Source organism: Arcanobacterium sp. S3PF19, from assembly GCF_000758825.1.
Taxonomy (GTDB): domain Bacteria; phylum Actinomycetota; class Actinomycetes; order Actinomycetales; family Actinomycetaceae; genus Arcanobacterium_A.
The window spans coordinates 1-57671 of the sequence record NZ_JRMX01000014.1; the positions used below are offsets into that span (position 1 = coordinate 1).

52 protein-coding genes and 4 tRNA genes (1 of these 56 running past the window's edge) are annotated in these 57671 nt (G+C 56.1%); 20 read left to right on the top strand and 36 right to left on the bottom strand.

Annotated features, from left to right (window positions below; all coding sequences use genetic code 11):
- Window positions 1–299 (top strand): hypothetical protein (locus HMPREF1631_RS07240; protein ID WP_034232895.1); only part of this gene is annotated, 299 nt, incomplete at its 5' end.
- Window positions 300–382: 83 nt separating this feature from the next.
- On the opposite strand, the gene HMPREF1631_RS04290 is transcribed toward HMPREF1631_RS07240, so the two are convergent.
- Window positions 383–1336, bottom strand: coding sequence for a sugar-binding transcriptional regulator (locus tag HMPREF1631_RS04290; RefSeq protein WP_034232897.1), 954 nt, complete (start codon window positions 1334–1336; stop codon window positions 383–385).
- A 317-nt stretch (window positions 1337–1653) separates the two neighbouring features.
- On the opposite strand from HMPREF1631_RS04290, the gene glpA reads away from it, so the two are divergent.
- From glpA to glpK, 6 genes are all read left to right on the top strand, one after another.
- Window positions 1654–3381, top strand: a complete 1728-nt coding sequence (gene glpA / locus HMPREF1631_RS04295; protein ID WP_084707437.1) for an anaerobic glycerol-3-phosphate dehydrogenase subunit GlpA — start codon at window positions 1654–1656, stop codon at window positions 3379–3381.
- Complete coding sequence (gene glpB / locus HMPREF1631_RS04300; protein ID WP_034232899.1) at window positions 3378–4631, top strand: glycerol-3-phosphate dehydrogenase subunit GlpB; 1254 nt, start codon at window positions 3378–3380, stop codon at window positions 4629–4631. Before glpA ends, glpB begins: the two co-directional genes overlap by 4 nt.
- 8 nt (window positions 4632–4639) lie before the next feature.
- Window positions 4640–5923: an anaerobic glycerol-3-phosphate dehydrogenase subunit C gene (locus tag HMPREF1631_RS04305; protein ID WP_034232901.1), complete on the top strand. Its 1284-nt coding sequence runs from the start codon at window positions 4640–4642 to the stop codon at window positions 5921–5923.
- Window positions 5924–5933: 10 nt separating this feature from the next.
- Window positions 5934–6590, top strand: a complete 657-nt coding sequence (locus HMPREF1631_RS04310; RefSeq protein WP_034232903.1) for a uridine kinase — start codon at window positions 5934–5936, stop codon at window positions 6588–6590.
- A gap of 208 nt (window positions 6591–6798) precedes the next feature.
- Complete coding sequence (locus HMPREF1631_RS04315; RefSeq protein ID WP_034232905.1) at window positions 6799–7548, top strand: MIP/aquaporin family protein; 750 nt, start codon at window positions 6799–6801, stop codon at window positions 7546–7548.
- Between the two features lie 64 nt (window positions 7549–7612).
- Window positions 7613–9139: a glycerol kinase GlpK gene (gene glpK, locus HMPREF1631_RS04320; RefSeq protein ID WP_034232906.1), complete on the top strand. Its 1527-nt coding sequence runs from the start codon at window positions 7613–7615 to the stop codon at window positions 9137–9139.
- Window positions 9140–9249: 110 nt separating this feature from the next.
- On the opposite strand, the gene lysS is transcribed toward glpK, so the two are convergent.
- The 13 genes from lysS to dacB form a co-directional block, all read right to left on the bottom strand.
- A complete protein-coding gene (gene lysS / locus HMPREF1631_RS04325) occupies window positions 9250–10770 on the bottom strand; it encodes a lysine--tRNA ligase (protein ID WP_034232908.1) in 1521 nt (506 codons plus the stop codon).
- A gap of 112 nt (window positions 10771–10882) precedes the next feature.
- The gene (gene panC / locus HMPREF1631_RS04330; RefSeq protein WP_034232910.1) at window positions 10883–11728 is read right to left on the bottom strand and encodes a pantoate--beta-alanine ligase; all 846 of its coding nucleotides are present in this window, start codon (window positions 11726–11728) and stop codon (window positions 10883–10885) included.
- 9 nt (window positions 11729–11737) lie between these two features.
- Window positions 11738–12616, bottom strand: coding sequence for a Rossmann-like and DUF2520 domain-containing protein (locus tag HMPREF1631_RS04335; RefSeq protein WP_034233261.1), 879 nt, complete (start codon window positions 12614–12616; stop codon window positions 11738–11740).
- Window positions 12617–12626: 10 nt separating this feature from the next.
- Window positions 12627–14231: a PH domain-containing protein gene (locus HMPREF1631_RS04340; protein ID WP_034232912.1), complete on the bottom strand. Its 1605-nt coding sequence runs from the start codon at window positions 14229–14231 to the stop codon at window positions 12627–12629.
- Window positions 14228–14725 (bottom strand): PH domain-containing protein, encoded by a 498-nt coding sequence (locus HMPREF1631_RS06815; RefSeq protein WP_156956230.1) that lies wholly within the window; start codon window positions 14723–14725, stop codon window positions 14228–14230. The genes HMPREF1631_RS04340 and HMPREF1631_RS06815 overlap by 4 nt, the downstream gene beginning before the upstream one ends.
- A gap of 127 nt (window positions 14726–14852) precedes the next feature.
- Window positions 14853–15362 (bottom strand): DUF3180 domain-containing protein, encoded by a 510-nt coding sequence (locus HMPREF1631_RS04350; RefSeq protein WP_034232914.1) that lies wholly within the window; start codon window positions 15360–15362, stop codon window positions 14853–14855.
- Window positions 15363–15374: 12 nt separating this feature from the next.
- Complete coding sequence (folK, locus tag HMPREF1631_RS04355) at window positions 15375–16361, bottom strand: 2-amino-4-hydroxy-6-hydroxymethyldihydropteridine diphosphokinase (protein WP_052047078.1); 987 nt, start codon at window positions 16359–16361, stop codon at window positions 15375–15377.
- Entirely contained in the window at window positions 16361–17155 is a 795-nt protein-coding gene (folP, locus tag HMPREF1631_RS04360) for a dihydropteroate synthase (protein WP_232215429.1), read from the bottom strand. Before folP ends, folK begins: the two co-directional genes overlap by 1 nt.
- A gap of 5 nt (window positions 17156–17160) precedes the next feature.
- On the bottom strand, window positions 17161–17763 hold the full coding sequence (gene folE / locus HMPREF1631_RS04365) for a GTP cyclohydrolase I FolE (RefSeq protein ID WP_052047080.1): 603 nt from the start codon (window positions 17761–17763) through the stop codon (window positions 17161–17163).
- 6 nt (window positions 17764–17769) lie between these two features.
- Window positions 17770–19914, bottom strand: a complete 2145-nt coding sequence (gene ftsH / locus HMPREF1631_RS04370; RefSeq protein ID WP_369794730.1) for an ATP-dependent zinc metalloprotease FtsH — start codon at window positions 19912–19914, stop codon at window positions 17770–17772.
- 1 nt (window position 19915) lies between these two features.
- The gene (hpt, locus tag HMPREF1631_RS04375; RefSeq protein WP_034232918.1) at window positions 19916–20470 is read right to left on the bottom strand and encodes a hypoxanthine phosphoribosyltransferase; all 555 of its coding nucleotides are present in this window, start codon (window positions 20468–20470) and stop codon (window positions 19916–19918) included.
- On the bottom strand, window positions 20448–21530 hold the full coding sequence (tilS, locus tag HMPREF1631_RS04380; RefSeq protein ID WP_052047082.1) for a tRNA lysidine(34) synthetase TilS: 1083 nt from the start codon (window positions 21528–21530) through the stop codon (window positions 20448–20450). The genes hpt and tilS overlap by 23 nt, the downstream gene beginning before the upstream one ends.
- Window positions 21530–22897: a D-alanyl-D-alanine carboxypeptidase/D-alanyl-D-alanine-endopeptidase gene (dacB, locus tag HMPREF1631_RS04385; RefSeq protein WP_034232919.1), complete on the bottom strand. Its 1368-nt coding sequence runs from the start codon at window positions 22895–22897 to the stop codon at window positions 21530–21532. Before dacB ends, tilS begins: the two co-directional genes overlap by 1 nt.
- Window positions 22898–23097: 200 nt before the next feature.
- Between dacB and HMPREF1631_RS04390 the strand changes: the two genes are divergently transcribed.
- Window positions 23098–23598 carry an inorganic diphosphatase gene (locus tag HMPREF1631_RS04390; protein ID WP_034232921.1) on the top strand — a complete coding sequence of 167 codons (501 nt, stop codon included), beginning with the start codon at window positions 23098–23100 and terminating at the stop codon, window positions 23596–23598.
- A 115-nt stretch (window positions 23599–23713) separates the two neighbouring features.
- On the opposite strand, the gene HMPREF1631_RS04395 is transcribed toward HMPREF1631_RS04390, so the two are convergent.
- Complete coding sequence (locus HMPREF1631_RS04395; RefSeq protein ID WP_052047083.1) at window positions 23714–25012, bottom strand: NlpC/P60 family protein; 1299 nt, start codon at window positions 25010–25012, stop codon at window positions 23714–23716.
- A 184-nt stretch (window positions 25013–25196) separates the two neighbouring features.
- Between HMPREF1631_RS04395 and HMPREF1631_RS04400 the strand changes: the two genes are divergently transcribed.
- Entirely contained in the window at window positions 25197–26261 is a 1065-nt protein-coding gene (locus tag HMPREF1631_RS04400; protein WP_156956231.1) for an alpha/beta hydrolase, read from the top strand.
- Window positions 26262–26402: 141 nt separating this feature from the next.
- Here the strand turns inward: HMPREF1631_RS04400 and ppdK are convergent, their stop codons facing one another.
- The 13 genes from ppdK to HMPREF1631_RS04470 form a co-directional block, all read right to left on the bottom strand.
- Window positions 26403–29171 carry a pyruvate, phosphate dikinase gene (gene ppdK, locus HMPREF1631_RS04405; RefSeq protein ID WP_369794731.1) on the bottom strand — a complete coding sequence of 923 codons (2769 nt, stop codon included), beginning with the start codon at window positions 29169–29171 and terminating at the stop codon, window positions 26403–26405.
- 253 nt (window positions 29172–29424) lie between these two features.
- Window positions 29425–30639 (bottom strand): glycine C-acetyltransferase, encoded by a 1215-nt coding sequence (locus HMPREF1631_RS04415; protein WP_034232927.1) that lies wholly within the window; start codon window positions 30637–30639, stop codon window positions 29425–29427.
- Between the two features lies 1 nt (window position 30640).
- Complete coding sequence (gene tdh / locus HMPREF1631_RS04420; RefSeq protein ID WP_034232929.1) at window positions 30641–31669, bottom strand: L-threonine 3-dehydrogenase; 1029 nt, start codon at window positions 31667–31669, stop codon at window positions 30641–30643.
- Between the two features lie 268 nt (window positions 31670–31937).
- Complete coding sequence (locus HMPREF1631_RS04425) at window positions 31938–34472, bottom strand: ATP-dependent Clp protease ATP-binding subunit (RefSeq protein ID WP_052047086.1); 2535 nt, start codon at window positions 34470–34472, stop codon at window positions 31938–31940.
- A 125-nt stretch (window positions 34473–34597) separates the two neighbouring features.
- Window positions 34598–35074: a D-aminoacyl-tRNA deacylase gene (dtd, locus tag HMPREF1631_RS04430; RefSeq protein ID WP_034232930.1), complete on the bottom strand. Its 477-nt coding sequence runs from the start codon at window positions 35072–35074 to the stop codon at window positions 34598–34600.
- Between the two features lie 13 nt (window positions 35075–35087).
- Window positions 35088–36191, bottom strand: coding sequence for a folate-binding protein YgfZ (locus HMPREF1631_RS04435; protein WP_052047088.1), 1104 nt, complete (start codon window positions 36189–36191; stop codon window positions 35088–35090).
- Window positions 36188–36844 carry an FABP family protein gene (locus tag HMPREF1631_RS04440; protein ID WP_052047089.1) on the bottom strand — a complete coding sequence of 219 codons (657 nt, stop codon included), beginning with the start codon at window positions 36842–36844 and terminating at the stop codon, window positions 36188–36190. The genes HMPREF1631_RS04435 and HMPREF1631_RS04440 overlap by 4 nt, the downstream gene beginning before the upstream one ends.
- A 43-nt stretch (window positions 36845–36887) precedes the next feature.
- Window positions 36888–37733, bottom strand: coding sequence for a hypothetical protein (locus HMPREF1631_RS04445; protein WP_156956232.1), 846 nt, complete (start codon window positions 37731–37733; stop codon window positions 36888–36890).
- 338 nt (window positions 37734–38071) lie between these two features.
- Window positions 38072–39001 carry a ribokinase gene (rbsK, locus tag HMPREF1631_RS04450; protein WP_034232934.1) on the bottom strand — a complete coding sequence of 310 codons (930 nt, stop codon included), beginning with the start codon at window positions 38999–39001 and terminating at the stop codon, window positions 38072–38074.
- 2 nt (window positions 39002–39003) lie between these two features.
- Entirely contained in the window at window positions 39004–40005 is a 1002-nt protein-coding gene (locus HMPREF1631_RS04455) for an aldose 1-epimerase family protein (protein WP_232215430.1), read from the bottom strand.
- 39 nt (window positions 40006–40044) lie between these two features.
- Entirely contained in the window at window positions 40045–41388 is a 1344-nt protein-coding gene (gene fucP / locus HMPREF1631_RS04460; protein ID WP_052047091.1) for an L-fucose:H+ symporter permease, read from the bottom strand.
- 8 nt (window positions 41389–41396) lie between these two features.
- Window positions 41397–42038: a deoxyribose-phosphate aldolase gene (gene deoC, locus HMPREF1631_RS04465; RefSeq protein WP_369794732.1), complete on the bottom strand. Its 642-nt coding sequence runs from the start codon at window positions 42036–42038 to the stop codon at window positions 41397–41399.
- 200 nt (window positions 42039–42238) lie between these two features.
- Complete coding sequence (locus HMPREF1631_RS04470; RefSeq protein WP_034232938.1) at window positions 42239–43192, bottom strand: sugar-binding transcriptional regulator; 954 nt, start codon at window positions 43190–43192, stop codon at window positions 42239–42241.
- A 252-nt stretch (window positions 43193–43444) separates the two neighbouring features.
- On the opposite strand from HMPREF1631_RS04470, the gene HMPREF1631_RS04475 reads away from it, so the two are divergent.
- Together HMPREF1631_RS04475 and HMPREF1631_RS04480 are read left to right on the top strand one after the other, a co-directional pair.
- Entirely contained in the window at window positions 43445–44062 is a 618-nt protein-coding gene (locus HMPREF1631_RS04475; RefSeq protein WP_034232940.1) for a DUF47 domain-containing protein, read from the top strand.
- Entirely contained in the window at window positions 44062–45060 is a 999-nt protein-coding gene (locus HMPREF1631_RS04480) for an inorganic phosphate transporter (protein ID WP_034232942.1), read from the top strand. The genes HMPREF1631_RS04475 and HMPREF1631_RS04480 overlap by 1 nt, the downstream gene beginning before the upstream one ends.
- 91 nt (window positions 45061–45151) lie before the next feature.
- On the opposite strand, the gene HMPREF1631_RS04485 is transcribed toward HMPREF1631_RS04480, so the two are convergent.
- Complete coding sequence (locus HMPREF1631_RS04485) at window positions 45152–45772, bottom strand: hypothetical protein (protein WP_034232944.1); 621 nt, start codon at window positions 45770–45772, stop codon at window positions 45152–45154.
- 202 nt (window positions 45773–45974) lie between these two features.
- Between HMPREF1631_RS04485 and HMPREF1631_RS04490 the strand changes: the two genes are divergently transcribed.
- A tRNA-Lys gene (locus HMPREF1631_RS04490) sits at window positions 45975–46047 on the top strand.
- A 44-nt stretch (window positions 46048–46091) separates the two neighbouring features.
- On the opposite strand, the gene HMPREF1631_RS04495 is transcribed toward HMPREF1631_RS04490, so the two are convergent.
- The gene (locus HMPREF1631_RS04495) at window positions 46092–46985 is read right to left on the bottom strand and encodes a DMT family transporter (RefSeq protein ID WP_034232946.1); all 894 of its coding nucleotides are present in this window, start codon (window positions 46983–46985) and stop codon (window positions 46092–46094) included.
- 113 nt (window positions 46986–47098) lie between these two features.
- Window positions 47099–48820: a mechanosensitive ion channel family protein gene (locus tag HMPREF1631_RS06820; RefSeq protein WP_052047092.1), complete on the bottom strand. Its 1722-nt coding sequence runs from the start codon at window positions 48818–48820 to the stop codon at window positions 47099–47101.
- Window positions 48821–48972: 152 nt separating this feature from the next.
- Between HMPREF1631_RS06820 and HMPREF1631_RS04505 the strand changes: the two genes are divergently transcribed.
- The 4 genes from HMPREF1631_RS04505 (at window position 48973) to HMPREF1631_RS04520 (ending at window position 50231) form a co-directional block, all read left to right on the top strand.
- Window positions 48973–49045 (top strand) — tRNA-Glu (locus HMPREF1631_RS04505).
- A gap of 34 nt (window positions 49046–49079) precedes the next feature.
- Window positions 49080–49153: transfer RNA gene (locus HMPREF1631_RS04510), tRNA-Asp, on the top strand.
- 38 nt (window positions 49154–49191) lie between these two features.
- Window positions 49192–49264: transfer RNA gene (locus HMPREF1631_RS04515), tRNA-Phe, on the top strand.
- 238 nt (window positions 49265–49502) lie between these two features.
- Window positions 49503–50231, top strand: a complete 729-nt coding sequence (locus HMPREF1631_RS04520; protein ID WP_034232948.1) for a phosphatidylcholine/phosphatidylserine synthase — start codon at window positions 49503–49505, stop codon at window positions 50229–50231.
- Here HMPREF1631_RS04520 and HMPREF1631_RS04525 read toward each other — a convergent pair.
- Window positions 50228–51157, bottom strand: coding sequence for a hypothetical protein (locus tag HMPREF1631_RS04525; RefSeq protein WP_034233293.1), 930 nt, complete (start codon window positions 51155–51157; stop codon window positions 50228–50230). The genes HMPREF1631_RS04520 and HMPREF1631_RS04525 overlap by 4 nt on opposite strands.
- A 112-nt stretch (window positions 51158–51269) precedes the next feature.
- Here HMPREF1631_RS04525 and HMPREF1631_RS04530 point away from each other — a divergent pair, with 112 nt between their 5' ends.
- The 4 genes from HMPREF1631_RS04530 (at window position 51270) to HMPREF1631_RS04545 (ending at window position 54175) form a co-directional block, all read left to right on the top strand.
- Window positions 51270–52796, top strand: a complete 1527-nt coding sequence (locus HMPREF1631_RS04530; protein ID WP_034232954.1) for a Mur ligase family protein — start codon at window positions 51270–51272, stop codon at window positions 52794–52796.
- Between the two features lie 142 nt (window positions 52797–52938).
- Window positions 52939–53388: a phage holin family protein gene (locus tag HMPREF1631_RS04535; RefSeq protein ID WP_198017373.1), complete on the top strand. Its 450-nt coding sequence runs from the start codon at window positions 52939–52941 to the stop codon at window positions 53386–53388.
- Window positions 53385–53720: a DUF3618 domain-containing protein gene (locus HMPREF1631_RS04540; RefSeq protein ID WP_034232956.1), complete on the top strand. Its 336-nt coding sequence runs from the start codon at window positions 53385–53387 to the stop codon at window positions 53718–53720. The genes HMPREF1631_RS04535 and HMPREF1631_RS04540 overlap by 4 nt, the downstream gene beginning before the upstream one ends.
- A gap of 191 nt (window positions 53721–53911) precedes the next feature.
- The gene (locus HMPREF1631_RS04545; RefSeq protein ID WP_034232963.1) at window positions 53912–54175 is read left to right on the top strand and encodes a DUF3073 domain-containing protein; all 264 of its coding nucleotides are present in this window, start codon (window positions 53912–53914) and stop codon (window positions 54173–54175) included.
- Here the strand turns inward: HMPREF1631_RS04545 and HMPREF1631_RS04550 are convergent.
- The 4 genes from HMPREF1631_RS04550 to HMPREF1631_RS04565 all read right to left on the bottom strand — a co-directional run.
- Window positions 54127–54525, bottom strand: coding sequence for a sterol carrier family protein (locus HMPREF1631_RS04550; RefSeq protein ID WP_369794733.1), 399 nt, complete (start codon window positions 54523–54525; stop codon window positions 54127–54129). The genes HMPREF1631_RS04545 and HMPREF1631_RS04550 overlap by 49 nt on opposite strands.
- A 45-nt stretch (window positions 54526–54570) precedes the next feature.
- On the bottom strand, window positions 54571–55272 hold the full coding sequence (locus tag HMPREF1631_RS06825; protein WP_052047099.1) for a TetR/AcrR family transcriptional regulator: 702 nt from the start codon (window positions 55270–55272) through the stop codon (window positions 54571–54573).
- Between the two features lie 91 nt (window positions 55273–55363).
- Window positions 55364–56284, bottom strand: coding sequence for a phosphoribosylaminoimidazolesuccinocarboxamide synthase (locus HMPREF1631_RS04560; protein WP_034232965.1), 921 nt, complete (start codon window positions 56282–56284; stop codon window positions 55364–55366).
- 189 nt (window positions 56285–56473) lie between these two features.
- On the bottom strand, window positions 56474–57671 hold the 3' portion of the coding sequence (locus HMPREF1631_RS04565; RefSeq protein WP_034232967.1) for a phosphoenolpyruvate carboxykinase (GTP). It continues 662 nt past the right edge of the window; the window shows 1198 of its 1860 coding nt (coding positions 663–1860); its start codon lies off the right edge, out of view; the stop codon is at window positions 56474–56476.

The window sequence follows — 57671 nt, forward strand, 5'->3', positions numbered from 1 at the left end:
CGACACCGGGCACGACACCGGGCACGACACCGGGCACGACACCGGGCACGACACCCGGTACAACACCCGGTACAACACCCGGTACAACACCCGGTACAACACCCGGCACCCGAGCGGGCAGTGCTTCTTCGCAGACGCAAAACCGGGGCGGCTCCGCCGATTCGCAGAATCGGGCGAATTTGTCGCATACCGGAAGCGCAGCGGGAATTTACTGCCTCGCCGCCCTTCTGCTGCTGTTCTTCGGAACCGCTGCCGGAATGTCGGAGAAAAGAGGAAAAACGCGCACTGCGCACAAATAATGCCTGATATATCCGGATAATCACAACGGGTAATCACAAAAGAGTGGGCGAAGCCAAAGCTTCGCCCACTCCCCTTTTCCTGCTTAGGAAATCATTTCTTCCAGCCGGGAAGCGGTGTCTTCGTCGATAATCAGATCAGTGGCCACTCTTGCCCGCAGCGCGGCAAGCAGCGGAACCGCTTTCTCGGTTCCGGAAACCACACATATTCTCCGCTTAATTGCGCGCAGCGCCTCGGGCGTCGGACCGGAGGCCCGCCTGTTCAGCTCCAAATCCGCCCAGGATCCGTCCGCGCGCAAAAGCACCGTGCAGATATCTCCGACCACGCCTTCATCCGCCAAAGACGCCAGCTCGTTATGCGTCAGATACCCGCCGGAATACACCTGCGAAGGAATTTTGGAATCCAGAGCACCCACTCCAAAGACGGCAATATCCGCAGAATTCTGCACTTCACGCACGGAACTGATGGAGCGCTCACGCCAGAGAACCTCACGCGTATCGGCGTAGTCAAAAAATGCCGGCACCGGAAAATGAACCACGGCGGCTCCGTAGGCCCGTCCGAAAGCCTCCATGATTTCACCGGCATAGGGAATACCGGTGCTGTTTTTGTTTGCGGCTCCGTTCAGCTGAACCACAACGGATCCCGAAGCCGATTTTGGCACCAGATGGTCGGAAACGGCAGATACGGTATTCCCCCATGCCACCGCGATCACCGTATTTGGCTGCACCAGATCGGAAATCACCAGACCGGCCATAGTGGCTACGGATGTGAGACGCCGCGCCTCATTTGCCCCCAAAGGAACCGGCACCACATGCGTGCGGATACCGAAATACCGCGAGATACGCATTCCCAGCGTGTCGGCAAGCTCTTTCGGCGGATGCAGGGAAATCTGCACATACCCTTCGTCGCGCGCGGTTTTCACCAGACGCGACACCGTGGAACGGGAGACCCCCAAACGGCGGGCGATAGATTCCATTGTTTCACCCTGCACGTAGTGCATCACAGCGGCTTCATAAGCCAAATTCCTGCGTTCGGGCATTCACTTTCTCCTCTGCGCTTCCTGTTTTTTCTATCTTCTAAAATACACCGAAACAAAGCTAAATTTTAACCATTTAAACAATGACGGTTATGCGTAATTTGCCGTTATCTGAAACCCGTTCCACAGCCGAAAAATACCGATGCACACATGCGCAATTTCGCGGAAAAACAGATTTTTTGTTCTCAAATCCGCCCTGCGCAACCTACCCTGAAACTGTCCGAACGGTATTCCCCGCCGAATACACGCATGCGATAAGGCACGCTGACGGCAGAGAAATCCGTAGGCTTAGGAAACCCACTTCAGAGCGGAAGCCGGTTATGAAACAGATAAATACGGAAGTTGTTGTGATTGGCGGCGGCGCAACGGGTGCCGGCACAATCCGGGATTTGGCAATGCGCGGTTTTAAAGCCGTACTTGTGGAACGCGCCGATCTTGCCCAGGGAACCACGGGGCGGTTCCACGGACTGCTGCACTCGGGGGGACGGTATGTCGTCTCCGATCCCGGCTCCGCCACGGAATGTGCGCAGGAAAATGCGGTGCTGCGCCGGATTCATGCCGATGCCGTGGAAGAAACGGGCGGATTCTTTGTCGTCACCCCGCAGGACAGCGAAGAGCATGCCGACAAATTTCTTCAGGCGGCAAAAAACACCAAAGTGCCTGCGGAAGAAATTTCGGTTGCCCACGCTCTGCGGCGCGAACCGCGTCTGCATCCCGGAATGAAACGCGTTTTTGAAGTCGAAGACGGCACGGTCGACGGATGGCGCATGACGTGGGGCGCGGCAGAATCGGCAAAAGCATACGGGGCACAGATTCTGAGCTATCACCGCGTCACAAAAATCATCACGGAAAACGGAGCCGTCCGGGCGGTAATTGCCCACGGCGAAAAAAGCGGGGAAGACATCCGGATCGAATGCCGGTTTGTAATCAACGCGGGCGGTCCGTGGGCGGGGCAGATCGCGGCGCTCGCCGGAGCGCACGGCGTGGACGTCGTGCCCGGGCGCGGAATCATGGTCGCAATGAACCACCGGCTGGTAAATATGGTTATTAACCGCTGCATTTACCCCGCAGACGGGGATATCATCGTCCCCGGGCACACCGTCTGCATAATCGGCACAACCGACCAGGCGGCGCAGGACCCCGATTTTCTCGAGATTCGCGACGACGAAGTGCAGAAAATGCTGGACGCGGGAGAGGCGATGGTTCCGGGATTCCGCAACTCCCGCGCCGTGCACGTATGGGCAGGAGCCCGTCCGCTGGTTAAAGACAGGCGCGTCAGCGCCTCGGATACCCGGCATATGTCACGCGGCATGTCCGTTATCGACCACAGTTCACGCGACGGCATCGACGGGCTGCTCACAATCGCCGGCGGAAAACTCACCACTTACCGTCTTATGGCAAAAAATGCGGTTGACGCGATGTGTGCCCTGATGGGCGAGGAACGGCCCTGCACCACGGACCGCGAAGAAGTACCGGACGCACAGGGACGCCCCACGCACAAACTTTCCGACCGGCTCAGGCAACGCGAGGCAGACCGGCTGGACGACCAGCTTATCTGCGAGTGCGAACTGGTCACCCGATCCATGGTCGAAAAAGTTCTCACCGCGCAGCCGGAAGCAAATCTGGACGATGTCCGCCGGCAGCTGCGAATCGGCATGGGCCCGTGCCAGGGCACGTTCTGTTCCCTGCGCACGGCAGCCATAATGCACGATTTCCAAAAGAAGCGGCAGCGCGGCAGCGCAGAAGCAGAAAATGCGGCACGCCTGGCGGACCGGAGCAGCACAATGCTCCGCCTCTTCGTGGCAAACAGGCAGCAGGGAATCCGTCCGCTGCTGCACGGCGAACAGCTGCGCGAAGGCGCTCTCGGAAAGTGGGTGCTCAACGGAATATTGGATCTGGACCATCTGCCGGATCCGCAGCCGGAGGCAAAACGCGAAACGGGAGATCTTGCGCTGCTTCACGGACGGCACGACGGACTGCGGCCCAGCGGATTTGAAGCGCAGAGTACCCCCGCCAAACACACGCCCGGAAAGGAGAATGCGCAATGAACCGCACAGCCGTAATCGGAGCCGGAATTGCCGGCCTGAGCACCGCACTTATGCTCTCTGAGGCAGGATATGCCGTTACCCTGTTCTCGCGGGGAATCGGCGGTCTGCTTCAGTCAAACGGAACCATTGACGTTTTGGGATGGGAGAACGGACGGGCCGACAAAACCCCGGTCACCGGCGTGGACAGCGCTTTTGCCCGTTTTACCGCGGAAAATCCCCACCATCCTTATGCCCAAATCGGTCTGGAAAACGTAAAACGGGGAATTGCGCATATAACGCAAAAACTGGATTTTTTTCCGTCATACCGGGAAGAGGAAAAACTGTGCAACGTACTGCTGCCCACCGCCGTCGGCAGCGTCAGACCCACTGCGGTCCTGCCGGAATCAATGCGGCATTCCGTGCTGAAAGACGGCGGTGAATATCTGCTTGCCGGATTTGACCGGCTGAAAGATTTCCCTCTCGAACTTGCCGCAGACAATCTGCGACGCAATCCCCTGGTTCGGGTTAAAGTACGCACAAAACTGCTCGACCTGCCTATTCGCGGCGGTATCGAACGTGATGCGAACGCAACCGTCCATGCCCGCGCTTTCGATTCCCCCGATTCGGCGCTGCGCGAAGAGCTTTGCCGGCAGCTGCGCGGAGAGATACGCCCGGGAGAAACCGTTCTCGTTCCCGCAGTGCTCGGTCTGCGTCCGCAGACATTTCGCACGATAAGCGGCGAACTTGCGGTTCCCGTGGGCGAAATTCCGCTGCCTCCCCCATCCGTTGGCGGACGGCGGATCAGCGACGCGCTGCTCGGCGCCTGCAGGGAAAACAGAGTCGACATCCGGCTCAACTCCACCGTTGTCGGCGCCGTTGCGCAGGGGAAGAGAATTTTGGCTCTGAAAGTCCGGCAGGCAGGGCGCGTGGCACAGATACCCGTGCAGACGGTCACCGACGCGGCGGGGCGCTATGAGTCGGGCAGTATCGTGCGCGATTCGTACGGAAAAATAAAAGAGAGTATTTTTGGCCTGCCTCTCTTTTCACCCGATATTCCGGGCAGGGATTTCGCGGCGGAAAAGATCTACCGCACGGGCGTGGCGGTAAACAGAGACATGAACCCCGTCGACGAATTCGGTAAGCCCGTATTCACAAATCTGTTTTGTGCCGGAGACATCCTCGGCGGCAGCCTGCCCTGGGATGAAAAATCCGGCGAAGGAATCGCACTCGGCAGTGCAGCCGCGGTGTTTGCGGCAATTGAAGGAAAGTGAGATCAGACATGGCAACCGTAAAAAGTTTGGAACACGCCAAGGCATCACTGGCGCGGATCTCTCTGGATTCCTGCGTAAAATGCACGGTCTGCGAGTCCATGTGCCCCGTGCTGGAAGTCACTGCGCTGTTTTCGGGCCCCAAATACGTAGGTCCGCAGGCCGAACGTTTCCGTAACGGAGAGTCGGTAGACCATTCCCTCGGATACTGCTCCGGATGCTCGATCTGCACCACCGTCTGCCCGCAGGGCGTAAAAATTGCGGAAATAAATGCCCGGGCGCGCGCGGTAATGAAAGCCGGCAATATGCCGCTGCGGGATCTGCTGATTACCCAAACCTCTCTGGAAGGGAAACTCATGCAGCCCGTGGCACCGCTGGCGAACGCCGCTCTGTCGATGAAACCCGTGCGCAAAGCCGTGGAAAAAGTACTGGGCGTGCATGCCGAGGCACCCGTGCCGAAAGCACGTTTTCACAGCTTTATGGGATGGTTCCGGAAACACGAAAAGAAACGGGTCGGCCCGTTCCCGAAAGGTCCGATCGTATTTTTCCACGGGTGCGCGGGCGGCTATTTCGAAGTCTCGGCCTCAATCGCCACCGTCGAAGTGCTTGAATTTCTGGGATACGAAGTGCTTGTGCCGAAACAGGGCTGCTGCGGCCTGGCACAGCAGTCCAACGGAATTTTCCGGCAGGCGGAAAAACAGGTGCTCCGGCTTTGCCGGCAGCTGCGCAGCGCGGGCAAAGACCTCACAATTGTTTCTTCTTCCGGTTCCTGCGCGGGTATGCTGCGCCACGAAGCCCACGAAATTATGGGAATCGACGATCCGTCTCTGATTGATGTTGCCTCGCGCACGGTGGAAACCTCGGAGTTCCTGCTGGAGCTGGTGGACAGCGGTCAGTTCCCCACGGAAAAGCTGCGGCGGCGCGATCTTACCATCCCCTATCATCAGCCCTGCCAGGTGAAATCGCAGGGAATCGGGATGCCCGCAATCCGCCTGATGGAAACCGTTCCCGGGGTGAAAGTGGTTGAGTCCGGGCGCCCGTGCTGCGGGATCGCCGGCACGTACGGTCTGAAAAAGGAAAAGTACGAAGTGGCGCAGAAAATCGGAAAACCGCTGTTTGAGATGGTCAAAGAAACAAATCCGCAGCTTGCCGCCTGCGAAACCGAAACATGCCGGTGGCAGATCCGCAAGGGATCCGGCGCGGAGGTCATCCACCCCGTACAGCTGATTCACCACGCTCTGGGTCTTGCGGGCACCGAAAGCCTGTATGGCCCGCATTGGGATAATTTGAAGTAGACTATGATGTATGTCTACCTCACTTTCCGGCGACGGTCTGTTTGATCTGCCTTCAGATTACAGACGTACGCCGCACGCACGCGTAATTTTGGTCACCGGCCCCTCAGGCAGCGGAAAAACACGTTTCGTGCACCGCACCGGTCTTCCGGTGGTTTCGCTGGATGAATTTTATTTTGACGGCGACAGGCCCGGTCTGCCCCGCCGGCATGGCATGGTGGACTGGGATTCCCCGCAGACCTGGGATAAAGCCGCGGCAGTCCGGGCACTCGTGGAGCTGTGCGCGCAGGGCAGCACCACGGTTCCGATTTACGATATTCCTTCCAACGCGCGCGTGGGAGAACGGAAAGTGGAGCTGGACGGCAGACGCTACGTATTGGCGGAGGGGATTTTTGCCGCCGACATTATTGCCGATCTGAAGCGTGAGGGAATTTTGGCCGATGCGCTGTGCATCTGCCGCCCGCGGGTTCAGACATTCTGGTTTCGCCTCATGCGAGATTTGGACGAAGCGCGCAAACCGCTGCCCAACCTGCTGCGGCGCGGGTTTGCGCATTTTCTCAAAGAACCGGCGATGTATGAATACCTGCAGAAAAAAGGGGCACGCCGGGTCTCCTACAGCCGGGCGCAGGAGGTCCTGACGCAAATCCTTGCCGCGCAGCGTTGGGATTAACGGAAAAACGCACGTCATATACCATTTCTCATTTTTTATGACCTTTTATGCACGTTCGTTCATTTGCAGGCAAATACTCCGCAGACAAAACAACCTATGCCATAGTTTATATATGCACGTGTTTCGCATCACAGCGAAGTGAAGCGGGCCTGCATCCATATCCGCAATTTGCATCATAAGGCACTCTGCCTTCAGGGAAGGTACTATCATGTCACTCGGACAGATATTTTTATCCGAATTTATCGGCACCGCACTCCTTATACTGCTCGGCGTCGGCGTCGTCGCCACCACTCTTCTGACCAAATCAAAAGGAAAAGATACCGGATGGCTGCTCATCAACTTTGGATGGGGACTTGCGGTATTTATCGGCGTTTACGCCGCATGGAAAACGGGCGGGCATCTCAATCCCGCCGTCACTCTCGCATTTGTGGCCGCCGGGGCGGGCGAATTTATGCCCGGAATTGCGGTTACGGGAGCGTCTGTGGCCGTCTATATCGCCGCACAGTTCACCGGGGCATTTGTGGGCGCGGTACTGGCCTGGCTCGCCTTTAAGCAGCACTACGACGCACACGAAGACAGCGCCGAAATCCTCGGCACGTTTTCCACCGGGCCGGCAATCCGCGGCTACTTTTGGAACTGCGTGACGGAAACAATCGGCACTTTTGTGCTTGTAGCCTGGGTACTTGTTTCGGGAATGACGAAGAGCGCGGTCGGCCCGCTCGCCGTGGCACTCGTAATCGTTTCCATCGGCGCTTCTCTCGGCGGCCCTACGGGATACGCCATCAATCCCGCCCGCGATCTGGGGCCGCGTATCGCCCATGCCGTTTTGCCGATTAAGCATAAAGGCGGATCCGATTGGGCATACTCCTGGGTGCCGGTCGTCGGCCCGCTGATCGGCGGAATACTGGCAGGCGTACTCTTCGGGCAGAACGCATTAAACATTCTCTCTGTCGGATAACTGCGGCAGACAGACAGATACCGAATATCAAAATCCAAATTTCAACTCTTAAAGGAATCCCAACATGACTGAAAAGAAATACATTCTCGCAATCGATCAGGGCACAACCTCTTCCCGGGCAATCGTTTTTAACCACAGCGGGGAAGTAATAAGCGTAGGGCAGATGGAACACGAACAGATCATGCCCAAAGCAGGCTGGGTGGAGCACAACCCGATGGAAATTGTGAAAAATGTGCGCGAGGTTGTCGGCCACGCCCTGGGCAAAGCCAATATAAACCGGCATGAAGTTGCCGCCGTGGGGATCACCAACCAGCGCGAAACCACGGTAGTCTGGGACAAAACAACCGGCGAGCCCGTATATAACGCCATTGTCTGGCAGGACACGCGCACCGATGAGATCGTGCACGAACTGGCCGGGGCGGAAGGGCCCGATAAATACAAGGAAATATGCGGGCTCGGGCTCGCCACGTATTTCTCCGGCCCGAAGATCAAATGGATTTTGGACAACGTCCCCGGCGCACGGGAAAAAGCGGAAGCGGGCGATCTTCTCTTTGGCAACACCGACTGCTGGGTGATCTGGAATCTCACCGGAGGACCGGACGGCGGCGTACACGTCACCGACGTAACCAACGCTTCGCGTACCATGCTGATGGATGTGCGAAAACTGCAGTGGGACGAAAACATCTGCAAAGATATGGGAATTCCGATGTCTATGCTGCCGCAGATCAGGTCTTCTTCGGAAATTTACGGCTACGGGGCAAAAAACACACTGATTATCGATACGCCGATCGCCGGCGATTTGGGCGATCAGCAGGCAGCCACCTTCGGCCAGGCCTGTTTTGAAAAAGGAATGGCGAAAAACACCTACGGCACCGGCTGCTTTATGCTGATAAACACAGGCGAGGAAGCCATCACCTCCAAAAACGGCCTGCTCACCACCGTATGCTATAAGATAGGCGACAAAAAGGCGGTCTACGCTCTCGAAGGTTCAATCGCGGTAACCGGTTCGCTGGTTCAGTGGCTGCGCGACCAGCTCGGAATTATTTCTTCCGCTGCGGAAATTGAGGAATTGGCGCAGTCCGTGGAAAACAACGGCGGCGTTTACATCGTTCCCGCTTTCTCCGGCCTGTTCGCGCCGTACTGGAAAGATACTGCCCGGGGTGTGATTGTCGGTCTTACACGCTACAACACAAAGGCCCATCTGGCACGTGCCGTACTCGAAGCAACCGCTTTCCAGAGCGCGGAAGTGCTCGAAGCAATGAATGCGGATTCCGGGGTTAATCTCGGGGAGCTGCGCGTAGACGGAGGCATGACGGCAAACTCCGCGCTCATGCAGTTCCAGGCCGATATTCTGGGAGTGCCGGTAGTAAAGCCGAAAGTTGCCGAAACCACCGCGCTCGGAGCGGCATATGCGGCGGGCATTGCCGTCGGATTCTGGAACGGCGAAGAAGACGTCGTGGCCAACTGGCAGGAAGACAGAAGATGGACGCCGCAGATGTGCGGCACCGAAAGAGACCGCCAGATGCGTCTGTGGAAGAAAGCGGTAACACGCACCTTCGACTGGGTGGATGAAGACGTGCGTCAAAACTGAAACGGCTTCTCCTCCGTAAAGGCCGATTTGGTTTTGTGCAGATAAAGGCGGTGGCAGAAAGAAATCTTTCTGCCACCGCCTTTCCGTTTTCCGAAAATGTTTCGCCGCTCTTAAGACTGCTTCACAAACGGGAAAGCAATCGTTTCGCGGATTCCCAGACCCGTCATGGCCATCAGCATCCGGTCAATTCCCATGCCCATGCCGCCCGACGGAGGGAATCCCTGTTCCATCGCCTCAATGAAATCCTCATCGAGCTGCATCGCCTCCGGATCGCCGTTCGCCGCTTCCAGAGACTGCGCAGTCAGGCGCTCGCGCTGAATCACCGGATCCGCCAGTTCCGAATAGGCGGTAGCCGTCTCCACGCCCCGGATATACAGATCCCATTTCTCCGTCAGACCCGGCTTTGAACGGTGATAGCGGGTCAGCGGCGAGGTGTCTTCCGGGAAATCGCGCACGAAAGTGGGCCTGTAGAGCTTATCTCCCACAAGCTCCTCCCAGATATCTTCGACTATTTTCCCGTTTACGGCATAATCTTTGACTTTAATGCCGTGCAGGGCCGCAATTTCGCACAGGCGCGCCCGCGGTGTCTCCACCGTGATTTCTTCGCCCAAAGTCTGCGAAAGAGAGTCGTAAAGGCAGATCCGGTCCCATTCTCCGCCCAGATCGTATTCGCTTCCGTCGGCCAGTGTTACCTTCTCGGAGCCGAACACGTCGCGCGCGGCATTCTGAATCAAATCCTTTGTCAGCTGCGCCATCGTATCGTAAGTGGCGTAAGCCTGGTAGGCCTCCATCGCGGAAAACTCCGGCGAATGCGAGGAATCTGCGCCCTCGTTGCGGAAATTTTTTCCGATCTCATAAACGCGCTCCACGCCGCCCACCACGGCTCTCTTCAGATACAGCTCGGTGGCAATCCTCAGATAAAGATCCTGGTCGTAGGCGTTAATATGGGTGGTAAACGGACGGGCCGCGGCACCTCCGTGCAGCGTCTGCAGAATCGGGGTTTCGATTTCGATAAATTCACGCTCTTCAAAAGTGCGCCGGATGGAACGCATCATGGCTGCCCGAATCCGGATCATGTCCCGCGCGCTCTGCCGCGTGATCAGATCCAGATGACGCTTGCGTACGCGTGTCTCCTCGCTCAGCGTCATCTCTTCCCCGTTTTCGTTCACAAAGGTCTTCGGCAGCGGACGGATGGCCTTGGAAGCCATCTGCCATTCGTGCGCAAAAACAGAGAGCTCGCCGCGTTTGGACGCACCCACGTGACCTTTCGCAAAAATGAAATCACCCAGGTCAACATCACTCTTCAGGGCATCCAGCGCTTCCCTGCCCACATTGGTCAGCGAAAAAATAACCTGCAGCCGCGTACCGTCGCCGGCCTGCAGCGACACAAAAGCAATTTTCCCTGAAGGACGCATCAGCATTACGCGCCCCGCAACCGCCACCGTATCATCCAGTTCTTCCCCCGGGGCAACCTGCGGATATTCTTCCCGCACTTCCTGCAGCGTATGGGTAATCGGAAGCTGCACCGGATACGGATCCCGACCTGCGCAAATCAGACGCTGCCGCTTTTCTTTTCGGATTTTAATCTGCTCCGGCATATCACCGGCGGCAGAAACTGAATTATTATTCATATTTTCACATTCACAGACTGTCGAAGTTGCCATTGTCTCAACATTATTTTAGCGGCAAACACGGAAAAACCGAATTTTCCGCGCTTTGCACGGTCTCTTAAACCGGTAACATTTACCGGAAATCCACTTCCAGATTATCAATCAGACGCGTGCTTCCCACACGGGCGGCCAACACCAGCAATGCCCGGCCGTGCACCTGCTTCTCTCCGTCCAGAATCAGGAAAGTATCCGGATCAACCGCATGCACATAATCGGTTTCGATCAGGGGATTGGCGGCAAGAGCCGCTTTTATCCGTTCGACGGCGGCATCGGCGCCCAAGCCTGCGGCTGCGCCGCTGCGGGCGGCAAACAGACTTTGGGAAAGCGTCTCGGCCGCTTTTTTCTCCTCGGCCGAAAGATATGCATTACGCGAGCTCAGAGCCAGGCCGGAAGCTTCGCGGCGGATCGGCACCGAACAGATCTCCACAGGCAGATCCAAATCGGCCGCCATCGTGCGGATCAGAGCCAGCTGCTGGGCGTCTTTCTGCCCGAAGAACGCTTTCTGCGGCTGCACCAGACTGATTACTTTATGCACAATCTGCAGCACGCCGGCAAAATGCGTGGGGCGCGTTTTGCCTTCCAAAATCCGTGCCACCGGTCCGGGATCTATTCTCACCAGCGGCGTGCGCGGATAAATATCCTCATCGAGGGGAGCATAGACAAGTGCCACATTATGCTGTTCAAGCAGGGCAAGGTCTGCTCCCAACCGACGCGGATACGATTCGTAATCCTCACCCGGCGCAAACTGCAGCGGATTGACGTATATCGATACACAGACGTTGTCCGCCGCTTTTGCCGCTTCCCGCACGAGGCTCAGATGCCCCTCATGCAGTGCACCCATTGTCATTACCAGTGCGCGCGTACCGGAAAGACCGGCGAGCGCCGCTTTTAATTCTGCTTTTGTTCTGACTGTTTTCACGGTTTCAGTTTATTGCGGATTGTTTTCAGATTCATCATCGCCGCTGTGAAGTAGCAAACGCAGTTCGCGGGCGATCGGGGCGGGCAGCACTTTCCTGTCCCGGGCTCGGTTTGCCGTCGCCGTTCCCAATGCACGGTATACCCGAAGAATATCGGGGTCTTTAATCACAGACAGATGCCCGGCCACGGTATTTTTGTCGCCGCGCACTATCGGCCCGGTCAGCAGGGCGTCCCCGGAACTCAAAGCCCCTTCCAAAGCCGCCGTCAGCAGCGGACGCAGATACTGCCCGGGATCTTCCATGCCGATACTCTCCAGCATCCGCCGCGCCTGCGTGACCAGAGTTACCAGATAATTTGCGCCGTGCGTCAAAGCCGCATGATACGTTTCCCGGTCCGCATTATCGATCAGATAGGGCTCTCCGCCCATTTCCCCGACCAGCGCCCGGCCCACCGTCTGCATAATACCCGCGGCAGTCACGGCAAACGGGCATCCCTGCAGCCGCATCAGGTCCAAAGAGGTACCGGTGAAAGTCATCGCCGGATGAATCGCCAGGCACATTGCCCCCGCGCGCGCGGCCGGTTCCAGGACTTCCGTTCCGAATCTGCCGGCCGTATGCACAACAATCCGGGAAGGTTTCCAAATATCTAGTTTCGCCAAACCGGAAACCAGCCCGGGCAGCTCGTCATCGGGAACAGCCAGCAGTACCAACTCCGCACGCTGCGCAATTTCCGTAACGGGCAGTGCGGGCACACCCGGCAAAAGCAGTTCCAGGCGGTCGAGAGACGCCTCCGAAGACGCATATGCACCGATAATTTCATGCCCTTTGGAGCGCAGTGCGGCCCCGAGCACAGACCCTACTTTCCCCGCGGAAATAATCCCGATTTTCATTCTTCCCGTGTTATTCACCGGCTGTCCCCACTGTCTTTTCTCTCTTTATTTTCCCTGTGTTTTGCGCGGCGGAGCCGAAAAGAACACGGCGTTTCCACCCGTCAAGGCTTTCCGATACGCCTTTTTTCCGCGCACGCGCGGCAGTCAGGTTTTCCGCACGCAGGAAATTCTCCACAAAATCACGTGTGTAATTTTTGCACCTGGATTTGACGATTCCGTTTACCAAATGAACGCGGAAAGAAGCCAGTCCCAGCCTGCCCTGCAGCGGACCGACGCTCATTCCCGTTGCCTGCAGGTGATCCTGCAGGATAAACGTCACCCTGCGCCGCCATCTTCCCGAACGGATCAGCAGCACCTTTTCGGAAGCAAAGATTCCTCTGCCCGGACCGGTAACGGGATCCAGAATTCTTCCCCGGGCGGGAGCACCCGTAATGTATTTCCCGCTTCCGCTGCCGGCGAGAGCCTCCCGCAGCAGCTCCCCGGCGTCGTCCACACCCAAATCCGGAATTACCGTCCACAGAAGGCCCAGCACTTCGGGCAGCGTACCTGCCGGAACAAAACCCGTGCTGCTCAGATCGTCTTTGTCGCTCTGCGTGCTTCCTCCCGCAACCAGCACATTGACCGTCCACCAGTCGAAACGGCGCCACATAAACGGCTGTATCAATTCCACTGCATGAATCCGCTGCGGCGGTATGGTCCGTGTTCTGACCATGGTCAGCCCATAGCGGCGGCGCAGACCGTGATCCGAGATATAGATACGCGTGCCGAAATCTTTAAACATGGATCTCAGCAGACCGGCGACAATCGTCAGACATATGACAAACAACGTAATATAGCTTTTCGACGCGGAGATGCCGGCGCCGGCCACACAGAGCAACACAACAACTGCGGGCAGCCGGGAGCAGAGGTCCGTAAACAGCTGCCTGAAAAACGGAAGTTCGTAAATCTGCAGATCGTTTTCCGCGTCGTCGGCATCCAAAATGGGTATTTCGGGGAGGACCGGCGTTTCCGCCAAAGAATTTTCCCCGGCAGAGCCGTCGCGGGGAAGATCGGTATCCGGGGGAATATACGGCCGGCCCATGCGCACTGCGTCGGCGGCCTTCAGAACTTCCGCACGCACCTTTGCGCATTCTGCCAAACGCAGCAGACCCAGCTCAATATCTTCTTCATTCGAAGCGGAAGATATTTTCACCGAGCCGAAACCGAAAATCCGGCCGAGAAATTTTTGCTGCACATCTACCGTATGAATTCTCTCCCAGGGAATCTGCCGGTGTTTTTTGCGGATAATTCCCTGCCGCAGATGAACCCCGGAATCCGTGAGGGCATAGGTTTTGTTCCGCCAGGAGAAATAAGCCGCCGCAATGATCAAAATGCTGAACACGCAGAACGCCAAAACCACACAGGCAAGAACAAATCCGCTTCCGAAATAACGCAGAACATCAAAAAACCGGGCCTGTTCATTTTCCGCGATATTTTTTATAACGGAATAGCAGAATGTGCCTATGGCCGCCCAGAACGCCCCAAAGGACGCAAAAGGGGTAATTTTATGAAACCTCCGCCACAGGCGGGGATCTATTTCATCCCCGAGAGGCGTCTTATTTTCATTTTTGCTCACAGGCCCTCCATTTTTGCGTTACCCAGCCGGGTGAGCTCTTTACGCAGATTCTGCGCGTCGTGCAGCCGAATACCGGGAATTGAAATATCGGCGTCCGCGGAAGCGGTCACAAATTTTATCTCCGCCAGCCCGTAGTGCCCCAAAACAGGACCCGATTCCACGTTTACCGTCTGCATTCTTCCGTACGGCACAACAACCAGCCTGCGAAACATAATTCCTTTGCGCACAAGCAGTTCGTCGGCGCCAAGCAGATATCCGACAGCGCGCGCCCGGCGGCGGGCCACGGCGAGCAGCGCAGCCGTGACACACAGAACCGCAAGCAGCAGGGCACACACAACGCAGAGCACTGCCGCCGACTCCCTGAAAAAGAAGCCCGCAGCCGCAAGCAGCAGGGCACATATTCCAAAACCGAACAGTGCCGCGATACGCAAAACTTTGAAATAATTTTCGTCAACACCCTGAAATTCCATTTCAGAGCCAAGGGCGGTGCGCATTTTCTGCTCCCATTCTCCGTATTTCGTAAACGATATTATTTTACACACGGCACCGCGGAAACATATCCGAATCTTTGGTTCGGCAGTATGAATATCCGCAGAAAGCAGATGCCAAAACCCAGCGAAATCAGGCGTGCGCGCCCGGCGGCGGGCAGGAGCCGGAGCCGTCGGCGGAATCCGAAACCGCACACCAATGTTCAACGGTCACTCCCGCTGCCGCCAAAACAAATGCGGCGAGCGCGAAACAGACAAAATTAACGCACTGCGCCGCCGGGAACGGGGCATCGGAACGGATAAAATAAGACACGGCCACACCTGCCGCACCGCCGGACAAAAATATCCCCGTTCGCGATGCGGCCAGCGAAAGAACCCAAATCCGGGCAGCTCCCAGCGCGTCCACGGATTTTTTCCCCTGTTTGTATGCACGCACCCGCATTCCCTGCACGAAAACGAAAACGGCGATTGCCGCAGGCACCGAAAACGCAAAGAAAGGAATCACAAACACGGGCGTACCGCCGCGGAGAAAAATATCCGCAATCAGAAAGGCACACACGGCAGCGGATGCTCCCACGGCAGCCAGCAGCCGAAGGGAAGTGGTCTGTGCCGGGGCGGGCGGGTCGGAAAATCGGGATCCCATTAAAGGCCCTCCTCAGTCAAAACGGGGGAAAGGAAAGCCGTTCCCGTCCTCTTCGCCGCTTTCGTCCGCGCCGCCGTCGGCGGAAGTATCGCAGGAGTATTTTCCCGAGGCGAAATCAAAATCGTTGAACGGATCGGGGCGCTTGCTCACGATTTGCGGCGCTCCGCCCGGAATTTCCCGTATCCAATCGGTAAGGGCACGGTCTTTCAGCCTGGCATTCGGCACTATTTCCGCCCACGGATCGAGCACAAAACGGCGCAGATGGGCATACGGATGGGGAAGAATCAGTTCCGGATCCTGCGATGTCATGCCCTCAATCTCAACGATGTCCAAATCCAATGTCCGCGCACCCCAGTGTCCGGCGCGCACACGCCCGTATTCGTTTTCTATCTCGTGCAGCTCCTGCAGCAGTTCCAGAGGCGAATGCAGATATCTGCCCACGATCACCGCATTTATATAATCCGGCTGCGGGTCCTGCCCGGGAGCAAGAACCGGCGCGCTGCGGTAAAGACTCGAGCACTCCGCATCGTACAAAACCGTGCAGGCAATTTTCCCCATCGCTTCCCATACTGCGGATTCCGGATCGCCCAGATTGCCTCCCAGCGCGATTACAACCCGGTAGGGACCGTCGGTGAGCAGCTGTCCTTCGCGGAAAACGCTTACTTTCACATCGTCGAAATCCTGAGGCAGCGGCGCCCGGGGTTTATGCACCGTTACTTTTGCGCAGCGCACGCCCAAATCCAAAACATCTTGCGCAATCAGATCCGCCAAAGTTTCGATCAGATTCAGGTGGGGTCCCTCAATCCGCGCCACCGCCGCGGCAGCCACATCCGCATAGGAAACGGTTTTTTTAATGTCGTCTGCGGCGATTGCCTCTTCCGTGCACAGATAATAGGAAACGTCCACGCTGAATTTCTGCGGTTTGTGGTGTTCAAAATCCAGCACGCCGTGCGTACCGTAGGCGGTTATGCCCCGCACGCTGATTTTGTCTGTTTTCATTATCGCGTCTCCCGTGTTTTGCCCAGCTTCTCCGCCGTCGCCACGGCCTGCGCACTGGCCTGCACATTATGCACGCGCACGGCCCACACCCCCATGCCGGAGAGAAACGCGCTTATAACCGCCGTAGCGGTGTCCCGCTGCGGGAAAGAACTTTCCGCTCCGCACACCGCCTGCAGGAAGCGCTTGCGCGACTGGCCGATCAGCACCCTGTGCCCGGTATTCACAAACATTTCCGTGTGCCGCAGCAGTTCCCAGTCCTGATCTCCCAATTTGGCAAATCCCAGTCCGGGATCCAGAATAATTTTTTGGGCATCGATTCCTGCCGCAACTGCCCTGTCCCGCGCCCGCAGCAGCTCCGCAAGAACGGTCTGCGCCACACCGGATTCGTAATTGCTGAGACTGTTCATCGTCCGGGCATTGCCGCGTCCGTGCTGTAGAATGTACTCACATCCCAAATCGGCAACGGCGGCAAACATTTCCGGATCGCCTTTCCCGCCGGTTACGTCGTTCACGATCTTCGCTCCCGCCCGCACGGCCAGCTCCGCAGTCCGGGCATGGTACGTATCGACCGACACGCAGCCTTCCCGGGCGAGATCCGTGACCACCGGAGCAATTCTGTCCCATTCGGTTGCCGAATCCAGACTCCGTGCTCCCGGGCGCGTGGATTCGCCTCCGATATCCAGCACGTCTGCTCCCAGGCAGAGCAGCGAGCGCCCGTGCGCAACGGCTTTCTCGGGAGTATCCCACATCCCGCCGTCGGAAAAAGAATCCGGCGTCACATTTACAATCCCCATTATTTTCATCGTTTTGCCGCCATAATCAAACTCATTGCCTCCGCACGTGCAGCCGAATCATGCAAAATTCCCCTCACGGCCGACGTCACCGTGCGCGAGGCGGGTTTGCGCACGCCGCGCATCGTCATACACATATGCTCGGCTTCAATCACCACGATCACTCCCCGGGCGGCAAGCACCTGCGAAAGCGCCTCCGCCACCTGGCCCGTGAGCCGTTCCTGCACCTGCGGACGGCGGGCGTATCCTTCCACCAGCCGTGCCAGCTTCGACAGGCCCGTAACTTTCCCTTCTTCGCAGGGAATGTATCCGATATGTGCCACACCGAAAAACGGCAGCAGATGATGCTCACACATCGAATACAGCGCGATGTCGCGCACAACGATCAGTTCCTGATGGTTGATGTCGAATGTGGTCTGCAAAACCTGTGCCGGATCGCTTTGCAGGCCGGAAAAAATCTCGCGGTATGAACGCGCGATACGCAAAGGCGTCCCGCGCAGTCCTTCGCGCCCCGGATCCTCACCGATGGCCACGAGCAGGTCATAAACTGCTTTTTCCACTCCGTCGGCATCGTAGATACCACAGTGCGTCTGTTTTGCCTGTGCGCCCATATTGCCTCACTTATCCTCTGCGTGCGGAGAATCCGGTTTGTCTGCGCACGCTCCGGAGCCGGGATAGCAGTTCTGCGTATCTTCCGGCAGCGGCACGGGAGGCAGATCTGATACCGGGCGCGAAGGCGAAGACAGCCACTGCCGGCGCGGCGGGGCTTTCCGAACCGGCGCGAAAATTTCCGCCAGCTCTTTTTCCAGCACGGTTTCCTTTTCCAACAGCCGCTTTGCCAGCTCGTCAAGCACTTCGCGGTTTTCGTTCAGTATCTGCCACGCCTCCTGGTTTGCCGTGTCAAGCAGCATGGAAACTTCGGCATCGACCGCTTTTGCAGTTTCCTCGGAATACTCGCGCTGCGCACCGCCTCCCAGGCGCGTCATCGGATCGGATTCGTCCGTTGTCAGACGCACCGCGCCCACCCGGGCACTCATTCCGTATTCGGTGACCATTTTGCGGGCTATATCCGTTGCTTTCTGAATGTCGTTGGACGCACCCGTGGAAGGATCGTGAAAAACAATCTCCTCCGCGATCCGCCCGCCCATCGAATAGACAAGGCGGTCCAGAAGTTCGTTTCGCGATGTGGAGTATTTGTCTTCCGTCGGCATGACCATCGTATATCCGAGCGCCCTTCCCCGGGGAAGAATCGTAACCTTGGTCACCGGATCGGTATGGTTCAGCGCGGCGGCGGCAACCGCGTGGCCTCCCTCGTGGTATGCGGTCATCCGCTTTTCTTTTGCGTTCATTACGCGCGTGCGCCGCTGCGGACCGGCAATTACGCGGTCGATCGCCTCATCCACATCGTTTTCGTCTATCGTCCCGTGTCCGCGGCGGGCGGCGAGCAGTGCCGCCTCGTTGAGCAGGTTTGCCAAATCCGCACCCGAAAAACCGGGCGTGCGGCGGGCGATGCTTTCCAGAGAAACATCTTTATGCAAAGGCTTGTTCTTTACGTGCACTTCCAGTATTTTTACCCTGCCGGGCAGATCGGGGGCATCCACGCCGATCTGCCTGTCGAAACGCCCGGGACGCAAAAGTGCCGAATCCAGAACATCGGGACGGTTGGTTGCGGCTATTACGATTACGTTTGTCCGCTCGTCGAAGCCGTCCATCTCCACGAGAAGCTGGTTCAGCGTCTGTTCGCGTTCGTCGTTTCCGCCGCCGATACCGGAACCGCGGTTTCTGCCCACGGCATCGATTTCGTCTACGAAAATGATAGCCGGCGCACTCTTTTTCGCTTTTTCAAACAGATCGCGCACACGCGAAGCACCCACGCCCACAAACATCTCCACAAACTCGGAAGCGGAAATATGGAAAAACGGCACGCCTGCCTCGCCGGCCACGGCCTTGGCCAGCAGGGTCTTTCCCGTCCCCGGAGGGCCGTACAAAAGCACGCCCTTGGGAATTTTCGCGCCCATTTTGTAGAATTTGTCGGGAGTTTCGATAAATTCTTTTATTTCGCGCAGTTCTTCCACGGCTTCGTCAACCCCCGCCACATCCGCAAATGTGACGTCGGGCAGATCCGATTCCATTCCGTCGTGTTTCACTTTTCCGAACGCCGTCATACCGCTTTGTATCCGCGGGAAGATCCAGGCAAACGCGGCGACCATCAGCACCATCGGCAGCAGCAGGCTCACCATTGACCCGATAAACGACTGCTGGGGAACAACCGAATTATATCCCTGCTCGGCTTTGGCTTTCTGCACAAGCCGTGAAATCTCGGCCGACTCGGGCAGAATATACTGGAACTGCACTTTCTTTGTGGCTGTCTGCCTGTTTCCCTCCAGATCCGTGGGAGTATAGTCGTTTTTCAGCCAGATCCGCACTTCCTGCACGCCGTCGGTGACCTGCACGCGTTCAATTTTCTGCGTCTTTAAAATTTCCCTGCCCTCAGAGGTCTTCACCGCGGTAAATCCGAACGGATTGAGAAACCATACGGCGCCCAGCACAAGGCACACCAGAAACACCAGCACCGAAATTATTTTCCGGCGGAAACTTTTCTGTTCTTTTTTGTCTTTTTTATGCCCGGATTCCGGTCCGTGCGGTTTTAGGCGCAGCTTCTTTCCGCCGCGGTTGCCTTTGCGGTTATACTCTTCCAGGACTTCGCGGTTATTGTCTTTTTTTTCGTTTTTCGGGCTCTGCTGCGGACTGTCTTTGCTCAATTTATCCTCCGTAAACATGGGGAGCAAGTGTGCCGATGAAATCGAGATGCCGATAATGCTCGGCATAATCCAGCCCGTATCCGACCACAAATTCGTTGGGGATGTCGTAGCCGATGTATTCCGGCACAATATCGGCTTTTACGGCTTCCGGCTTGCGCAGCATGGCCGCAATCCGCACCGATGCCGCCCCGCGCGCCTCCAAATTGCTTTTCAGCCAGGTCAGCGTGAGCCCGGAATCCAGGATATCCTCCACAATCAGCACATTTTTGTCTTTTACGTCTTCGTTTAAATCTTTCAGGATTCTGACCACACCCGAGGATTTGGTTGACGCCCCGTAGGAGGAGACGGCCATCCAATCCATTTTTAAGGGGACGGAGATTTTTCTGGACAGATCGGCCATCACCATAATGGCCCCCTTCAGCACCCCGACCAGCAATAAGTCTTTACCCGCATAGTCGCGCGAGATTTGCGCGCCCATAAGCGCCAGACGGCGGTCTATATCATCTTTTGTGTACAGAACCCGCGCGATATCTTCACCGGTGTCTTTCAGTTCCATCTGTCTCTCCGCTGTTTCTCCGCAATTCGAGTAAATTATTTTCCCGCCGGGCTTTCACACCCGGAAGATCAATCCCGCGTTTATTGACGTGATCCGTCACCAGTCTATCAAGTTCGCTCAGATGCCAGTAAACCAATTCGCCGCCGCGTCCGCCACAGGCCAAAATTGCGCTGCGGATCACACGTGTGCGGACGGCCCGGGGATATTTTGCCAGTTTTGCGCAGTCCAGCACCTGCGCATCCGCGGCGGGCAGAGTTACCTCCGCGTATGCCTCTGCGGCAATCAGCGAAAGGGCGTCGTCATCGTCGCGCAGCATTTTTGCCGTCCGTCCCAACGCCGCGACAACTCCCGCGTCCAGGATCTCTTCCAGCAGCGGGATCACCCGATGCCTGACCGATGCCCGGCGCAGCGGTTTTCCGGCGGCGGTTTTCCATTCGCTTTCCAGCTCATTCGTCGGATCGTCAAAAAATTCCAGACGCAGACATTCGCAGACCGTGCGCAGATCTGCGGCGGAAAAGCCCAGCAGCGGACGGCACATCGGAACGTCTTCGCATACAGGCAGCGGTCCGCGCTCCCTCATCCCGGCAATGGAACGGGCACCCGATCCTCTGCCCAGCCCCAAAAGCACGGTTTCTGCCTGGTCGTTCGCATTGTGCCCGAGAAACACCGTCGCCGGGCTGCGCGGGGTACCGAGTTTCCGTGCCCACCGCGCCAAAGCCAGGTAACGGTAATTGCGCGCCTCTCCCTCCGGGCCGGCCGCGGAATCGGCACGGGAAGGAAGACTGATTTTTTCCGTATGCGCACGGCATCCCAGCTTCCGCAGATTTTCCGCCACGCGCCGCGCTTCCTCCCCCGATTCGGGGCGTATTGAGTGATCCACCGTCAGCGAATGTACCTGTATTGCCCGATCCCGGGCGGAAAACACCGCAGATGCCGCCAGAGACATGGAATCCGCGCCGCCCGAAACCGCCAAAAGCACGGTACTTCCCACGGGCAGAGACGAAAAACTGCGCGCCAGGGCATGACGCGCCTGTGATACCAGGGGATGCGGACCTGCCATCAGCCGGCCTCCCCTTCGGCTATTTTCTCCAGCGCACTGTCGATTGCCCCGCGCGCCTGCCACGCGGATCCAGGCTGCGTGCCGTCCACGATAACCGCGAAAATAAGCGGACGGCCCGCCTTCGTGTACATGAACCCGGCGAGCGCCGATACTTCTCCCAGCGATCCTGTTTTTGCCCTTACCCGCCCGGCGAGAAAAGTCTGCGTAAAACGCTTTTCGAGCGTACCGTCATAACCCGCCACCGGGAGTGCGGCCGGAAGGGACGAATAGTCGCAGCCTCCGCATCCGCGCACCTTGGCCAAAATCCGGGTCAGTATTCTCGGCGTGATTTTATTGTCCTGCGAAAGTCCGGAACCGTCGTATATTTTCGCCGCAGAGACATCGATTCCCATTTTTTCCAGCTGTTTTCTCACTCCCAGGGCCCCGTTTTGGAAATCGGCCTTTCCCTGTACTTTCAGACCCACCATATGCGCGGCTTCTTCGGCAAGGGAGTTGTCGGAATTAAGCATCATCAGGCGCACTGTTTCGCGCACCGTGGGAGAATGCACGGAAGCAATTTCCCGTGCCCCGGCGGGTGCTTTTTCCCTCTCCGTCCGGCTGACGGTTATTCCCGCTTCCCGCAGCCGGGCAGCGAATTCCTCCAGCGCGCGCCCCGCACTGCCCGGAGTGGGTTTTGCGGCAAGCCCCAGAAAATGGTCTGCCGAAATCGGGGTGGCCTCCAGCGCATATTTCCGACCCCATTCTTCCCATGAAGGGTGATAGGCCGGACCGCCGTAAAGCGACGTATCCAGAGCCACGGAAACTTCGCCAAGTTTTTGTTTCCGCAGCTCTTTTGCCGCCGCCCGGGCCAGATCTCCCAGGCCGCCGCGGCCGGTTACCGCCTGCGCGCTGCCTTTGTCACTGCTGAGGAGAATATCCCCTCCGGCAACGAGATACAGTTTCCCCTTCAGCAGCTTCGCTTTTGTGGAAAAAGTCGTATTCGGGCCGTAGGCGCCCAGAAACGCCACGGAGGTGAGGAGTTTCATGGAAGACGCCGGCGTGGAAAGCCGGTCCGCACGCAGCGCGCCCAGTTCTTTGCCCGTATCCGCATCCTGTATCAGGGCAGAAACCGTTCCCGTAACCCGGCTGTCCGTCTCCAGTTCGGAGAGCGCCCGGGAAACCGCACGCGGATTGGGCAGCGGCGCGGAAGATGTCTGCCCGGGCAGCTTCACGGACACGGTCTTTCCCCGGGGCTGCCACAGATAAACGCCTTTTCCCGCAGCCGGTGTCATCGTCAGAAATCCGGGCACCAAATCCCAGGCATCGGCGAAGATATATCCGCAGGCAGCAACGGCCAGAGCGGAAATCGCAGCCTTAATTTTCCGCACGTGCAAATTTTCCCATCTCGTTTTCCGTCTTTTATTCCAACGTGCAGCAGCGTCCGCACATTCGGTTCTCCTATTAACAGAATACAATGTAAACTGACAGTAGGAAATCACGACCGCAATCCAAAGGTGCACAGTTGTTGTGAACCACGTATTCCGGATAAAGTAGAAACTGTCGGTTTTTATACACTAAGGAGCAAAAAATGGAGTTCGATGTCACTATCGAAATCCCCAAAGGAAATCGAAACAAATACGAACTCGACCATAAAACGGGTCGGATTCGGCTCGACCGGATGCTTTTTACGTCCACCCGTTACCCGGATGACTACGGATTCATCGACGGAACGCTCGGCGAAGACGGCGATCCGCTGGATGCTCTCGTACTTCTCGAAGAACCAACCTTTCCGGGATGCGTAATCCGCTGCCGTGCACTGGGAATGTTTCGGATGTCCGACGAAGCCGGCGGAGACGACAAAGTCCTGTGTGTGGCAGCCGGCGACCAGCGCGCGTCATGGCGTACGGAGATAGAGGACGTATCGGAGTTCCACCGGCTGGAAATTCAGCATTTCTTTGAAGTGTATAAGGATCTTGAGCCGGGCAAGTCCGTGGAGGGCGCGCACTGGGTCGGCAGAAAAGAGGCGGAAGACGAAATCCTGCGTTCCTACCGCCGCGCGGAGGAAACCGGGTATTACGACCGGCACTGACGGCCCGCCGTCGGCGGTTTTCCGGTTGTTTTTTTGATTTTGGGAGGGCAGCCCATGCGGGCTGCCCTCCCAATTTTGCTCTTTTATTCTGTTTTACGGCCGGGTGCCAATCTGCCTACCCTGCAATCCGCAGGTAAACAGGGCTGCCCCAATTGGGCACAACTCCCGTACCGAGTGCCGGGCTGTTTGCGGCAACATGTCTGTTTCCGCCCACATAAATCCCCACGTGTCCGGGCCACCACATTACGTCTCCCGGCCTGGCCTGCGAAGCGGGCACGATTTTGGAGCTGTAGGCGCTGTAGATGGCACCGCTGCTGTGCGGCAGGGAAATGCCGAAGTGCCGGAATACGTAGCTGACGAATCCCGAGCAGTCCCAGCCGTCCGGGCCGGATCCGCCCCACACATAGGGCACGCCGGAGAATCCTTTTGCGTAGGAAACAATCTTTTCGCCCAAAGAAGACTTTCTGTCTGCGGCGGCCTGTGCCGCAGCCTGACGCGCCGCTGCCTGACGTGCCGCGGCAGCCTGTGCCGCAGCCTGACGTCTTGCCTCGGCCTGCGCGGCAGCCTGTGCCGCAGCCCGGCGCGCCGCATCGGAAGGATTGGTGCGTGCGGGACGCTGCGGTGCGGGAGCCGGCGTATCTGCCATAATCTGCGCGGAATTTTCCCGGGCGGCACTCAGTCTCTGCGCCGCCCACTGCTCTACGCGCGCCCTGCGGGCTGCCTCTGCCTGCTCGGCGCGGGCGCGTTCGGCAGCCAAATCGGTCTGCTTCTTGCGCGCAAGCTCCGTAACGAGCTGCTCGCGGCGGGTCTGTGCGTCCTGCAGCTGGCGGGCGGCGGCATCGGAGGTCTCTTTTACTTCCCGCGCCGCATCTTCAGCCTTTTTTGCCAGTTCGCCCTGCTTTTCGGCTTCGTTCTGAGCCGCATGCTTCAGACGGTCGGCTTTTTTCTTGGCTACTTTCAGACGTGTCACTTTCGCGTCGAAATTCTGCGCCACGGAGTCGAATGCATGGAACCGGTGCATGGCCTCACGCATGTCTTCGGCACTCAAAAGCAGATATGCCTGCGGAATCTTACCGGCGCTGTCTTTGTAAATAACCTGGACAACCTGTGTCAGATCCGCTTTTGCCGCAGCTACTTCCTTTTGCGCCTTATCGGATTCTTCCTGTGCCGCAATTGCGTCGTCAATCGATTTCAGCATCTTTGCGTGTGCGGAAAACTCTTCTTCCTGAGCCGCAGTACTGTCTTCTGCCAACTGTGTGCTGCGCTGCGCAAGCTGCGAAATTTCTTTCTCAATCTGAGCTACGGACTGCGAGGCGGGATTTGGATCAGGATCCGCATTTACAATCGAATTCCCCGAAACTGCCAGCGCCACGGCACATACTGCCGCCGCTAGTCCGATCTTTGTGCGCTTCATTTCACTCCTTACGAATACCACGCGACTCGCCGTCGATATTCTTGACATTACCTTATTTCTGTCACAAATGAAACCTATTGAACAAAAATCTCTAAAATACCACAAGTATCATTCATCACGAATTTTTCAAATTTAACATTATTTTCAAGATAGAATCCGCAAAAGCATATTAAAAAGAATAAAAATGAGGCAGAATATAGCCATGAATACGCAAATCCGCAATTGGATCCCGGACATTCTCGGACCGGGTTTCGTCTGCACACAGCAGCGCCTCCCCGCCGACGACGCGGGAGTAAAAGTTGCCACCCTGATTAAACACGAGCCGCAAAACGACCCGCATTTCCCCGCGCCGCTTCCGGCCGGTGGTGCGCGTTTCGCCCTTCTGCTCATACACGGATGGAACGATTATTTCTACCAAAAGGAATTTGCCCGCCAAATCTCCGCCCTCGGCGGCGCTGTCTATGCCCTGGATCTCTCCCGTTACGGACGTTCCCGGCTTGCGGGGCAGATGTGGGGATACACCTCGGATCTCGACGGCTACGACAGCGATATCCAATTCGGCCTGCACACAATACGCGACGAGATGGGATGCGATACGCCGATCATCCTCTACGGCCATTCCACAGGCGGACTGACGGCCTCCCTCTGGGCGGACAGACACCCCGGGGAAATCCGCGCCCTGCTCCTGAACTCCCCGTGGATAGAACACAAATCAAACAAACCTGCCGAGAAAATGATGATTCCGGCCATGAAACTTCTTGCAAAAATCGATCCCCGCCGGATAATTCCCACAACGGACAACGGTTTTTACCATAAAACGCTGACGGGAAACCACCTGAACGAATTCTATCCCACAGACGAAGACAGCCCCGAAACGGATCCTTTTTTCACAACAGGCTGGAACCCAAATCCCAAATTCCGTCATTTCCCGAGTTTTCCCGTCCGCGCCGGATGGGCCGCGGCGATCCTTGCCGGACACGCACGGATCTCCGCCGGTCTTAACATCGATGTGCCGATTTTAATGCTCACTTCTTCCCGCTCATCCTGCGCGAAACAGTGGTCGGAGGATCTGCTGCGCACAGACAGCGTAATAAACGTGGAACAGGTCTGGCAGCTGATCCCCAATTTGGGAAATTGCGTCACTCTGCACAAAATCCCCAATGCCGTCCACGACGTTATGTTTTCCCGCCGCAGTTCCAGGATGCGGGCCTACCGCGCGGTGGAATGCTGGCTTAAATCCGTTTTGTAGAACAGCGTTTTGCGCGCACGCAAAGCAGCTTTCCCTACCCAAAAGCGCCGCCGCGGGTAAATAAACCCGGTCGCCAGGCGCGGATACGAATCGGGGGCGGTGCCCGAAAGCACCGCCCCCGCGAAAAGCAGATCTTACATATTACGCAGTGGTATTGCGTTCTGCGCCGCGCTCCAGAGCAAGCTCGGACTCATTTGAAATAGCCGCTCTGCCCGCTTCCAGGCGTGCCACGGGCACACGGAACGGCGAGCAGGATACGTAATCCAACCCGATCTCGGCAAAGAAGTGAATCGAAGCCGGGTCGCCGCCGTGCTCACCGCACACACCCACATGAATATTCGGATTCGCTTTGCGTCCGCGCTCCGTGCCCATCTGAACCATTGCACCCACACCGTGCGTGTCGATCGATTCAAAAGGCGAAGTGCCGAACACGGAATAGTCAAAATACTCGTCGAAGAAGGAGGATTCAACATCGTCACGCGAGAAGCCCCAGGTGGTCTGGGTCAGATCGTTCGTGCCGAAGGAGAAGAAGTCCGACTCCGGGGCAATGTGGTCCGCCGTCACGGCCGCGCGCGGCAGCTCGATCATATTTCCGATCGGGATATCCAGCTCCACACCGGTTTCGGCGGAAACCTCCGAAATAATCTCAAGTGCCATATCGCGCACAATCTGCATTTCACGCACGGAGCCGATCAGAGGAACCATAATCTCCGGACGCGGATCCCTGCCCTGCTTCTTCAGCTTTGCCGCCGCATTTGCGATCGCACGCACCTGCAGTTTGATCAGACCCGGCAGCTTCAGTCCCAGACGCACGCCGCGCAGACCAAGCATCGGATTCTGCTCATGCATCTGACGTACCTTCTGCAGCAGCTCGGTTTCCTCGGCGGTTACCTTCTCGCCCTTGGCTTCCTTCACAGCCAGCTGCACGGACAGATCGGTCAGGTTGGGCAGGAACTCATGCAGCGGAGGATCAATCAGACGGACCGTAACCGTCATGCCGTCCATCGCGTCAAAAATACCGACGAAATCACCTTCCTGCAGCGGCACCAGAGCCTTGAACGCCTCTTCCTGCTCCGACTTGTCTTTCGCCAAAATGACCTGCTCAATCAGCTTTCTGCGGTCTCCGAGGAACATATGCTCCGTCCGGCACAGACCGATGCCCTGCGCACCGAACTCACGCGCCCTGCGCGCATCCTCCGGTGTATCGGCGTTTGCCCGCACAACAAGCTCCCGCTTATCGTCGGCACGCGTCATGATGTGGTCCACTGCCTCAACCAGTTCTCTTGTGTCGTCGTCACCGGCGGCTTCCAGACCCGCTTCCAGACCCTTTGCGATATACGTCTTTACGGGGGAATCGGTTACGGGCACCTTTCCTTCAAACACTTCACCCGTGGAACCGTCGATCGCGATCGTGTCTCCCGCGTGATAGGTGGTATCCTGCGACTTCACGTACACGGTTCCGGCTTCTTCGTCAACCACCAGATCGTCCACGCCCACTACGCAGCAGCGTCCCATTCCACGCGCGACCACTGCCGCATGCGATGTCTTTCCGCCGCGGGCCGTAAGCACACCGGAGGCCACAACCATGCCCTGCAGATCATCCGGGTTTGTCTCGCTGCGGACCAAAATCACGGATGCGCCCGCCTGCGTACGCTCCACGGCCTGGCTGTTGTTCAGCACGATTTCACCCACGGCCGCACCCGGGGAAGCCGGCATGCCCTTCGTAATCAGTTTCTTTTCCGCTTTCCGGTCGAACTGCGGGAACAGAAGCGAAGTCAGCTGGTCGCCCGTCACACGCGTAACGGCTTCATCGCGCGTAATCAGACGCTCTGCCACAAGCTGGTCGGCAATTCTGAATGCCGCGGAAGCGGTACGCTTGCCCACACGGGTCTGCAGCATCCACAGCTTTCCGCGCTGGATCGTAAATTCGATATCGCACATATCGCGATAGTGCACTTCCAGCTTGTCCATAATTGCGCGCAGCTCGTCGTAGGACTTCTTGTCAATCTTTTCCAGATCGGCAAGCGAAAGGGTGTTGCGGATTCCGGAAACCACGTCTTCGCCCTGCGCGTTCTCCAGGTAATCCCCGTAGACGCCGGAATGGCCGGTGGAAGGATCGCGGGTGAAGCAGACACCCGTACCGGAGCCTTCGCCCATATTGCCAAAGACCATTGTCTGCACATTAACCGCAGTACCCAAAGAATTCGGAATGTGCTCGCGGCGGCGGTAAAGACGCGCACGGTCCGTATTCCAGGAGCGGAACACGGCCTCCACGGCCATATCAAGCTGCTTACGCGGTTCCTGGGGGAAATCAACGCCGGTTGCGGTCTTCACGATTTCTTTATATTCCACCACGAGCTGCTGCAGGTCTTGCGTGGTCATATCCAAATCGCCGGCATAACCCTTACGCTTCTGCAGCCCGTGCAGCGCGTCGGCAAACAGATCCCCGTCGATGTCCATCACGGTTTTGCCGAACATCTGAATCAGGCGGCGGTAGGAATCCCACGCAAAACGCTCATTGCCGGACTGCTTTGCCAAACCGTGTACGGAATCGTCGTTCAGACCGATGTTAAGCACTGTTTCCATCATGCCCGGCATGGAAAACTTTGCTCCGGAACGCACCGACATCAGCAGTGGATCGGCAGGATTTCCCAGCTTCTTCCCCATCTCCGTTTCCACCATGCGGATTGCCGCCGTTACTTCCACATCAAGCGTTTCGGGAGTCTCCCCCTGGCCCAAATATGCCCGGCAGGCCTCGGTGGTAATCGTGAATCCGGGCGGAACGGGAAGACCCAGATTTGTCATCTCCGCAAGATTCGCCCCCTTTCCGCCAAGGAGGTCCTTCTGGTCTTTATTGCCTTCGCTGAAGCCGTAAACGTACTTCTTCGTCATCTGTTTTATCCCCTTCATTGGGCCGTGGAAAACGGCCCCGCCGTTTTCGGATTATTAACATTCGTCTCCATTTTACTCCGGCAAAGGCCTAAAATATAATTAGGACTTTTGTCAAACGCAATCTCTGTGTTTCGCACGGTGAACAGCGCAAAAACAGCGTTTTTACGGGGGAAGGAAGTCCCCCGGAAGCCCGCTTCCGTCTCAGTATGCGAAACGCGGCCGGGCATACACCCGGCCGCGCAATTGAAAAACCGCGCAAATTTTCCCCGATTCACCCCTGCACAAGGGCGCGGGCACGGACAAAAGCCTCTATCGCCCGGTCCAGGTCAGCACGGGTCAGTGCCGCAGACAGCTGGGTTCTGATCCTTGCTTTTCCTTTCGGTACCACCGGGTAGGAGAATGCGCGCACGTAGATCCCGTCGGCAAGCATTGCGTCCGCCATCTTTGCCGCGAGGACGGCATCTCCCAGCATCACAGGAACAATCGGATGTGTCGATTCGGGAATCTCAAATCCCCTGCGTGTCATTTCCGTGCGGAAATATGCGGTGTTTTCCCGCAGACGCTCCAAGAGATCATGCGATTTGCGCACAATTTGGAGTGCTTTTCCGGTGGCGCCGGCAATCGCGGGCGCCAAAGAATTTGAAAACAGATACGGACGGGACTTCTGCCGCAGCGTCTCTGTGATCTCCCGACGGGCACAGGTGTAACCGCCGGATGCTCCGCCCAGGGCTTTTCCGAAAGTACCGGTCAGAATATCAACACGTTCGCGCACGCCAAAATACTCCGGCGTGCCCGCGCCCGTCTCGCCCATAAACCCGACGGCATGGGAATCGTCCACCATTACCAGCGCGCCGTATTTCTCGGCCAGATCACAGATCTGCGCAAGAGGAGCCAGATATCCGTCCATGGAGAACACACCGTCGGTGGCGATCAGTTTTCGCCGCAGGCCTGCGGCATCGGCCGCGCGCAGCTGCTCCTCCAAATCTTCCATATCCCGGTTACGGTACCGAAAACGCTGCGCTTTGCACAGTCTGACCCCGTCGATAATCGACGCATGGTTGAGCGCGTCGGAAATGATCGCGTCCCCGCTGCCCAGCAGAGCCTCAAACAGCCCGCCGTTGGCATCGAAACACGAAGAATAAAGAATCGTATCCCACACGTCTTCCGTGTTCGGATGCAAAAACTCCGTCAGATCTTTCTCCAGCTGTTTGTGCAGGGTCTGCGTGCCGCAGATAAAACGCACCGAGCTCATGCCGAAACCCCAGCGGTCCATTGTGTCTTTCGCGGCCTGAATCAGCTCCGGGGAATCGGCCAGACCGAGATAGTTGTTTGCGCACAGGTTAAGCACCCTGCGCCCGTCTTCCACTCCGATCTGCGCCGCCTGGGCACCGGTCAGTGCTTCTTCGTTTTTATACAGCCCCTGTTCCTTTAACGCCGTCAGCTCCGCCGACAGTTCTTCGCGCCACAGATCGTAGGCCCCGCTCATTTCAGTCCTCCCAATTCAGTACTACTTTTCCGGATTTTCCGTCGCCCGCAATTGCAAACCCCTGTCTGTAATCCGTAAACGGGAGACGGTCGGTGATTACGCCCCCGATATTCAGTCCCGAGCCGATCAGCGCAGAGGCGGCATACCAGGTCTCAAAAATTCTTCTGCCCGTAACGCCCTGCAGCGTGAGCATATTAAAAATTATTTTCGTCATATCCATCGGCACATCCGCCGTCGGCGTGCCGAGCATGGCAATTCTCCCGCCGTGGACCATGTGGTCAACCATCGTGCGGATCGCCGCCGGGGAACCGGACATCTCCAGGCCCACGTCGAATCCTTCCCTGATCCCCAACTGCCCGTATACGCTGTCCAAAGTCTGCGCAGTCGCATTGACCGTCGTTTTAATTCCCAGTTTTTTCGCCAGCGCCAGACGCTCGTCCGACAGATCCGAGAGCACCACGTGGCGCGCACCCTGAAACTGAGCCACCAGCGCAGCCATAATACCGATCGGACCGGCCCCGCAGACCAGCACGTCTTCGGCAAGACAGGGAAACTGAAGCGCCGTATGCACCGCATTGCCGAAAGGGTCAAAAATGGCGGCAACATCCGGGTCAATGTCATCGGGATGAACCCACGCATTCGCCGCGGGAAACACGAAATATTCGCTCATCGCGCCGTCCACATGATATCCGATGCCCTTGGTGTGCGCGCACACTTCACGCCGCCCTGCGAGGCAGGCACGGCACCTTCCGCACACGTAATGCCCTTCGCCGGAAACGATCTGCCCGGGACGCAGATCCGTCACCAAATCCCCCACGGCCACAATTCTTCCCACAAATTCATGACCGATCACACGCGGAGTCTGCACGGTTTTGCGCGCCCAGCCGTCCCACTTTTCAATATGTACATCCGTGCCGCATATCCCGGTACGAAGCACTTTTACTTTTACGTCGTTCGGGCCTACGGAAGGCTCGGGAATATCAATTAAATCCAGTCCCGGTTCGGGACGCGCTTTCACAAGTGCTTTCATCTGCTTTTACTCTTGTTCCGTTCTTGGGCGAAGCATACCTTACACTTCCCATTATAGATACAGGTTCGGGCAGTGCGCACACTCCACGCACTGCCCGAACCGTTTATTCCCATATCGCAAGCACCTCACGGAGCAAAAGCACAGAGCCGCCACTTTTTCCGCTCCTTTGGCACTGCGGAAAACTGTCGGTATCAAATCTACCGTCGGCAGTGTCAATTATCCACCGAAACGCGCGGCATATCCCGGATACACGGTTGCGGGAAAACCACTATTCCTCTGCGGTAATCCGGGCTTCATCGCCGTCTGCGCGTTTCTGCGCCGGCGTCACACCCTCGGGAAGACGGTAATCGGCATCCTGCCCGGTAAACGTAAAGCTCATCGGCGCGTTACGGTCAACGTCGATTATAATCATCTCCCCCGGCTTAAACTCCCCAAAAAGCAGCTTCTCCGAGAGGGCATCTTCAATATCGCGCTGAATCGCCCGGCGCAGCGGACGCGCGCCCAGTACCGGATCGTAACCCCGATCCGCCAAAAGCTGCTTCGCCGCATCCGAAACCGCAAGCGACATTCCCTGCTCCTGCAGACGCCGGTCCAAACGGGCCAGCATCAGATCCACAATCTGCAGAATTTCGTCCCGATTCAGCTGCGGGAACACAATAATATCGTCCACACGGTTGAGGAATTCGGGCCGGAAATGATTCTTCAGCTCCTCGTTTACCCGCGATTTCATCCGGTCGTAGCCGGAAACCTCATCGGCGTCAAACTGAAAACCGGTCGAAACCCCGCGGGCAATATCCTTTGCCCCCAGATTTGTGGTCATGATGATAATTGTATTCTTAAAATCAACAACCCTGCCCTGTGAATCGGTCAGACGCCCTTCTTCCAGAATCTGAAGCAGGGAGTTAAACAAATCCTGATGTGCTTTCTCCACTTCGTCAAACAGAACCACGGAGAACGGTTTTCTGCGTACTTTCTCCGTGAGCTGTCCGCCCTCGTCAAAGCCCACATATCCCGGAGGCGCACCGAACAGCCGCGAAACCGTGTGCTTCTCCTGATACTCGGACATATCCAGCGTAATCAGTGCTTCTTCGTCTCCGAAAAGAAACTCCGCCACAGCCTTCGCCAGCTCTGTTTTTCCCACACCTGTAGGACCGGCAAAAATGAACGAGCCGCCCGGCCGGTTCGGGTCCTTCAGACCCGCACGCGAACGGCGAATCGCCTGGGAAATAGATTTCACGGCCTCATTTTGCCCGATCACGCGCTTATGCAGCTCTTCTTCCATCCGCAGAAGTTTCGCCGATTCGGCCTCCGTCAGCTTGAATACCGGAATTCCCGTAGTCATCGAAAGCACCTGCGCGATCAGATCTTCGTCCACCACAGAAACCGCGTCCAGATCTCCTTCTTTCCACGCTTTCTCACGCTCCGCGCGCTGCTCGGAAAGCTGCTGCTCCCTGTCGCGCAAAGAGGCGGCCTTTTCAAAATCCTGTCCGTCGATGGCAGCTTCCTTTTCCGTGCGCACCTGCGCTATTTTTTCGTCCAGCTCACGCAGTTCTTCCGGTGCGGTCATCTTTTTGATTGCCAGACGCGCCCCGGCTTCGTCAATCAGATCAATCGCCTTGTCCGGCAGGAAACGGTCGTTGATATAGCGGTCCGCCATTTTTGCCGCCGCTTCCAAAGCCTCGTCCGTGATCGTCACCCGATGGAAAGCCTCATAGCGGTCTCGCAGGCCCTCCAAAATTGCGATCGTCTCTTTCACACTCGGCTGCTCCACCTGAATCGGCTGGAACCGTCGCTCCAAAGCAGCGTCCTTCTCAATATATTTCCTGTATTCGTCAAGCGTGGTTGCCCCGATCACCTGCAGTTCGCCGCGGGCCAGCATCGGTTTCAGCAGCGAAGCCGCATCCAGCGCGCCCTCGGCCGCACCGGCACCCACCAGAGTATGGATTTCGTCGATAAACAGGATGATATCGCCCCGGCTGTTGATTTCTTTCAGAATCTTTTTCATCCGCTCTTCAAAATCGCCGCGGTAGCGCGAACCGGCTACCAGCGAACCCATATCCAGGGAATACAGCTGCTTGTCTTTCAGCGTCTCGGGCACATCTCCGGCCGTGATTGACTGCGCCAGACCTTCGACCACAGCGGTTTTGCCCACACCGGGTTCGCCGATCAGCACGGGATTGTTTTTCGTCCGCCGGGAAAGTACCTGCATTACACGCTGCGCCTCAGTGTGCCTGCCGATCACGGGATCAAGTTTGTTTTCCCGCGCGGCCGCAGTCAGATTCCGCCCAAACTGGTCGAGAAGCGCGGAACCGGCTTTTACTCCCTCGCGCCGGCCGCCGCTGCCCACGCCCACGGACTCTTTGCCCTGGTACCCCTGCAGAATCTGCGTCACCTGGTTACGCACTTTCGGCAGATCCGCACCCAGTTTGACGAGCACCTGCGCTGCCACTCCCTCCTGTTCGCGGCACAGCCCGAGCAGCAGATGCTCGGTACCGATATAGGAGTGGCCCAGCTGCAGACCTTCGCGCATCGCATATTCCAGGACTTTCTTTGCCCGCGGCGTGAACGGAATATGGCCGGTGGGCTGTTCCTGCCCTTCGCCGATAATCTCAACCACGTTTTCGCGCACGGCATCCAGCGTGATATCCAAAGACTCCAGCGCCTTCGCGGCTACGCCCTCGTTTTCTTTAATCAGTCCCAGAAGAATATGCTCCGTGCCCAAATAGTTATGCTTCAGATCACGTGCTTCTTCCTGCGCAAGCACAATTACCCGCCGTGCGCGGTCGGTAAACCTTTCAAACAATGTATACTCCCAGCCAAGTGCAAAGCTATCTTATTCCTGATTTTACTCTAAAACCCCGGACGGAGATCGCAAAACCATTTCGCCACCGGCGTGAAGACGCGGGCGGAAAACATGGACTAGTGCGTTCACACCTCGTAAAAAATCGTAAACGGACCGTCGTTCGTCAGATAAACATTCATATGCGCACCGAACTCTCCTGTTTCGGTATCCACGCCCCGGGAGCGTATTTCTTCGGCCAGTCTGTTAAACAGCGGCAGCGCCTTATCGGCCGGCGCCGCGTGAGACCACGAAGGTTTCGTTCCTTTTTTCACCGAAGCATACAGCGTAAACTGCGAAACCAGCAGCACTTTTGCCCCGGCCTCGGACACCGACAGGCGCGATTTCGGATCATCTTCCCCGGCCGCGTTGCGCAGCAGTTTCAGCTCGCAGATCTTTTTTGCCGTTTTTTCCGCTTCCGCCACGCCGTCGGTATGCGTCACGCCGACCAATACGCACAGCCCGGAGCCGATTTCACCCACGGTTCGTTCTTCCCCGGCCGCACCGGAGGCAGCATCGGTCACGGTTACTCTCGCTTCCCGCACGCGCTGTATGATTATTCGCATTTTGTCTTCTTTCCTAAATACCGGCAGTGAATCTGTTCTGTTTTAGAGACGTGTCCCCGCGGCGGTCGATACGCAGCAGACCGGCACCCGGACGCTGCGCCGGGGAAACCGAGGATTTTCCGTCGGCTGACACTATCTGCATCTGCGCTGCCGCAAAACCGCCCGTCTCCAGCTGCGCATCGGGACTGATACCGCGCCGAATCAGCGCCAGAGCCGTCGGGCCCTGCTCGAAATCGCGCACCGGGGAAGTCAGTACTCCGATTTTACGCTTTCCGCAGCATACCGGGGTTCCCGCCGCAGGCAGATCCCCTTCCGGCCCTTCCAGATACAAAAACACCAGCCGGCGGGGCGGTTTCCCCAGGTTGACGATTTTGGCTACCGTTTCCTGGCCGCAGTAACACCCTTTGGACAGATGCACCGCACAGCGCAGCAGATCCAGTTCGTGCGGCAGGACGCGGCGGTTAGACACTTCACTGTTCAGACGGGGACGCAGATGCCGCACGCGCAGCGCCTCCCATGCCGTCAGTCCCGCCCGGCACACTTCCCCCTCGGCGGGCAGGGAAGAGCCTGAAAGCGCACAGAAAACGGCATTTCTTTCCAGTCCCGGATGATCGCCGTCCTTCAGCCCGTAGTCCGCGCCGAAAACAGAAGTGTGCGGCCAGGGATCTTCCCAGATCTGTTTTGCCTCTGCCGCAATACGCGCGGGAAGCCGGCCACGCCCGCCGAGACAGGCGAACACGTGCAGTGACGGCATCGAAACGCCGACACGCATCATAAACTTCATTGATTCCAAAAAATCGGCCAGCGCACGGCCGCGGCCGCTGTCCGTAAGCAGCCATGTCTGCGTGCCGTCGTCTGTGGCAAGCGCGGAATGCGCAATGTATCCGTTCGGATCCAAAATCAGCATTTGCCCGGTTTCGCCCTGTTTCAGCTGTTCAAAAGCGCATGTTCCCAGGCTGTGCAGCCATTTTGCGCGATCCGGGCCCTGCACGCACACAATTTCCATATATGAAAGATCCACGAGCGCGCCGCGTTGCAAAATATCTTCCTGTTCCCGAAACGGATTTCCGTAATGTGCCGGCAGACCCGTCTGTTCATCGATAACTGCCCGGGTCATTTTTCCCCGCTTTCACGCAGTTCGGGCACGCGGGTCAGCCGTCCCGTAAGGTAATTTTGCATCCTGTATCCAAATGCCTGCATACCGTATGCGTACACCAGATCGCCCGCGGATAAGGCGAGGCGCAGATTTGCGCTTTCGGGCTGTGTTTCGGCAGTGCAGCGGGCGACGGCGTCCGTAATCAGAGTCATCCGCGAAGCATCTGCCAATCCGACCCAGATTTGCGCCGTTCCGCTCGGAGAGGCAACCATTGCCTGAACTTCGGCCGATCCGTCCGCACGCCGTGCACCTTCCGGATTTACCCGCAGGTATCCGCAGGACTGCGCCCACAGACAATGCTTTGCGAGCAGGGCATATCTTTGTGCGCCCGACATCTCTTTCATCTCTTTTTCCGCCGGTCCCGCTTCCCCTTCGGCAAGCCAGATTTTCGATTCATAGGTAAGGTAGGGACTGCCGTGGGAGGCACGGAGCGTAAGTTCGTGCAGGTACGCACCGGGTCTGATATTTTCGTAGGCAAGAATCCCGCCTCCGTGCCATCTTCCGACCAGCCATTTAAGGGGGTAATTTTCCGGTGCCAATTCCGCGGCGGTTTCTTCTTTGGCCGCGGAAACAAAGCCGGATTTTCCGCCGGCGGCAGAATTTTTGACGGACATTAAACCATGCTTTCCCTGTGTCTGCATTCCGTGCCGTCCCGCTTCATTTCATCCACAGTATCAGCGCAAACGAAATCGAGCCCAGCACCGATACCGGCAAGGTTGCGTAGCAGAGCAGCGCGGCAAGTGTTTTTGAAAATTCGGCGTTTGTCTGCTGCTGCATTTCAAACACCCGAACCGCGTCTTCTATTGCGGGGAAAGAGTGGCGCGTGAGCAGATATGCACCGGCCGTCAGAAGCCCGATGCACAGCCCCACCGCCGGAGAGAAACTGAGCAGCAGCGAAAAACCGATTCCCGACACGATCCCGTTCACCACGCCCAATGCCATTGACGAGCGGGAATCCAGAGCGGAAATAATTGCCACGATTGCCGAAGTGGCGGCAAAGCAGATCGATATTCCGCAGCCCTCATCTTCCGTGGCGTTAAAATGCCATAAAGCCACGGAAATTATCAGCAGCATCCCCAGATAGGTGGAGGAAATCTGTTCCAGGCGCCGAACGGCGGACGCGCTGCGCAGCATTTCCGAAAGAAACACCGTCACGATTCCGACCGCAGCCAAAAACGGCAGAAAATTTTTTTCGGTCAGCACCATGATCAGAGAAACCACATAGATGGCAGACAGACTGATTCTGGAAGCGGCGGGATTGGGAATCCGCAGCAGTTCCGGCCAGCCGATAACTACGGTCAGCCCCAAAAGCGCCACGGTTAAAATAAGAATCCAATTTCGAAATCCCACACCGAGGGCCGGCAGCACAGCCGAGATAACTCCGATAATTCCCGTGATCAGAGAGGGAATCGGGTTGTAGAGACTGTGCGTGAACGACCGGTCCGCATCGGATTGACGTGTTTCGCGCGAAGGTGTGGGCGAAGGATTATGTTTATCTGTCACAATCAAATTGTGCCATGCACCGCCGCAAAGAGCACCTAAAGAAAGAAAAAACACAGCTTTGAAATAATTTTAGCCCAAAACCCGGCTCAACAATGAGCAAAATCAGGCGCACGTTTGTGCACATTTTCCCGCAGCGCACGGAATACGTGCGTCTAAAATATCTTTACACGGGGCACAAATCCGGCTAACGTATCTATTAGGACGTCAGGTCACGGAAGCCCCGGGCTCCAATAATTTGCCGCTACGAGCGGCCTTCGCGCCGACAGGCGCTCTCGGATCTGATGTCCGTAAACTTCACGGGGGCTGTGCATTTCACAGCCCCCGTTGCCTTACTTATTTTATTTTTCCGGCCCGTCCGCTTCTTTGAGTTTTTCCGTAAACTGGGCAGCCGTCGCATAGGAAGTCTGCGTTCCCCGCTTCGTCACGGAATCCGCGGCATACATATTTGCCATCCGCAGCGCATACTCCACATCGCCGGTTTTGCACAGGTAATGACTGAAGCAGCCGATAAATGCGTCTCCCGCACCCGTAGTATCCTGCGCATCAACCTCCATGCCGGGAACAAACAGATCACGGTTTCGGTTCACCCACAGCACTCCGCGGGCGCCCAAAGTCACGATCACATTTTTCATCCCCGATTTCAGCAAAGCCGATGCGGCGTTGCGGATATCATCCAGAGAATCGACAGGCATTCCGGTCAGCAGTGACAGCTCACTTTCATTGGGCACAAAATACTCGCACCCGCATACCTCATCAAGAATCAGATCGGGCTGAGCCGGCGCAGGATTCAGCAGCACGGGAATGCCATGCTTATTCCCGAAGCGGATCGCCGCATAAACAGTTTCCGGCGGTACTTCCAGCTGCAGCACAATCAGGCCGCACTGTTTTATGTCTTCGGCAGCTTCATCAATATCGGCAGGCGAAAGCATGGCATTCGCACCTTTTACGATAATAATTGAGTTATGCGAGTCCGGATCAACAAAAATAGGCGCCACACCCGAAGTTGCTTCCGTACGCAGCACATACTTTGTACTGATAGAATTCGCCGCAAAATTACGGATCGTATTTTCCGCAAACATATCGTTTCCCACACGGGTCAGCATCAGTACGCGAGATCCCAGACGGGCAGCGGCAACAGCCTGATTCGCTCCCTTTCCTCCGCATCCCATTCTGAAATCGGGAGCCTCAACCGTCTCTCCTTCCTTTGGCATCCGGTTTATGTAAGAAATTAGATCGACCATATTTGATCCGATTACCGCGATATCCATAATCACTCCTCAACTCCTGTCCGCACGGAAAATTCACGCACTTCCCCAGGCTTCAGCATAATCAACGTACCCGCTTTTCGGGCCGCAAGAAAACCTTCCGGACGGCACGTACCCGGAAGCACAAACGCCGCAACCTGCTGGTCCGGATTAAACAGAATCCACCTTGTAGCCACAGGAAAATCCTTTGTCGAAAAAGAAGTAAAGAATGTGATCCCATCCGGCGCCTTCAGCCTAAATTCCGCCTTTTCTCCGTAACGGCAAAGACCGTCCGCAAAAAATACGATCTCCGGATCAAATTCCCGGGCACAGGCCAGAGAATCGGCGTCAATTTCACCCGCAACAATCCGGCGGTTAATTTCCGTCCATCTTTCTGTCGGAGTTACGTGCGCCGGAACGGTACTCCGCAATTTGAAGGCACCTTTGGGCAGACTCTGCGTCATTATCCCGTTTTCCACAAAAGCATAATTCATGTGGCACATATACTGCAGAGGCATCGGCGCATACGCAGAGAGATTTTCCACCCGCATTTCAATATCGAACAGCGACGAATCTGCATTCAGCCGCACAGAAGGCAACGCGTGGTAATGATTCCCGAATCCACGCACATACTCGTATGAGCTGACAATCCGAATGCTTTTTTCACTGACTTCCAGCCATGCCGAATCCATTTTTGAAGTAGGGAATTCTCCGTGCAGCGGATGTGTATCTTCCGGAGCCGGGCACCCAGCGGAAAGAAGACCGGAATGAAAAGCAAAACATCCGTATGTATCCGAAATTTCAGCTGCAGGTTGTGGACGGGAAAACATATTTTTCATTCTCAGGCTGCGTCCGTGAAATTCCGCATTCCAGATTATCTGTCCGAAATACGGCAGCACCTCGACAAATCCACAGGAATTGGCAAGTGTTAAACTTTCTATCCCCGTTTCGTAACGTTTTACCGTCACCTTAAACTGTTCTGTTTCCAAAATCACCCGCTCTGTATCGGTAAAAAACCTGCGGGACAAATTAATTTTTATCATTTCGTTTCACTTTCCCATACTAATTTATGCAACAGAGGACGATTTTTTGCCTGCGGAAAATCTCCGCAGAAAATACACAAGCACCGCGATAAAACAGACCAGCGAGGCCGTGAACGCCGTCTGCATCGAACCCGTGGCATCGGAAATAAGACCCTGAATAACGGGAATTACGGCTCCGCCGATAATCGACATCACAATTACAGCACCTGCGGTTTCCGTATGACGCTTATCGCCAATCGAATCCAGCGTACGGGCGTAAATCGTCGCCCAGCACGGACCGAAAAGGCCGGAAGTAAGAATAGCCGCGTAAACAGCAGTCATGTTCGGCACAAAGATTACATACAGCAGTGCCGCCACGCCCAGTACGGAATATCCGATCAGCACCAAATCTTCGTTAAGTTTGGTCATCAGTACATTTGCCACAACTTTCCCGATAAAGAAAGCCACAAACGCATAAACCATAAAATTCGCCGCTGTCCGTTCATTAAGCGAGTCATCAAGAGTCAGGGCCAGACGAATCGTAAAAGACCATACTGCGGTTTGCATTCCCACATACAGGAACTGGGTTACGATTCCTTCCCTGAATTTTCCGTTTCGCACAAGATATTTCAGCGTTTCACCGACTGTCGCTTTTGTTTCTGCGGTTTTTGCCACCGGCTTGGAATGCGGAAACTGTGTAATGGCCACAAGAATGAACAGTACCGCAAGCACCAGAATAATGAATCTGTAAGGCTCCAGTGTGCGCTGAAGCATTTCCCTGGCAAACTGCGTCTTGTTTTCTCCCGTCAGACTGCCAAGCTGTTTATGCAGTGCCTGCCCTTCGGTAAAAATAAGATATTTACCCAAAAGAATCCCAAAAATCGATCCCAGGGGGTAAAAGGTTTGCGAGATGTTCAGCCGCAAAGTGGCGAAACGGCGTGGGCCGATCATCGCCGAATAAGTATTGCACGACGTCTCAAGGAAAGACAGTCCCACGGCAATTGCAAACAAAGCGGCCAAAAACACCGAATAGGTGGCCATATGCGAAGCCGGGAAAAACATCGTACACCCAATGATATAAAAGCTCAGCCCAATCATAATTCCGCATTTGTAGGTCCATTTGCGAATTATCCGCGAAGCAGGAATGGCGAGCACGAAATATCCGCCGTAAAAGGCAGACTGCACAAATGCCGAAGCAAAATCAGACAGCTCAAAAATGGATTTAAACTGTGTAATCAGCACATCGTTCAGACTTGCCGCGGCACCCCACATCGGAAAACAGATCGAAAGCAAAATATACTGTATAAGCGGGGTACGGTCCAGATAACCGTCTTCAAGCTGCTGCGAAGGATCTTTAATCAAACCAAATGAAGTATTTTTCTTTCCCATTTCTTCACCTACCCCAATAAAGCTTTTCCGGCCGAAGCGCCGATACGCGACGCCCCCGCCTCAACCATTGCCCGATAATCCGCTGCGTTGCGAATTCCGCCGGCTGCTTTTACGCCAAAATTTTCACCTACTGTTTTCCGCATCAGTTTCACTGCTTCGACAGTTGCCCCGCCGGAGGAAAATCCCGTGGATGTTTTTACAAAATCGGCACCGGCCTTCACCGCAGCCCGGGAAGACGCGATTATCTGTTTTTCATCCAGAAGACACACTTCAAGGATTACTTTTACGGTATTTTTGCCTGCAGCGGCTTTAACGGATTCTATTTCCCTCCGCACGGTTTCCCAATCGCCTTCTTTTACGGCACCTATATCAATCACCATATCGATTTCCGTGGCTCCGGCGGCGACAGCTTTTTCCGTTTCGAATACTTTTACGTCAGTAGTGCAGGCTCCCAGGGGAAAACCGACTACCGTACATACTTTTACATTCGTTTCCGAAAGGCGGCGGGCACAGAATTCCACCCACTTCGGATTTACACATACCGCACCCATTGCAAGTTCTTCGGCTTCATCACACAGGCGCGCGATATCGCTCTCCGTTGCGTCAGGCTTGAGCAGCGTATGATCAATAATACCCGGATTGTTCATCATTAAACTCCTTTGTTTGGAACTGCCGGTACAGACATTAAACGGTATGGCAGCATTGGCAGACCATCTTCGCCATCGGGGCACAAAGAGCGCGATTTACCGTTTTACCTGCGTTTATCGAAGAAAAATTCAGACAAAACAAAAGAGATTCGGCACATCGGAACATATTGTGCACAAACGTGCTTCACGCGCAGAAGAAGAAATCAGTCGGTTTCCCGCAGCACACTCCGAGCCGTAGACACATCGGTAACAAGGCGGTTTACATATCCGTTTTGCAATGCCGCGGCAATTACCGGAACTTTTTCCCTGCCTCCCGCAACTAAAATTTTCTGCTCCATATGCCGCACCTGCGGAAGCGTAATCCCCAAAGTGCGGTTGTTTAGATCGGGAATGCAAATCCGTCCTTTTTTGTCAATAAAACGAGAACAGATATCACCCACGCTGCGTTCCAATAAAATTGCCTTTTCGCGGGCGGAAAGGCTGCTGTCGAGAATCAAAGCCGAATCGCTTTTGATATCACCCACCGTGTAGACAATGATCCTGGCAGAATTAATCAAAGCCACAATTTTACGGATATGCCCACAGGCCAGTAATTTATTCTGCGCCGAAACGGAATGGGAAAAAGTGGGTACTTCCAAACCAACTGTTTGGGCATTAAACGCAGAGGCCATTCTGAGCAGCATTTTTTCGGAAGATCTCTGTGCAGGGCACGACAAACCGTTGGAAACCTGCACAATTTTCACACCGCTGCGTGGACTGTAATCCAAAAATTCCGCCACCGCCCGCAATGTACGCGAAGGAACTACTCCGATCAGATCTCCGTCACGCACAATTGAACGCAAGAGTTTCGCCCCCGCGCGTCCCAATGCCCCGTAAAGTGCGACGGCTGTGGGCTGATTTGAACTCACCAGTACCACGTCACGCAGATTAAAACGTTCCGTGAGCGAAGCGACAAGCGTTTCGTCGTATTCGCGCGGGTCAATTACCTGCATTCGAACAAAACCCCGCCGTTTCGCGTGGGCAAGCAGTTTTGACACGGTAGGACGGGCCACATGCAGCCGCTGTGCCACCTGGGCCTGCGTCAGTCCCGAGTAATATAATTTAGCCGCATCGATAGACTGAATATCGTGTGTATCCAAGCCAAAGTACCGCTCCATCCTACCCCCTTTCCTCTGCCATTATATTTCCCATTCAACCGGGAAAAAGAAAAAACAAACATAGGCACAACGTCCCTGACAAATCCTGATAAATGTATATCTTTTTCCCCGGGGAAAAAAAATTCCCGCCTCTTTTTGCCAAATAAACGAGCTATTCCCCGGCACTTAATTTATTGTTTATAGTGTGGGCAGGTTCCCATATCTTAAGAAAACTTAATCACCGACCCTGTCGGTGAGAGGAGAGCTGTAAGAATGAGTAAATTCAGCGGCGGCAAAGCTATTTTCCGCCTCTTTTCCGAACAGGCAGACCATCTGCAGACCGCAGCCGACGCACTTACCCTGGTTGCAAACGCAACCCCCGAAGAACGGGTTGAACTGAACGCCAAACTTCATAAAATCGAAAACAAAGCCGATGAGGCCAGCCACGCCGTACAGCACTTAATCAACAAAAGCTTCGTACTCCCCTATGACCGAATTGATCTGTTTACGCTCTGTCAGACCATCGACGACTGCGTAGACCTGATTGACGAGGCCGGCGACAATATGGTGCTCTACAAAGTCGGGGAACTTCCCCGGGGCGCACACAAACTGGTCCAGATCATTTCCGAATGCGCAGCCGCAACCACGCAGGCCATGCACCGCCTGAACAAGCTGGACGACACCATGCGCGCCTACTGGGTGGGAATCAACCAACTGGAGAATCACGGCGACACCGTATACCGCAGTCTGATTTCCGACCTGTTTTCGGCAGACGGACACCCGATGGAACTGCTTAAAATGAAGTTCGTGATCGACAAACTGGAATCGGCCATCGACCGTTTCGAGCATCTTGCCGGAGTCGTAGAATCCATTGCACTCAAGGAATCCTAATGACACTTACTTTAGCTCTGGTTCTCACAGTTATTTTTGTGGCCCTGGCATTTGATTTCACAAACGGGTTTCACGATGCCGCAAACGCAATCGCCACTTCGGTTGCCACCCGGGCACTGACTCCGCGCCAGGCCCTGTTCATGGCGGCGGTAATGAATTTTATCGGCGCACTGCTCGGAACGGGAGTTGCCGAAACCATCGGATCCGGAATTATCGGCCCTCCGCAGGACAATCACGGCTTAATTATTGTTCTGTCCGGACTTGTCGGGGCGGTTGTCTGGAATCTGATTACATGGTGGTTCGGTCTGCCTTCCTCTTCATCCCATGCCCTGATCGGCGGGCTGATGGGGGCGGGTTTCTCCGCATCTGCGGATGTATTTTGGGGAGTAATCGGAATGAAAGTCGTAATTCCGATGTTTCTTTCCCCGTTTATCGGGTTCACCCTGGCATTTATTTTCATGAAAATTGCGCTTTACATCTGCAGAAACTTCACATACAAACGCACAATGCGCAACTTTCGCCATGCCCAGACGCTGTCGGCGGCACTGATGGCACTCGGCCACGGACTGCAGGACGCGCAGAAAACAATGGGCGTGATCGTACTCGCGCTCATTGCCGGCGGCTACTGGCATGAAACGGGTATCCCCACCTGGGTAAAAATATGTGCGGCAAGCGCAATTTCGGCAGGCACATGCACAGGCGGATACCGAATCATGAAAACTCTGGGGCAGAAAATAATTGATCTCGATCCCGCCCACGGGTTCGTTGCCGAGGGTGTGGCGGCGTCTGTGCTTTACACCACCGCTTTCCTCTGGCATGCTCCGATTTCAACCACGCACACAATTACTTCCGCAATTATGGGCGTGGGGGCAACCACCAGAAAATCCGCGGTACGCTGGGGAATAGCGGGAAATATCGTTGGGGGATGGTTCCTCACGATCCCCGCTTCCGCCGCAGTATCCATCATCACTTACGGTTTGCTGCACGGTATCGCATAGCACCGGTTTGCACTCCGCACTGCCGGATCCGCCCGGGCGGATCCGGTCTTTTTTTTGGAGTCTGCCTCAAATTGCCCTGTTTCGGATTTCCCTATTCCAGATTTCCCGCCGTCAGCATCTCACCGGCAGCCTTAAACTCGCGTGCCGTGCGCAGCATAGCCATATTTCTCCGCGTCACTTCGGTTGCCAGCGGATGGGTATCCTCGGTAATCCATACGGGCGCAACAGTGGCCGTAAAATCCGTGAAACGCGCGGACATACGCAAAACTTCGGCAAAATCCCCGCGGAAATTACCCTTAAAAACTTCGTCCCACTGCGCCTTCACCGTTTCCGGACGGGGAACGAGGGAAATGCGCTGCGGATCGGCGGTGGCAAAAAATGCGGAAGCGGCAGCAAAACGCTGCTCCGCATCCGAAAAATCGCGGCGGGTCCATTCGCGCAGCAGAAATCCGCGCCACAGAATTCCCGGCAGCGTCTCAGCCGGGGATTCTGCCCAAAAATCGGCGAGCGCATCAACCCCTTCTTCGTCGATCAACAGGCTTACACGCGCAATTACTTCTTCGGGCACCGCCTGAGCCGTTGGCAGGGGAACTACCGCCTGCGCTCCGGCATGGGCCAATTCGCTGCTGTAGGCAATATCCACGCCTCCCTCAATCAGATCAATCTGACCCGGTTTCAGCTGTGCGGGACGCCGCGGCCGATAGCGATTCATTCCGTCCTCCCTGCATTTTCCGAAATAAACCGGATACGCTTTTCCGTTTTCCTCCGGCCTGCCTCGTTTTCGCCCTCCATACGGTGCATGGCGCGAAAATGAGCAAACTCACTTTTATGCATTTCCATTCCGGTCTTTTCGGGGGTTAAAATTATTTAGCGTTGCATGGGTTATTTTAACTCAACCGGTGTTTGACGCAAAAGGGCCTCTAGCTCAATTGGCAGAGCCGCGGACTTTTAATCCGTAGGTTGTGGGTTCGAGTCCCACGGGGCCCACCGTTTCCCCGGAACGCGCTGCGTTCCGGGGAATTTTTACTGCTTTATTGCTTTTCTCTGCCGCGGCCGCTTCCGCCGCCGCTTTTATCTCCCGCGGGAAGCGAGACAAGCACCACTGCAAACGAGATCGCCACCAGTCCGAACAGTTCTCCCGGCGAGGGCACCTGATGCAGCAGGAGAAAACCGACCAGAAGCGAAGAAGCCGGGTACAGCGAAGCAAGCAGGGCATAGACGGAAGTGGAAATATAACGCATTACGGTTACTTCCGCCACCACGGGGATAACGGAAGAAGACACGGCCACCGCCAGCATCAGCAGCAGCAGCCTGGTATCGGAAACAATCGGCATAAAATCAGGCACGGCCAGCGGAAGATAAAAAATACTGCCGGCAGCCATTCCGACCGCAAGGGAAGCCGGGCCGTCCCCGCGCACTGCCACTTTCCGCCCCAAAATCATGTACGCCGCCCAGCACAGACCGGAAAAAATACTGAGCAGAATACCTTTCTGCACGCCCGGGTCGGTATAATCCACGCCGACCCACGAAATAGAGAAAACACCGACCAGCGCCACAGCCAGCCCGCAGCGCACGCGCAGACTGCGTCCCGTCAGAAAAGAGATCACAACCGGGCCCAGATACTCCAAAGAAACGGCCGTCCCCAGCGACACATAACTCACTGCATAGTAAAAAACCACGTTCATTGAGGTCAGGGCAATGCCGAAAAAAACCGCGGAAAAGAACTGCCGCCGGGTCATTCGGGGACGCAGAAAGATGAGCAGCACCGCCGCGCCGAAGGTGAAACGCCCCCAGGCGATGGCGCCGGCATCCGCGTAGGGAAAGAGCTTCACCGCTATCCCGGCTCCCACATACTGCACCACAGCCGCAAAAATAATCGCCAGCGAAGCGAATACGACCGTAAACCGAGAATTTTTTAATGCCACTTTTCCGACCCCACTCAATAAAAACACACAGCGGAAAACGGCAGTCCGTCTTCCGCACACAGCAAGCCTACATCACCGCCCCGGGCGAAACTAAAGCCGGTTTTAAGATGTGATCAGTTCCCGGGTTTTTCCCCGGCGGAAGGACCCCCGGCCTCCGTCTTGGCATCATGCGCACGTTTCGCGGAAGGGTTTTTTGCGTCTTCGCCGTCCGTCTGCGCATTATCTGTATTGTCTGCGGATTTGGCTTCGCCGTCGGCGTCGGCGTCGATAATCTCCGAAATTTTGCGGTTCCGTTCCGCGAAGGCTTCCTTTCCGGGACCGGAGTATGCTTTTTTCCGTTCTTCGTTTTTCGCCGATCCACTGAACAGCGAAGCCTCATGCCCTTCGCGCACATCGCTTTGCACTGCGCTTTCACTTTGTTTGGAATCTGCGGCGGGAAGATCCACATTCGTCTGCACCGAAGGGAGTGTATCCATCCGCAGCGGGGGAAGAACACCGGTCTGTGCGGGTACGGACGAAGGATAGAGCTCATCAAGTTTTGCCAGTTCCTCGGAGGAAAGAATAACGGTGCGCGACTGCGTGTCCGCGCCCGGCTGCTCCTGCCCGTATTCGGTATTTTTCGGTGCCGAACCGTCTTTCCGGGGCGTGGGCGTATCGCCCGGAAGAAACTTATCCGGCGTTTCCGCTTCAAGGCGTTCTTCCATCATCGACTCTGTTTTTTTCTTTTCCGTGCTGAAATTTACCCGGTCGTACTGCGCGAAACGCATCCGCGGAATGGCCTGCCGTGCCTCGTTCTGAATCCACAGCACCATTTTTTCCCGCAGATAATTCTGCAGATCCGTAAGCGTGCCCGAGTCCTCCGCGGAAACCACGGCACGCAGCAGCAGAAATTCCCTGTGCACTTCCTTTACCTGCAGCACTCCCGTTTCCCCGTCCCACAGGTCGGTGTTGCGCAGCAGGAATTCAAGCTGTCTGCGGGCCAGGCCGATCGGTACCGCCCAGTCGACTTCCCATGTGACTTCGCCAAGCATCTGCGGTGCGCGGCGCGTCCAGTTTTCAAAACTTTCCGTGGTCATCAGTTTTGACGGCACAATAATCCGGCGCCCGTCCCAGACGGCGAGCACCACGTAGGTAAGCGTGATTTCCTCAACCGAAGTGTAGTCCCCGTTGTATCTGACGATATCCCCCACGCGGATCGAGTCCGAAAATGCCAGCTGCAGCCCGGCAAACACATTGCTCAAAGTAGTCTGTGCGGCAAGACCGGCGACCACCGAAAAGACACCCGCGGACGCCAGCAGCGATGCGCCCGCTGTTCTGGCCTGCGGGAAGGTGAGCAGCGCGCCTCCCAATCCGAGCAGCCAGATTGCGGCCACAATCACCCGGTGCAGAATCTGCGTCTGCGTCTGGACGCGTTTCGCCCTGCGTTCCGAAGAGCGCAGCATTCGGCTGTGAATCAGCTTCACCGCGCCGTTTACCATACCTGCCGCAAACCATGTTCCGGCAACGATAAAGAGAATCATAAAAGCATGGTCGAGAACCGTAAACCACTGCGGAATATTTTTCTCTTCCGCCACCGAATTCAGAATAAAAAATCCGATCCACGCACCCAGGACGGCGAAACCGAAGGTCACCTGTTTTGCCGTTGCGTCAAAAAACGGTTTGAAATTTATGCGGTACGAGGAGAGGAAACGCCCGATCCCCAAAAGCACCAGCGACACGACCACGCCCACAACCAGGCCCACACCCACAGACAGAATCAGCTGCAGGATATTGAATGTGGTCTCGACTGCTTCCGCGGCAATTTCCCCACCGGTGGTATCGCACAAATAGTTCATACTTAAAGGTTAATAAATTCCGGATTTTTTTGCCGTTTTATTCGCGATTTTCCGCTCCCGGACCAAACGTGAGTAAAGGCACAGCAAAATCGGTTTTGCATTTAGCCTTATTTATCGTTATGCTAGTATCCGTTCCACCAGCGGAATAAATTGCCCCTATCGTCTAGTGGCCTAGGACACCGGCCTTTCACGCCGATAACACGGGTTCGAATCCCGTTGGGGGTACCGGCTGAAAAGCCGATGCACGCCGGTGCAATCCGGCCCTGTAGCGCAGTTGGTTAGCGCGCCGCCCTGTCACGGCGGAGGTCGCGGGTTCAAGTCCCGTCAGGGTCGCGAAAAACATCCCGGTTCATCCGGGCGTTTTTCTATCCGGCTCTGTAGCTCAGTTGGTAGAGCGAACGACTGAAAATCGTTAGGTCACCGGATCGACGCCGGTCGGAGCCACAGCCAAACCCCTTGGACTGCCAAGGGGTTTTCTGTTCCCGGCAGACTTTCCCATATTCCGGGTTTCCCGCAGACTATCCGCTTTCCACACCTTTTTCCGGAAGCGGCCCGAACACGGAATTTCCGCCACCCGGCGGGGAAAGAGTGCACTCCTCTTTATTTTCGACTATTCTGGCATTATAACTGCGGACTGTGTGTCCGCACTCCGTACCCACATACGGCAGACCGAGGAGGACCCGTGGAGAAAAAAAGAGCCACCGCCTGGGCGGTACACGCATTCACCCTGTCAGGGTTAATTTTTGCTTCTCTTGCCACACTCGCAATCATCGAAAACAGCCCGAAAATGATGTGGCTCTGGCTTGGCATTGCCATGGCCGTGGACGCCGTGGACGGAACGTTCGCCAGGCGCGCGCGGGTAAAGGAAATCATACCGTGGTTCGACGGCGGAATCGTAGACATCGCCGTCGATTATCTCACCTGGACTTTCCTCCCCGCCGTATTCATGTATCTCTTCCTGCCTCTGGGCCCGAAACCCCTGGCAATGGTGATTATGATTCTGGTTCTTGTTTCCTCGATGTTCTGCTACGCAAACGAGAACTGGAAATCAACCGATTTTTATTTCGTCGGCTTCCCCGCAGCCTGGAATATCGTTGCGGTTATCCTGTGGATTGTGCAGACGGGAGCCGTATTCAACGTTCTTGTCACCGTGATTCTCGCGGTTCTCACCCTCGTTCCCACATACTACACACACCCGTTCCGCGTAAAGAAAATGATGGCAGTCAATATCGCAACCATCACGCTGTGGATTCTCTCCACCGCCGTATTGGTTGCCGTGTACCCGAAGGGAAACACAGGTGCGTGGTTCGTGTTTTGGGTCACGGGGGCGTGGTTTATGATTACGGGCATAATCCGCACGGTAAACGGAAAGGCGGATACCGAAGCCGCGGCCGGCGCGGAACGACACTAAACACCGGCCGGTCTGCGCAGAACCCGCGACACCTGCCGGTCGCGGATCGCCCGGTACAGCTCCAGCAGGATGGCTGCGGTAATCATTCCCGCCACAACCAGATTCACGAAAAAAGGATAATGGTCTCCGTGCGACCAAAAATAGATATACGGGGAAATAAAGGTAACCAGCGTGACAATCATTCCGACAAAACGGCGCAGACGCGTCTTTCCGACCACAAATTCCAAAATTCCCCATGTGTAGGGAATCGCACTGACCACGTCTATCCCCCACAGCACCCACACATTGCCGCGAAAATTCGGCACCCACAGCACGGGCAGCGCCCGCAGCAGAGAATAAATCAAAATTACGGCGTATGCGACAAACGTGGGGGAATGCATCAGCCGAAACGCGCGCGAACGCTCCAGAACTTCCACTTTTGCCTCACGCAGCATTGCGTAACACGCAGTTGAGACGGCCTTGGAATCAATTCCCTCCAGATGGAACCGCACCCATTCTTTTTCCGCTTCCGTCCCCGAAAGCAGACGGCGCAGGAGCGTTACGGGACTTACTGCCACGGGAATCAGCATCTTAGTGCCCGGATGGCGCAGACGCATATCCGCAGGGACGGGAGTGCCCGGGCCGGCGGTAACAAACACATCTTTTCCCAAACATTTATGAAGATCTGCCAATTTCTCCGGTTCGATCAGAGAAACCCACAGCAAAATTCGCCTTTCGATGGAGTCGCGGAGAACTTTGCCCAGTGTTTCCGCGCCGCCCGGGGAAAAACTGCCGGGAGTAATCCTCCCCGGGATATCTATTTCCCACACCTTGGAAGAAGTAAGCGAACCGATTCTGTCCACCCCCGAGACTTCCACCAGAATCTGCGGATCAAACACCGCCTCATGCACAAGGTGAATGTCCGTAACTGAATAAAGGGTAAACACACTGTAATTCTGCCATGAACACGGGAAAAGCAAAAACCGGCTTCCGCCGCGGCTTCTTTTGTCCGCTTTGCGCTTCGCGGTAGAATCGATGGTATCTGCCAGAGGAGAGTCAATGAATGCACATTTACCTTTCTGCCGCTATGTCGGGGAACTACGCAGCCGCGGACTCCTGAGAGGAGAATCTGCCACGCATGGCGCGCAAAATACGCAGATCGGATACATCACATACGATTCGCGCCGGGTCCGTCCGGGCACTCTGTTTATCTGCAAAGGCGCGGGCTTTAAGGAAACTTACCTGGCGGACGCGAAAAACTCCGGTGCGGTGGCATACGTATCGGAAACCAAATACGAAAACGTTGACCTGCCGGCACTGACCGTTTCCGATGTGCGGGAGGCGACAGTGGTGCTGGGGCAGATGTTTTACGGGCACGTAACCGACCGCCTGACTACCGTCGGAATCACGGGCACAAAAGGCAAAAGCACCACCGCATACTATCTGCGTGCGATTCTGGACGCCCAATTTGCCGCAGAAGGCCGCAGGCCGGCCGCGATTATGTCTTCCATCCATACTTTTGACGGCGTTTCCGAAACGGAATCGGATCTGACAACACCGGAGCCTCTCGAGCTGTACGCGCATTTTCAAAACGCATTCGATTCCGGCCTGACGCATATGATTATGGAAGTGTCTTCCCAGGCGCTGAAATACGGACGCGTACAGGGAATGTCTTTTGACGTTGCCTGCTTTCTGAATATCGGCGAAGATCATATCAGCCCGGTCGAACACCCTGATTTTGCCGATTACTTTGCATCCAAACTGAAAATTTTCAGCCTGGCCAAAATTGCGTGCATCAATGCCGATTCGGACCGTTTTGCACAAATTGTGCAGGCGGCGGAAAAAGCCGGCGCGGACGTGGTCACGTTCGGAAAAAACGGCGCGGACGTGCGTATTTCCAATATTCGGGTTCTGAGCGGCGAGATTGTTTTCAGGGTTGATTCACGCAGCTTCCGGGGAGATTTCAGTATCACCATGCCGGGCGTGTTCAATGTGGAAAACGCCGCGGCGGCAATTGCCGTTGCACAGTGCCTGAACGTGCCCGAACAGTACGTGCGCGAGGGGCTGCGAAAAGCACGCGCCGAAGGGCGGATGCAGATTTACAAAAGCGCAGACGGCCTGGTTACGGGGGTCGTCGATTTCGCCCACAACAAAATGAGCTTCCGCGCCGTGTTTGACACCATGAAGCAGATGAATCCGCAGGCGCAGATTGTTGCCGTTTTCGGTTCGGCAGGCGGAAAAGCCATCTCCCGCAGAAAAGACCTGGGGCAGACGGCCGGCGAATACGCCGATTTTGTGATCCTCACCGAAGACGATCCGGGCAGTGAACCGGTTGCGGATATCTGCGCCGATATTGCCCGCTATGTGAGCTGCCCGTACATGACTGTTCCCGCGCGGGACGAGGCTATTGGGAAAGCAATTCTGGGCGAATATCCGCACAGCGGAAACGCTTTGCCGCGCGTTGTGCTCTGTTTGGGAAAAGGGCACGAAAGTACCATGAAATATGCCCGGGGCCCGGAAGTTTTTCCTTCCGACTCCGTGCTGGTGCAGCGTTTTCTCGCGCAATACAACGCTTTGCACGCCTAGATTCCTTATCCGTCCGGGAATCTTCCGCCGTTTTCAGGCTAACATTTGCACCTTTTTTATGAAAGAATGGAGATGTCTTCATCTATGTGCTTATCGGCCCGGACGAAGTTTTTCTCCGGACGGACCTCTAAGGAGTGCTATTTTGCATACTAACGGACAGCGCAGCGGGAGCGGGCGCACAGTCTCACCGTCGGAAAAAAATCTTACGGAGTCTTCCGATTCGGCGGGCACGCTCATCGGAAAGATTACGGCCCAGTTTTCGGCCCTCGTACGCGACGAAATCAGGTTTGCGTCACTGAACGCAAAAATGAAAGTGCTAAAAATCGGACTGGGGGGAATACTTCTTGCCTGCGCGGGCGTGCTTGCGCTGTATCTGCTCGAAATGCTGCTGCTGGCAGCCGCTTTCGGTCTGTCCGCCGCTGTCCCCCTCTGGCTTGCATTCCTCATTATGGCAGGGATTTTGCTGGTGACGGTTCTGATCCTGGCACTGCTGGGGATCAGGGCGCTGAAATCCTCGCGCCGTCACGCGGTAAATCCCAAAGCCGGACTGGCCAAAGACATTGCGGTTCTGAAGAAAGGAATTAAAAAATGACTGCTTCTACCGGGAAAACGGATAAGGAACTGCAGGCCGAAGCCCGTCTTGCCGCACGGGTAAAATGCGCCGCCGACTACGAAGCCCCGAAGGAAGACAGACGCAGCGCCGAAGAAGTTGCCGCAGACATCGCCCGCACGCGCCTGGAACTGGAAGCCACGGTTGACGAACTGACGAACTGTCTTCGTCCGCAGAATCTGCTCCGCACGGCGAAAAAGGAAATTTCCTCCCTTGTCTGCCGGGCGGCACACGGTGAAGTCAAACCGTGCGTGATTGTGCTCGGTGCGGTTTTGGGGCTGGTTTCCCTGACCGTGAAAGTCTTCCGCCGCTGAAAGACCGAAAGAGCGCTATCCGCTCCCGACGGCACCGATTCGGCTGCCGGCGTATTTTGGGTACTTTTTTCTCACAACTTTGGCATTGCATGGAGATTCGCGAAGTTTCAAGGTATCCTATTCATCAGAGAAAAAGAAAATGAAATTCGAGCACCAGGTGCTCCCGTAGAATGATGAGGGGGGTCGACCCAATGGGGCGCGGCCGTCAAAGAGCCAAACAGCGTAAAGTTGCACGAAATTTGAAGTATTTTAGCCCGGAAACGGATTATGCCGCTTTGGAACGGGAACTGAAAGCACAGGGCAAGGACGCGGCGCACCCACATTCTGACTCCGATCGGGATACCGGTGAATACGCCGACGAATACGAGGCATACGCCGAGTATGCCGCAAAATACGGCGTCGACGACTACGACGACGACTGCGAGGGCGAAGAGGACGGACGCTGCGCAGAATAGTTCCGGATATCTCCGAAAAGCGGAAGATAGCCTTCGATATCTGCGCGTATTCCCGATTTACTGATCGTGTTACGGTCCGTTTCTCTGCCAAGTACCAGATTCAGCCACGTCACTGCGGGCATTTCCACCACATTCGGCGGAGTCCCGCGTCTGTGGTTCACACCCGGCAGAGCCTGCGCGGCTCCGCACGGCGGGATTCTGATTTCCACCGCTCTGCCCGGGTGGCGTACGGCAAACTCTTCCAACGTATAGCGCACGGCAAGACGCAGCCGCGCCGGGGAAAGTGTCTCTCCCTGCGCGAACTCCATCAGTGCGGCATGCCCGCTTTCGGTATCTGTTTTGCGTTTCAAGCTATCTTTTCTTTCCGGAGGGATACGCCTCTGCTCTCTCCCTTTTTATTGCGGAATAAAAACCAGACCGCGGTTTAGGAAAGTGAAAATGAAATCCGCGATTTCTTCGCGCCCCAAATGCGCCACAGCCAAATCTCCCGCAGAAAGTTCATAATCCGGGTATTCTTCCGGGCGCTCCAAAACACGGCGGGAGAACATCCATGTTTCCGCAATGCTGCGCACAGCCGAAACCATCGCCGCCGCACTGAGATGGGCCGTAACGAGAGTGCCCGGAAACTCCGTGTCGTCCGCCGCGGAGCGCCCGTGGGCGGAAGCCACCATTTCCAAAAGTATCTCATCAAATTCCAGCAGCTTCACATTTCCCGGTTCACCTGCAAGATCCCCGATCCGCACAAAAATATACAGATCCGGATCCCCCTCGATAAAATCAAGAAACGTATTCACCGCCGCATAAATTTTCTCCCGCGGCAGGGAGAAATCTTTCATTTTGGTTTTTATCTCCCGCACCAATTCCGAGATCACGCGGGAACCCACCTCATACTGCAAAGCGGTTTTATCCGGAAAATAACGGTACAGAATTGATTTTGACGTGTGCGAATACTCCGCAATCCGGCTCATCGAAATCCGGTAACCGTATTTGCGCACCGCACCGATCGCGTCTTCGGTAAATTTGCGCATCCGCGTCTCACGGTGCTTTACCCACCGCAGTGCCCGGCCGTCGGTCTTTCCCGCATTTTTTATAGCCATCTGCCCGTTTCCCTTTATAGATCCCGTTTCCGTAATTCTATCCCAATGCGGGCTGTGAACACACCAAAAACACAATCTGCGGGGAAATAGGTCAGAGGAAGTCTTTTGTTTCCGTCAGCCTGTGCATCACTTCCAGGTATCGGTTGCGCGTTTTCTCCGTTATTTCCCGAGGCAGTACGGGAGGATGGGTGTGTGCGGAGGAATCCCACCCGCATTCTTCCGACATAAGCCAGTCACGGATTATCTGCCGGTCGTACCCCGGAATCTGTTTTCCGGGGCAGTAGTCGCGCGCCAGCCAGTAGCGTGAGGAATCCGGGGTCAGAACTTCGTCTCCCAGCACAACTTCCTGCGTGCCCACCTCCGAAGAAATTCCGAATTCCAGCTTTGTGTCTGCCAGAATCAGCCCTTTTTCGGCGCACAGAGCGGCGGCCGTTTTGTAAACCCGGGTTGCATTCTCCCGGACCATCACGGCATTTTTTTCTCCGATCAGCCGCACCGATTCGGAAAACGGAATGTCGATATCGTGCCCGCCGGCTCTGCCTTTAATCGACGGGCAGACAATCGGCTCGGGCAGCTTTGAGGCCAGTTCCAGGCCCGGGGGCAGCGGTACGCCGGCTACCGTGCCATGTTCCGTGTATTCCGTGTACGCACTTCCCGCCAGATATCCGCGCACCCGAAATTCAAGCGGAAACATCTGCAGTCTTGCCGTAATCATCGCTCTGTGCGCAACCATGCGCGGTACATCGGCGGAAATAAAATGATGCGGCACAATACCCGACAGTTTGCTGAACCACCATTTGCTCAAAGCGGTTAAAATTTTCCCCTTATCGGGGATCGCGGAAGTCTGCACATGGTCCATAACACTGATCCGGTCGGAAGACACCTGCAAAATCACATCCGGCCCGTAAGGGGAATACTGTGTGGCCGGCACATACAGATCCCTGATTTTTCCCGCATAAATCCGCCTCCAGCCGGGAATTTGCGCACCCGGCACAGATACATTCCGGTCCATCGGTTTCCCCCTATCCCGGATTTCGTCTTCGTAATCCGATTGGCTGTCTGTGCGCAGCAGAAGCTAATCCAAACAACTGCTTTTAATTTAACAAAACCGAGCCCGCTTTTACAGTGTTCTCTTTCCGTGGACGGCTGAGGGGGCGAACCGACAGTCCGCCCCCTCAGTGAGTTATCCCTTTATATGCGTTTACTTTGCGTCTGCAATACGCTTCTTCAGGTTCTCCAACTCCTCACGGACTGCTGCCGGAAGTTTATCGCCGAACTGGCTGAAGTACTTCTCGGTATCTGCCGCTTCTGCTTCCCAGGCCTCGGGATCAAGCGTGTACATTGTCTCCCAGTCGGCATCGGAAACACCGGAGCCCTCCAGGTTGAAATCTTCACGCTTCGGGTACAGACCGGTCAGTCCTTCGACTGCCTCTACCTCACCGGCGCTCCGGCGCACGATCCAATCCAGCACGCGGGAGTTCTCGCCGTATCCCGGCCAGAGGAACTTGCCGTCCGCATTCTTGCGGAACCAGTTGACCTGGTATACCTTCGGGAACTTGTCTCCCAGAGCCTTCTGCATCTCGAGCCAGTGACCCCAGTAGTCGGCCATGTTGTAACCGCAGAACGGAAGCATGGCGAACGGATCGTGACGCAGGGCTCCCGCCTTCACGTCAAGCGCGGCGGCAGTGACTTCGGAAGATACGTTTGCGCCGATAAACACACCATGCGCGGGCGTATACTGTTCGGCAACGAGCGGCACGTTGGTCGCACGGCGTCCGCCGAAGAGGATTGCGTCAATTGCAACGCCTTCGGGAGCTTCCCAATCGGGGCAGATGATCGGGCACTGCGAGGCAGGCGTGGTGAAGCGGGAATTCGGATGTGCCGCCTTCTTGCCCGCAGCCGTGTCGGCCTTTGTGAAATCGTTGCCCTGCCAGTCAATAAGGTGCTCAGGCTGTTCGCCGTCAATGCCTTCCCACCACACATCGCCGTCGTCGGTCAGAGCGACGTTTGTGAAGATGGTGTTTGCCTTCATGGTCTCCATGGCCATCGGGTTCGTGTCGTACGAAGTTCCGGGGGCAACGCCAAAGAATCCCGCCTCCGGGTTGATTGCGCGCAGACGGCCGTCTTTTCCGGGACGCATCCAGGCGATATCGTCACCCACGGTTTCCACTTTGTAGCCCTTGATGGTCGGCTGCAGCATGGCCAGATTTGTCTTTCCGCAGGCCGAGGGGAAGGCTGCGGTCACGTGATACTGCCTGCCGGTCTTTTCGTCGGTCAGACGCAGAATCAGCATGTGCTCTGCCATCCACATATCGCGGCGGCCCATTGTGGAAGCAATGCGCAGTGCGAAACACTTCTTGCCCAGCAGCGCGTTGCCGCCGTAACCGGAGCCGAAAGAC

What these genes read in the sequence shown, in the direction of transcription:
- HMPREF1631_RS04290 (WP_034232897.1), bottom strand. Translation starts at nt 1,336, where the DNA reads ATGCCCGAACGCAGGAATTTGGCTTATGAAGCCGCTGTGATGCACTAC.
- glpA (WP_084707437.1), top strand. Translation starts at nt 1,654, where the DNA reads ATGAAACAGATAAATACGGAAGTTGTTGTGATTGGCGGCGGCGCAACG.
- glpB (WP_034232899.1), top strand. Translation starts at nt 3,378, where the DNA reads ATGAACCGCACAGCCGTAATCGGAGCCGGAATTGCCGGCCTGAGCACC.
- HMPREF1631_RS04305 (WP_034232901.1), top strand. Translation starts at nt 4,640, where the DNA reads ATGGCAACCGTAAAAAGTTTGGAACACGCCAAGGCATCACTGGCGCGG.
- HMPREF1631_RS04310 (WP_034232903.1), top strand. Translation starts at nt 5,934, where the DNA reads ATGTCTACCTCACTTTCCGGCGACGGTCTGTTTGATCTGCCTTCAGAT.
- HMPREF1631_RS04315 (WP_034232905.1), top strand. Translation starts at nt 6,799, where the DNA reads ATGTCACTCGGACAGATATTTTTATCCGAATTTATCGGCACCGCACTC.
- glpK (WP_034232906.1), top strand. Translation starts at nt 7,613, where the DNA reads ATGACTGAAAAGAAATACATTCTCGCAATCGATCAGGGCACAACCTCT.
- lysS (WP_034232908.1), bottom strand. Translation starts at nt 10,770, where the DNA reads ATGAATAATAATTCAGTTTCTGCCGCCGGTGATATGCCGGAGCAGATT.
- HMPREF1631_RS04335 (WP_034233261.1), bottom strand. Translation starts at nt 12,616, where the DNA reads ATGAAAATCGGGATTATTTCCGCGGGGAAAGTAGGGTCTGTGCTCGGG.
- HMPREF1631_RS06815 (WP_156956230.1), bottom strand. Translation starts at nt 14,725, where the DNA reads ATGCGCACCGCCCTTGGCTCTGAAATGGAATTTCAGGGTGTTGACGAA.
- HMPREF1631_RS04350 (WP_034232914.1), bottom strand. Translation starts at nt 15,362, where the DNA reads ATGGGATCCCGATTTTCCGACCCGCCCGCCCCGGCACAGACCACTTCC.
- folK (WP_052047078.1), bottom strand. Translation starts at nt 16,361, where the DNA reads ATGAAAACAGACAAAATCAGCGTGCGGGGCATAACCGCCTACGGTACG.
- folP (WP_232215429.1), bottom strand. Translation starts at nt 17,155, where the DNA reads ATGGGGATTGTAAATGTGACGCCGGATTCTTTTTCCGACGGCGGGATG.
- folE (WP_052047080.1), bottom strand. Translation starts at nt 17,763, where the DNA reads ATGGGCGCACAGGCAAAACAGACGCACTGTGGTATCTACGATGCCGAC.
- hpt (WP_034232918.1), bottom strand. Translation starts at nt 20,470, where the DNA reads ATGGAACTGAAAGACACCGGTGAAGATATCGCGCGGGTTCTGTACACA.
- tilS (WP_052047082.1), bottom strand. Translation starts at nt 21,530, where the DNA reads ATGGCAGGTCCGCATCCCCTGGTATCACAGGCGCGTCATGCCCTGGCG.
- HMPREF1631_RS04390 (WP_034232921.1), top strand. Translation starts at nt 23,098, where the DNA reads ATGGAGTTCGATGTCACTATCGAAATCCCCAAAGGAAATCGAAACAAA.
- HMPREF1631_RS04395 (WP_052047083.1), bottom strand. Translation starts at nt 25,012, where the DNA reads ATGAAGCGCACAAAGATCGGACTAGCGGCGGCAGTATGTGCCGTGGCG.
- HMPREF1631_RS04400 (WP_156956231.1), top strand. Translation starts at nt 25,197, where the DNA reads ATGAGGCAGAATATAGCCATGAATACGCAAATCCGCAATTGGATCCCG.
- ppdK (WP_369794731.1), bottom strand. Translation starts at nt 29,171, where the DNA reads ATGAAGGGGATAAAACAGATGACGAAGAAGTACGTTTACGGCTTCAGC.
- HMPREF1631_RS04415 (WP_034232927.1), bottom strand. Translation starts at nt 30,639, where the DNA reads ATGAGCGGGGCCTACGATCTGTGGCGCGAAGAACTGTCGGCGGAGCTG.
- tdh (WP_034232929.1), bottom strand. Translation starts at nt 31,669, where the DNA reads ATGAAAGCACTTGTGAAAGCGCGTCCCGAACCGGGACTGGATTTAATT.
- dtd (WP_034232930.1), bottom strand. Translation starts at nt 35,074, where the DNA reads ATGCGAATAATCATACAGCGCGTGCGGGAAGCGAGAGTAACCGTGACC.
- HMPREF1631_RS04435 (WP_052047088.1), bottom strand. Translation starts at nt 36,191, where the DNA reads ATGACCCGGGCAGTTATCGATGAACAGACGGGTCTGCCGGCACATTAC.
- HMPREF1631_RS04440 (WP_052047089.1), bottom strand. Translation starts at nt 36,844, where the DNA reads ATGTCCGTCAAAAATTCTGCCGCCGGCGGAAAATCCGGCTTTGTTTCC.
- rbsK (WP_034232934.1), bottom strand. Translation starts at nt 39,001, where the DNA reads ATGGATATCGCGGTAATCGGATCAAATATGGTCGATCTAATTTCTTAC.
- fucP (WP_052047091.1), bottom strand. Translation starts at nt 41,388, where the DNA reads ATGGGAAAGAAAAATACTTCATTTGGTTTGATTAAAGATCCTTCGCAG.
- deoC (WP_369794732.1), bottom strand. Translation starts at nt 42,038, where the DNA reads ATGATGAACAATCCGGGTATTATTGATCATACGCTGCTCAAGCCTGAC.
- HMPREF1631_RS04470 (WP_034232938.1), bottom strand. Translation starts at nt 43,192, where the DNA reads ATGGAGCGGTACTTTGGCTTGGATACACACGATATTCAGTCTATCGAT.
- HMPREF1631_RS04475 (WP_034232940.1), top strand. Translation starts at nt 43,445, where the DNA reads ATGAGTAAATTCAGCGGCGGCAAAGCTATTTTCCGCCTCTTTTCCGAA.
- HMPREF1631_RS04480 (WP_034232942.1), top strand. Translation starts at nt 44,062, where the DNA reads ATGACACTTACTTTAGCTCTGGTTCTCACAGTTATTTTTGTGGCCCTG.
- HMPREF1631_RS04485 (WP_034232944.1), bottom strand. Translation starts at nt 45,772, where the DNA reads ATGAATCGCTATCGGCCGCGGCGTCCCGCACAGCTGAAACCGGGTCAG.
- HMPREF1631_RS06820 (WP_052047092.1), bottom strand. Translation starts at nt 48,820, where the DNA reads ATGAACTATTTGTGCGATACCACCGGTGGGGAAATTGCCGCGGAAGCA.
- HMPREF1631_RS04530 (WP_034232954.1), top strand. Translation starts at nt 51,270, where the DNA reads ATGAATGCACATTTACCTTTCTGCCGCTATGTCGGGGAACTACGCAGC.
- HMPREF1631_RS04540 (WP_034232956.1), top strand. Translation starts at nt 53,385, where the DNA reads ATGACTGCTTCTACCGGGAAAACGGATAAGGAACTGCAGGCCGAAGCC.
- HMPREF1631_RS04545 (WP_034232963.1), top strand. Translation starts at nt 53,912, where the DNA reads ATGGGGCGCGGCCGTCAAAGAGCCAAACAGCGTAAAGTTGCACGAAAT.
- HMPREF1631_RS06825 (WP_052047099.1), bottom strand. Translation starts at nt 55,272, where the DNA reads ATGGCTATAAAAAATGCGGGAAAGACCGACGGCCGGGCACTGCGGTGG.
- HMPREF1631_RS04560 (WP_034232965.1), bottom strand. Translation starts at nt 56,284, where the DNA reads ATGGACCGGAATGTATCTGTGCCGGGTGCGCAAATTCCCGGCTGGAGG.